The sequence below is a fragment of the Georgenia soli genome (assembly GCF_002563695.1).
GTDB lineage: Bacteria > Actinomycetota > Actinomycetes > Actinomycetales > Actinomycetaceae > Georgenia > Georgenia soli.
The window spans coordinates 1-56,258 of record NZ_PDJI01000002.1; the positions used below are offsets into that span (position 1 = coordinate 1).

Sequence of the window (56,258 nt, forward strand, 5' to 3'; positions counted from 1 at the left end):
GCTGTGCACTCGCTCCGCGTGGTCCCGGACGTCGACGGCCTTCGTGCCTCCGTCGAGGGGCTGCTCGCCGAGCGGGCGGCGGACGGCGACCAGGGACGTGGTGCGCCGACCGCCGTCGTCGTCGGAGCCGGTTTCATCGGTCTGGAGGCGGTCGAGGCACTGGTTGAGCGAGGGCTGGTCGTGCACCTCGTGGAGCTCGCCGACCACGTCCTTCCGCCGCTGGACGCCGAGCTGGCGCCGCTGCTGGCGGAGGAGCTCACCGCTCACGGCGTCCGCCTGCACCTCGGCGTCGGAGCCCAGCGGATCGCGCCGGCCGCCGAGGTCGAGGGCTACGGCGAGGAGACCGTGAGCCCGGCGGGTCCAGTGGACGTGACTCTCTCGGACGGCACCACGGTGACCGCCGACGTCGTCGTGGTCAACGTCGGTGTGCGCCCTGCGTCAGCGCTGGCCCGGGAGGCCGGGCTGGAGCTGGGAGCGTCCGGTGCCATCCGCGTGGACGCGGACCAGCGGACCTCGGACCCGCACATCTGGGCGGTGGGGGACGCCGTCGAGGTCACTCAGGCGGTGACCGGCACCGCCGCCCCCGTGCCGCTGGCCGGGCCGGCGAACCGGCAGGGCCGTCGGGCGGCCGACTCCATCTGCGGTCGTCGGACGACCCCGCAGGCGCCGGTGCTGGGGACGGCGATCGTGCGCGTGTTCGGGCTGACCGCTGCGGTGACCGGACCCAACCAGGCCGCGCTGCGGCGGGCGGGCATCGACCACGAGGTCGTCCACGTCCACCCCGCGCACCACGCCGGGTACTACCCGGGCGCCGAGCAGATCCACATCGCCGCGACCTTTGCGCCCGACGGGGCGCTCCTCGGCGCGCAGGCCGTCGGCCGGGCGGGGGTAGACAAGCGCATCGACGTCCTGGCCACGGCCCTGCGCGCCGGCATGGGAGCCGACGACCTCGCCGAGCTCGAGCTGGCGTACTCCCCGCCGTTCGGCTCCGCGAAGGACCCGGTGAACATGCTCGGCTTCGTGGCGCAGAACGTCCTCGACGGCGTCATGCCCCAGTGGCAGGCCTGGGAGCTGGACGAGGTACGCAGGAACAGCCTCGTCCTCGACGTCCGTTCGCGCGCGGAGTTCACCGGCGGCCACCTCGACGGCGCGATGAACGTTCCGCACACGGATCTCCGGGAGCGTCTGGACGAGGTGCGCGAGGCGGCCGACGGCAGGCCGGTCAGCGTGCACTGCGCCTCCGGGGTCCGGTCCTACCTGGCCACGCGGATCCTGCGCGGGGAAGGGATCAACGCTCGCAACCTCTCCGGCGGCTGGCTCACGCTCGCGGCGGTGCATCCCGAGCTCTGAGCCGGGGCCGCCGCCCAGTACGACCGAAACGCCACACCGCCCGGTTGCTGCAGGGCCGCCGTGTCGCTGAGTGAGGCGGTCCACGCTGCTGTCGGGTCCTTCTGGGCCTTCATGGTCAGGCCCGCGCCGCCATGTCCAGGTGGGGTCCCCCGAACGAGCACGTCGAGGTTCCCCCGGATCCCGGACCTGGTCGACGGCTTCCCGGAGCCTCAGCAGTGCAGTATCGACCGTCGGGCGGTCGCCTCCTAGGTTCGCAGCAACATGCTCGCTGACCGGACGGAAGATCTGGACCACCGAGACGCTGGGACTTTGGCACGAGGCACACTCCGTCGCCTCCGACTCCACCGTGTCGCTGTACTGGAACATGCGTCGCATCGGGCTCGCCCGCGCGACAGCCCACACCCCGCTGCCCATCCCGCGTTCAGGAAACCAACGTTTATGGACTAACGGTCAGACCTCGCAGACGTGGGCTCGGAGCGTGTCGGGGACGAGGCAGAATCGGACGCATGGCGACAACCCTCGAGGACATCCTCGACGAGCTCTACTTCACCGCGACGTCGGAGTCGGACAAAGGGACGAAGTTCGAGCGGTTGATGGCTGCGTACCTACGCACCGACCCGCAGTATGCGGACCAGTTCGACGAGGTGTGGCCCTGGATGGAATGGCCTGACCGGGACGGGCAGGGTGACCACGGCATCGACCTGGTCGCGCGAGAGCGCGACACCGGCGACCTGGTGGCGATCCAGTGCAAGTTCTACGACCCCCGCGGGACATTGCATAAGCCCGACATCGACTCGTTCCTCTCCGCGTCAGGCAAGCACCCGTTCCGGCGCCGGATCATCGTTTCCACGACGGACAAGTGGGGCCACAACGCCGAGGCGGCGATCCACGGCCAGCAGATCCCCGTCCAGCGCATCCGGTTCAAGGACCTGGCCGACTCAGCCATCGACTGGTCTCAGTTCTCCCTGGCCACCCCTGAGGTCCTCGAGCTCAAGGACCACAAGCGCCTGCGCCAGCACCAGACCACCGCGATCGCCGACGTGATTGACGGGTTTAAGTCCCGCGACCGGGGCAAGCTGATCATGGCCTGCGGTACCGGCAAGACGTTCACCTCACTGCGCCTGGCCGAACAGATCGTCGGCGCCGGCGGGTCGGTGCTTTTCCTCGTGCCCTCAATCGCGTTGCTGTCCCAGTCGCTGCGGGAGTGGACCGGTGAGGCCGAGGTCGACCTACAGGCGTTCGCGGTTTGCTCGGACCCCAAGGTGTCCAAGATGGCCGCCGCCTCGTCGGAGGACATCTCCTCCGTCGACCTGCCCCTGGCGGCCACCACCAACCCCGACGTCCTTCACGAGCGGTTGACGGCTGCGGTGCCGGGCCGCATGCGGGTGGTGTTCGCGACCTACCAGTCCATCGACGTCGTCGCCCGGGCCCAAGCAATGGGCGGTGTCGACCCCTTCGACCTGATCGTGTGCGACGAGGCTCACCGCACCACCGGCGTGACGCTCGTCGACGCGGACGAGTCCGCGTTCGTGAAGGTCCACGACGCCGAGTACATCTTGGGTGCGCGGCGCCTGTACATGACGGCCACCCCACGGGTGTACGGGGACAACACCAAGGTCAAGGCCGGCGAGGCGGACGCGATCCTCGCCTCGATGGACGACGAAGCACTGTACGGGCCAGAGTTCCACCGGCTCGGCTTCGGCAAGGCTGTCTCTCAGGGGCTGCTCACCGACTACAAGGTCCTTGTGCTCGGCGTCTCCGAGGACACGGTCTCGAAGACCTTCCAGGCTCAGCTCGCCGACGAAACCCTTCAGCTCCGCCTGGACGACGTTGCGAAAATGGTGGGCTGCTGGAACGGCCTGGCTAAGCGCGGGGAGTCCGGTTTCGGGTTCGGCGACGACGTCCTGCCGATGCAGCGGGCGGTGGCGTTCGCACAGGACATCGCCGCCTCGAAGGCGTTCGCGGAAAAGTTCACCAGGATCACCAACCACTACATCGCCTCGCACGACTTCGATGCCGAGTTCGACGACGACGAGAACGAGGCGGCTCCGGATCGGGCGCTGCGCTGCGAGGTCGACCACGTCGACGGCGGTATGAACGCCCTGATGCGCAACGACAAGCTGGACTGGCTGCGCGCAGACCTTGGGCCGGATACAGCCAGGATCCTGTCCAACGCCCGCTGTCTCTCGGAGGGCGTCGACGTCCCGGCCCTGGACGCGGTGCTGTTTCTTAACCCCCGGAACTCCCAAGTCGACGTCATCCAGTCCGTCGGCCGCGTCATGCGCCTGGCCCCGGACAAGAAGTATGGCTACATCATCCTGCCCGTCGCCGTCCCCGCCGGCGTCGACCCCGAGACCGCCCTTTCGAGCAGCCGGTTCAAGGTTGTCTGGGACGTCCTGCAGGCGCTACGCGCCCACGACGAGCGCTTCGACGCGATGATCAACCAGATCGACCTCAACAAGGCTCCGGGCGAGCGCCTGGAAGTCATTTTCACCGACATGCCCACCGGGACTGAGGACGAGACCGGCCAGCCGGAGACGAAGATCCAGCAGTTCGAGCAGACCGTCCTCGACCTGCCCGCCATCGGAGAGTGGCGCGACGCCATCTACGCCAAGATCGTCGCCAAGGTCGGCACCCGCCGCTACTGGGAAGACTGGGCCGCGGACATCCGGCAGATCGCCGAGCAGCACACCACCCGTATCACCAGCATCCTCGCCCAGCCCACACCCGAGCTGCAGGAGCAGTTCGACGCCTTCCTCACCGGGCTGCGCGGCAACCTCAACGAGTCCATTAGCCGCACCGACGCGATCGAGATGCTCTCCCAGCACCTGATCACCAAACCGGTCTTCGACGCCCTCTTCGAGGGCTACTCCTTCGCCGAGCACAACCCCGTCAGCCGAGTCATGCAAACCATGATCGACGCCCTGCACGACCAGAACCTCGAGACGGAGACACAGACGCTCGAGGGGTTCTACGAGTCAGTGCGTCTGCGGGCCGCCGGTATCGAGAACGCCGCCGGCAAGCAAAAGATCATCACCGAGCTCTACGAGTCCTTCTTCAAGAACGCCTTCCCCAAGACAGCGGAGTCCCTCGGCATCGTCTACACCCCGACCCAGGTCGTCGACTTCATTCTCCGATCTGTCGAAACGGTCCTGCAGACGGAGTTCGGGGCATCCATCAGCGACGAGGGTGTTCACGTACTGGACCCCTTCACCGGAACCGGCACCTTCCTCGTCCGTCTGCTCGAGTCTGGCCTTATCCGCCCTGACGACCTGCTCCGCAAGTACACCCAGGAGCTCCACGCCAACGAGCTCCTGCTGCTGGCCTACTACATCGGTGCCATCAATATCGAGGCGACCCTCCATGGCCTTCTGAGGGAGGCCGACCCCAACGCCGGCTACGTGCCCTTCGACGGCATGGTGCTGACCGACACGTTCCAGATGACCGAGGACGGCGACACCATGGACGCCGTCATGTTCCCGGCCAACAACGCCCGGGTCGAGGCCCAAAAGGCCCTCGACATCCGCGTCATCATCGGTAACCCGCCCTACTCCGTCGGGCAAACCAGCGGCAACGACGCCAATGCCAACCTCAAGTACCCCACCCTCGACAAGCACATCGAGACCACCTACGCAGCCCGTTCAACGGCGACGAACAAGAACTCGCTGTACGACTCCTACATTCGCGCTATCCGGTGGGCCTCCGACCGGATCGGTGACGAGGGCGTCATCGGTTACGTCGCCAACGGCGGCTGGATCGACTCAAACACCGCCGACGGACTACGCAAGACCCTCGCCGACGAGTTCAGCGCGATCTACGTCTACAACCTCCGCGGAAACCAGCGCACCGCCGGCGAGCAATCCCGCCGCGAGGGCGGCAAGATCTTTGGCTCCGGCAGCCGCAACACCGTCACGATCCTGTTGCTGGTGCGTAAGCGCGGCAACAAGGACCTGGCAAAGGTGCATTACCGCGACATCGGCGACTACCTCACCCGCGAGGACAAGCTTCGGATCGTCGACGAGTCCCGCTTGGAGGCGCTTGACTGGCAGATCATCACACCCAACGCGCACGGCGACTGGATAAACCAGCGTGATGACTACTTCAGCGAGTACGCGCCGATTGGAAGCAAGAGATCTGAACCGGACGTCTCGCCCATCTTCGAGACGTACTCACAGGGTCTCCAGACAAACCGCGACGCGTGGGTTTACAACTCCTCCACTCGTGCCCTGAAGCAGAATGTCCGCCGCACGGTCGATGCCTACAACGCACAGGTCGACGACTTCACAGCGCAGACTGCCGGCATGTCCGCCCGCGACGCCAAGTCGCTCGTCGATGACTTCATCGATACAGACCCAACCAAGATCAGCTGGTCCCGAAGCCTGAAGAGTTCGCTGGTCAAGCGAATGCGTGCAACCTTCTCAGAGGAGCGGATCGTCACGGGCGTGTACCGCCCCTTCACGAAGCAGCGGGTCTACTTTGACGCGCTCCTCAATCATGAGCGGGCACAACAGCCGCGGTTCTTCCCGACGCCCGACCACACCAACCTCGGCTTCGTCGTGATCTCGCCACGCCCCGGCACCGACTTCGCCGTGCTTGCCGTTGACGCACTCCCTGACCTGAGCTTTTTCACCTACGCCGCGCAGTTCTTCCCGCGCTGGACCTTCGAGACCCGGACCGAGCCTGGGGACCTTTTCGGCGCGGCAGCTGAGACTACGGCTGGCCAGTACCAGAGGATCGACAACATCACGGACGCGATCCTCGACGAATACCGTGAGGCATACGGCGCCGAGGTGTCCAAGGACGACGTCTTCTACTACGTCTACGGGCTTCTGCACTCGCCCGACTACCGGCAGCGGTACGCCGCCGATCTGAAGAAGATGCTGCCTCGCATCCCTCAGGTCACCACCGCGGACGACTTCCGCGCGTTCGTCGCGGCCGGCCGTGAGCTCGCCGCCATGCACGTCGGTTACGAGGCCGTCGAACCCTACCCCCTCACCGAGACCGTCGCAGGGACAGCAGGCGATGACTGGGAGCTGTACCGCATCCGGAAGATGCGATACCCCGGTGTTGGCAAGAGCAAGGACCGCAGCACGATCATCTTCAACGCGCACGTCACGCTCGCTGGTATCCCCGACGACGCCCACCGATACATGCTCGGCTCCCGCTCCGCACTCGAGTGGCTCATCGAGCGGTATCAGGTCAAGACCGACAAGCCCTCCGGCATCGTCAATGACCCCAACGACTGGGCCAGGGAGGTTGGCGACCCGCGGTACATCCTCGATCTGGTCAAGCGGGTAGTCACCGTTTCTGTCAAGACGATGAAGATCGTCGACGTGCTTCCCACCCTGCGGACTTCCTGAGCCTCCCCGCACGCAGTGCCTGGCAACTCCATCCCTCAACCCTGTGGTGTGTTGTGCCACAGTGCGAGGCATGAATCCGAGCGATCTGCCGACATATTCAGAACTAATCCTCCCGACGGTGCGTGCGGTGGCAGACCTCGGTGGCTCAGCCACCGCAAGGGAAGTCACGGATCAGGTACTGAAAGAGCTCGCGCCGTCAGAGGAGATGCTGGCCGTCGTACAACCGAAGCGCCCGGAAGCATCGGTGCTGATGGAGCGTGTCCACTGGGCTCGTTCCTACGCGAAGCTGATCGGGGCTCTGGAGAGTCCCAAGCGAGGGGTCTTTCTCCTTACTCAGTCGGGTCGGGAGCTGCTCGCTCTTCCTGAGGAAGAGGGCCGAGCTCGAGTCTTCGAGCTCGACCGCGATTACCGACGTAATCGCGCGACGAAAGGCAAGGAGAAGCCAGCTTCCGCAATGCCGCCAGACCCGGAAGACGCAGACGCCGAGGAGGAGGACGAGAGCGCCTACCAAGCGACCACCACCGGCTCAGGATCGGCGCGCTGGCAAGACGTACTGCTTGGGCGGCTTCACCAACTGAGTCCCGATGATTTCGAGGAGTTCGTCTTGTACTTGCTGCGCCTGTACGGACTCGAACTCGAACGAGTCGGAGGCGCTGGTGACGAAGGCATCGACGGTATCGGCACCGCCCCGATCAGTCCGGTTCTGTCCTCCCGTGTCGCTGTGCAGATCAAGCGCTATGACCCCAACGGCAGACCCGTGGGGCGGGAGACGGTTGCCCTCTTCCAGCGTGACGCCCAGACGAAGGGCGCCGAACGCGCCATCCTGGTCACGCTCGGTACGTTCTCCGCGCCGGCCCGCCGCGCCGCCATCGTGACCTCGCCGACCGTCGACCTCATTGACGGCGAGCGACTTGCCGGCCTCGTCAAGGAGCAGGGGCTCGGGGTTCGCATGGTGACCAGGGTGGACCCGGACTGGTTCAACCGCTTCGGCTAACCCCGGAAGCCACGTTTGGGAGGGTGCGGGGCCGAGAGCGCAGGAGCCGGGACTACGCGGATGGCCGATCGCCGCTCTCTCCCCCGGTGCGCTGCTTGCCGCCCCTGCGGGCCTGCGTGGCTGTCAGGTCTGCGCGGACCTGGGTGAGTTCGGCCCGCAGCTGGTCGACCTGCCGCTCGTAGGTCTCGCGCAGGTCGGTGACCCTTTGCTCGCCGTGCGCGCGTTCGCGTTCGACGTCGCTGCGTGCGGCGTCGCGCTCTGCGGTGACGCCGGCGACGGTGCCGCGCAGCTCGGTGATCTTCTCCCGGGCCTGCTCGAGGTCGGTGCGGGTGGTGTCGAGCTGGTCGCGCACCTCGGCGGTGGCGGCCTCGGCGCGCGTGGCGCGCTCGGCCTCGCTGTCGGCTCGTCGTTCGGCGGCGCGGGCACGCTCCTCCGCGGTGGCCTGGTTGACCTCTGCCATCTCGGCGCGGGCGAGGGCCTCGTCCCTCTGCCGCTCGGTGTGCGCGAGCCGCTCGTTCGCCTCGGCGAGGCGGGCGTTCAGCAGCTCGGCCTCGGCCGCTGCTGCGCGCTCGGCCTCCTGGGCGTCGGCACGGACCTGGGCGAGTTCCTCGGCTGCCCGCTCCCCCGCTTCGACAGCCTCGCTGAACGCGGCGCGGGCGCCGGCCAGCTCCTGGGTCAGTTCCTCGACCTGGTCGCTTGCTTCGGCGGCCGCCGCGTCGGCCTCCTCGCGCTCGGCCTCGGCGCGCCGCTGCGCCTGCTCGGCCCGGGTCGCGCGGGCGTTGGCGGCCGCGACCTGCTCGGCGGCCTCGCTGTTGACGGCCTCGAGCTGGGCCTCGACGGCCTCGGGGTCCCCGACGGTGCGCAGCTGCTCGACGAGGGTGGCGAGCTGCTGGGTGAGGTGCTCGACCATGCCGGTGACCTGTCCGGTGATCTCGCTGGCCCGCTGGCGGGCGGCGTCGACGGGGCGGGTCTCGTCGACCTCGACGGTGTCCGCCCCGTCGGCGAGCCGCCGGCGTGCACGCCAGGCGGCGGCCCGGTTGTGCCCGGGGTCGTCGCAGTACTCGGGCGGGCGGCCCGTGCCGGCGTCCGCCGGGGCGGCGGGTCGGTGGCAGCCGGGGAACCGGCAGGTGCGCTGTTCCGTCTGGGTCATAACGTCACCTTACCACGTGACGCAACGTAACGGAATACGGAAGACGGAACGAAAGACGGAAGAACATAAAGAAACCCCCGCACCGACGGGGTGCGGGGGCGGGAGGTGGCGCCGGGTAGTGGTTTCTGGGTGGGGCTTTAGAGGGTGGCTCGCCGCGCAGGTCGGTTCGGGAGCCTTGCGGGCGCTGGCGGGAGGTGGCCGCCGTTGCGCTCGGTGGCCTGGGCGATGGCCAGGCGTACGCACTCTGAGACGAACGCGGTCCGGGTCAGGACGCGGCCTGTTGCGCGCCGGTCGTCGACGATCGCCTGCTCCATGTGGTCGACCACGTCGCGTGGGAGTGTGAAGGAGCGCGCGAACCCGCGTCCCTTCGTGGGCTCCTCCCCCACCAGCTGCGCGACCTCGACCCGCTGCCGTGGCGTTCGTTCCGCATGCTCGGTGATCAGGGCTGCGATCCACCGCGCGAAGGAGTCGGCTGCGTCCGGGAGGGTGTCGAGATCCACGAGGTAGGCGCTCTTCGCCTGGTCGAAGATCGGCTCGCGCCAGTAGGTGCCGAGCCGCACGGTTTCTCCGCTGAGCTGTTCTGGTCGAACACGTCGTGCCGGCGCGGGGAGCTCGCGCCCGGTGGCCACTCCACCGACGGCCTGGTCAATGTGGTCTGAGTGTGCATCCTGGTCCGACTGTGCACCCTGGTCCGACTGTGCACCCTGGTCCAGCTTGTCCGCGGCGGTTTCCTCGGGGCCGCGGATGGCCTGTGCTTGGCGGTCCGCCAGACTCATGCGTTTACGGGCCATGGGGTCACTCTCCTGTGCTGGTGGAGACGATGGGGGTGAGGGCGGCGGCGTAGTCGCGGGCGACCTTGGATTTGCTGTCGTAGACGCTCACGGGCAGGCCGGCGATGAACGAGTCCGGGACGACGATGCCCTCGCGCACCGGGCCGGTGACCTTGCCCGGGTAGGTCTCCTCGAGGGCCTGGCGGATCTCGCGGTCGTGACGCCGCCGTCGGTCGTACCGGGTGAGCACGATCCAGTCGATGCCGATCCCGGGCCGGACGCGGCGGCCGAGGCGGGCGTCGATCCACTCCCCCAGCCTGGCGACCTGGTCGAAGCACTCCACGACGGAGGCGACGGAGGCGACGACGGTGTCGGCGGCCGCCAGGCCGGCGAGGCTTAGGTCGTCCAGGCCGGGCGGGGTGTCGATGACGACGTCGTCCCATTGGCCGTTGAGGCTTGGCAGGTGGTCTCGCAGGCTGGTGACGAGGTCCGGGACCTCGGTGACCTTGACGTTGGCGAGGTCGTGGGAGCCGATGAGGACGTGGGCGCCGGCCACGGATGGAGCTTCGACAGCGGCCTCGAGGGCGTCGGCCTCGCCGGTGAGTACGTCGGCGCTGACCGCGGTGACCTCAATGTCAGGGGTGATGCCGAGTCGGGTGGAGAGGTTGCCCTGCTGGTCGAGGTCGATCGCCAGGACGCGCCGTCCTTGTCGGGTGAGGGTGGCGACGAGCTCGGCGGCGGTCACCGTCTTGGTGGAGCCGCCCTTGCCGAGCGCCACGGTGTATGTCGTCATTCCGCTCCCTTTGGTCGATGCGGTCACGCTAGCGCGAATAGTCAATTGAGTCTGTGAGGTCAGCCCGCGTGTCAGGCTCGGGGCAGCCGGCGGGGTTCGTCATGACGCGATCTGCTGTCCGTGGTGGCGGGCGATGGTCGCGTCGATCTTGTGGACGTCGAGACCGCTCCAGGTCTCGCTGCCGGTGGTGACGACCGGGAGTGCCTGGTACCCGGTCGCGTGCAGCTGGTCGGCGGCGGTGGGGTCGGCTTCGACGTCGACGAGCTGGAAGGGCAGGCCGGCGCGCTCGAACCGGCGGGCGGTGAAGTCGCACCGGCTGCATCCGGGACGGGTGTAGATGGTGATCATGCGCTGTCTCCGCTCTTTGGTCAGTGTGTGTGATGTAGTCAATGGGCGGCCCGAGGTGCCGGGTCGCCCGTGGGTTGGTCAGCCTCGTCGGGGCGCATGAGGGTGATGGTGGGCGTGTGGTCCTCGTCGGCGCCGAGCACCGCGTGCAGCGTGGCGGGGCGGGGGAGTGTGTCAGTTCCGGAAGGAGGGACGCGGACGAGGGTGACGGGGATGCGGTCGCCGTAGCGGTGCGCTCCGGTCCGCTTGGTGTGGCTCGCGAGGCTGAGCCGGAGCATGGTCAGGACGTCCCAGGCTCGGCCGGTCTCGTCCTGCCCTGTGCCGAAGGGCTTTGCGCTCTCCTCAACGTCGGTCCAGCGGACCGTGTCGGCCCAGGCGCCGGCGGTCATGTCGATCGGGCAGGTGAAGCCGGCTTCGCCGACGAGCTGTGCGGGCAGGGTGACGAGGGCTCCGTCGGCCAGGGCCTGCGTGCGGGTGTAGGTGCTGATGACGTCCGCGTCGTCGAACAGTCCGGGCATCGGCTTCTCCTTCCTGGTGTTGTTCATGTTGTGAGTCTAGTCAATGTCGTCAATCTAGGGAATGCGTTTCGGCTAGTATCTGTGGTCAATTTCGTTTCTCGCCTTCCTTGTGGATAGGGGAGCCGGCGGGCGAGGTGCGGCAAGTAGGTTGGGGGACCGCGCTGGTCTGAGGCCAATCCCTCATAGCGGAGCAGAGAGGTTCCGGAGTGGGGCTGTCAAGGATGCCCGGAGGGCACCGCTTGCGGCGCGAAGCGTCCTTGACAGGTCCGCGGAGGGGCCGACAGTGGAGCGGCGAGGGATGGGCTGGTGGCGAGGTCGAGGACCAGCGGCTTGGGGGCGCGGTGAAAGAGGGGGACGGCTCAGCGGCGGAGGACTTCGCCGATCTCGCGCCAGGCAACCGCGCATGCGTGAGCGGGCGTCGTCGACAGTGACCAGGGCGTGGCTGTGGGTCCACCGGGTGGCGATGGTGTCGATGAGCTCAACGCCGTCACGACGCTTCGATCGTGACAGCGATCTCGACGGCGAAAGCACCCTCGCCGTCATCCTCGACGACCGTCTGGCGTACCTCGGGGCGCGACAGCTCGAGGCCGCGGGAGGCGACGGCCTCGAACAGCGCCACCACCGCGGGGTGCACCGCGCCCTCGGGGAGCGGACCGCCGTCGGATCGCCACGTCGCGACAAGCTCTCGACGCTGCGGCAGCACGCCGACAACGGTGCCGTCGCCTCCCCAGCCCGCGGGCAGGCGCCGCTCCGTCGGCCAGCAGCACAGCAGCTCGGCCGTATCCGGGGTCCCACCCTCCCGCAGCGCCGTCCAGAAGGCCCCGGCCGGCGCCATTTCGGCGTCCTGCAAATGAGTGAACAGGCGCACGAACTCGGCCTCCGCGTTCCGCTCACTCACCGCCTGCTCATCGTCCATCGACACGGTCAGACGGCGGGCCACGTAGGGCTGGGCGGAGCGACGCCGCTCGCTCACCTCGACCGGGGTGGCGAGGGCTGACAGCACGGCCCGCGCGTTCTGCAAGGCGGCGTCCTCCCGTGCGCGCTCGGCGAGCACGCGCTGGCGATGCTCTTCCAGCGCTGCGGCTGGGCCGTCCTGGCCCGTGCCGTCGTGAGCAACCGCTATGGCCACCGCCGGCAGAGGCAGCCCGGCGTCGCGCAGCGCGCGGACCACAGCACCGGCACGCACCTGCCCTTCCAAGTAGCGCCGGTAGCCGGTCACCGGGTCGACCTCAGCCGGAGCCAGCACCCCCTTCTCGTCATAGTGCCGAAGCGCCTTAACGCTCAGACCCGTGATGCTCGCGAACTGTCCGATGCTCAACATGGAAAACAGTCTCGGGACTCCCCTTGCAGGAGGGTCAAACGTCGCGCGCTGAGCCAAGTGCGCGGCTCGCCCGCCCTCCTACTCGGGCTCAGCGGCGGACGACCTCGCCGATGTCGATCCAGGCACCGCGTGTGCGTGAGCGGGCGTCGTCGACAGTGACCAGGGCGAGGCTGTGGGTCCATGCGGTGGCGACGGTGTCGGTGAGCTCGATGCCGTCGTGCTCCCACTCGAGGCGTACGCGTACGGGGATGGGTGCGCGGGCCTGGGTGAAGCGCTTGGGGACGTCGTGGGCGTTGAGGATGCGTTGGATGCCCTCGTACCAGGCGGGTTCGCGGCGGCCGTTCCAGTCGAGTGTCGGCTTGGCGTCGGCTGGCGGAACGGGGGCGGGGTACGCACTCACAATGCCATTATCGAACACGCGTTCGGTGCGGTGGTATCCACCGGGCCGTCGCAGCAAATGCTCATCAGGCGGCACCGACAAGTTCGCTCGGGGTCGCTTCGGTGGTGGCCGCTGTGCCGTCGAGCAGGTGGCGGCGTGCGGCGGCGTAGTCGGCGCGGCCGTCGGGTCGTCGTGGGTGGGCGCCGTAGATGTTGGTGCCGTCGGCGGGGGTGAGGAGGGCGAGCTGGCCGGGGCCGGGGCGTCGGCCGGGGGAGGTGCGGCGTGGTGCGCGCATCCACTCTTGTTCGGCCTGCCACCACGCCCACAGTTCGCGCTCGAGGCGGTAGCGGCCGGCTCGCTCGCGGAGCCGGCCGTGGGTGCCGAGGTGGCGGGCGGCGGTGTCGCGTCGGTCGCGGTCGCTGCGGATCCAGCCGTCGGGGGTCCGAGTGACGAGTCGGTGGGTGGTGAGTCGCTCGAGTGTGTTGTTGGTGCGGGAGGGTGTGGCTCCGGTTGCTGCGGCGAGCTGGGCGAGGGTGAGGGGTTGGTCTGTGGTGCGGGCGTAGAGGTTGCCTGCGTGGTGACCCAGACCCCCGGCTGTGGTGAAGGCGTCGTGTGCGCTGGCCTGGGTGCGCGCGGCGAGCTCGGCGAGCAGCGTGGAGCGGTGGGCGGCCCCGGCCCCTTCGGGGCGCGGGTCCGCTTGTGACCGACTTGTAGCCATGTTCCTGTGGATTTCGTGCCTGGGGTCGATTGTCCAGTGCGCGGCGTGGGGTCCGTCGGCCGGGCTGGTCTGGCTGATCCAGCCCTCCTCGGCCAGGCGCAGGAGCGCGGTGCGGGCCGTCTCGCGGCCGATGCCGGCCAGGAGGGCGAGGCGGCGGATGTCGGCCTCGACCTCTGCGGTGAGGGCCTGGACGGCGAGCAGGCAGAGCACGTCCAGGACGCGGCGGTCGGTGGGGCCGCCGCGGGTGGCCCACCGGCCGGGTGAGCTCTCGGCGTGGGCCTGGACCTCATGCACGTGGGCGGCGATGGCGCCGGCGCGGGCGTCGAAGGTGGGGTCGTCGCCCGTGTTGCGGGCGGTGGCGGCGACGTAGCGCACGGCCTTGTGCCACTGTCGGCGCAGCACCGCGGCGCCGCTGTCCGGCCCAGTGCTGGGGCGGGGCGTTCGGTTCGAGCGGTCGCGGCGGGTGCGCACGTGCTCCAGCCCCGGTGCCGAGCTCGCGAGGGCGGCGACGTCCTCGTGATGCCAGCGGGCGGCGGCCGCGCCGATCAGGACCCGCCACAGAACGGATGATGCGTCACCGGAGGCGGCGTCCTCGGCCAGGGCGGCCGCTGAGGCGGCGGGCAGGGCCCGCTTAGGGCCGGGGAGGTAGAGGTGGCCGTGGGCGTCGACGGGGACCGGCTGGTGGAGCTCGATCTCGCCGGTGGGCTCATGGTGGTCGACCAGGCGGGCGAGGGTGGCGACGAAGGCGGTCAGCTGCTCGGCCGTGATCGTGGGCCGTGCCAGCGTCTCGAGCGACCCTGCGAGGACGGTGGAGGCGCCACCGTGGCGGTGCGGGGCACCGGGAGGGCGGACGCACCCGGTGGCCGGGTTGGACAGGGGAGCGAGGTCGAGGGTCGGGCACAGCGTCTTCGCCAGGCGCCCCATGCTCGCCACCGTCTCAGCCGCTACTGCCTCGCTCAGGGCCAGCCACACGTGCCGGCCACCTCCGGGGCCGGACTCGCACACCACGTGGGGCAGGCGGTTGGCCTCGAGCAGGCCGACGAGCGTCTCGGCGTCGCGCGCAGCTGCGGCCGGGTCGTTCTTGGCGTCCAGGTCGAACGCGATCAGACGGAACCGCCCCTGCGGGTTCGCCAGGTACACCGCCCAGGGCTGCTCCGGGACCCCTGCGGTAGTCAGGGCGTGCCCGGTGTAGAGGTTCAGCGTTGCGCCGTAGGCGTCGACCGCGGCCACACGCACGCGGCCGCGCGGACTTATCGCCGCAGTCAGGGACCACGAATCGGCCCACGACACGCCTGCGGCCGGGTACGCACGTGTTGAGCCGCCTTTGGGGCTGGAGGCAGGTATTGTGGGCTCCGAACGTTAGGACGCGCCAAGGTGCGTCTGTCTGGGCCCTTCACCTCGCGCCGGCAAGCAATGAGGGTGAAGGACTTGGGATCTGGGGCCGGCCCTTCGGGGCCGGCCCGTTCACGTATGTGGGCTTATGCGCTCTTTGTTAGAGGTAGTTCCTCCTGTAGCGATGGAGTGATCTCTCGGCCTTCGGTGTCGCGGTCGATGAGCATGCCGAGGTAGTCGCTGAGCGACAGGCCGCGCTCCCTGGCGGCAAGTACGGCGCGAGTGTGGGTGTCGGGAGCAACGCGACCGCGCAGCGCTACCCGCCGTCCGTCGAGCTTGGGCATGCGGACCTCCTCAACCGTGATCACGGTCTCGATCCTGGCAGTGAATACCGGATATCCGGCGGTACCGGTCCCGCGTGTCGCGGTACCGGTCCCGCGACTAGCGTCCGGTGAGGTAGTGCCGGAGTTCGTCGAGGTAGGCGTCGACCGCGCTGCGGTCGAGGTGCCAATGGACGGTGCGCCCGTGGCGGGCCCCTTCAGGAATGTCGCCTGTGACCAGGCCGGCTTTCTCGAGGGCGCCGAGATGTGCGTGCACTGTTCCCCTGCCCACGCCGAGCGTGGCGGCAAGGTCGGTGGCAGTCGCCGGACCGGCGGCGAGGTTGTGGAGCAGCTCTGCGCGTGCGCTGTTGCCGATCGTCTCAATGATTCGTCGCACCCCTTCAGGCATCGCGGGGGGTTCGATGAGGCGCGGCACGGCGCCCATCTTGCCCGACGGTCCATGTGTGATGACCAAGCCCAGGCTTTCATTGGCATACTGTCTTGCTTAGTCGGACACTAGCAGATGCGTGCAGAGGGGAGGGTGTGTGCACCTACCGGCCGAGGACGTAGTTGCCGAGAGCGTCCAGGGTGCGCGTCAGACCGTCACGGTCAAGGAGGTAGCGCACGCGTTTGCCGTGGCGCTGCCCAGGGGGGTGGTCGACGGAGATGAGGTTCAGCGGCTCGAGCCGGCGCACGGCGTGGTTGATCGCCTGGGGGTGCACTCCACAGGCCTCCGCCAGCTCGGCGCGGGTGGACGGGCCGTGGCCGGCGAGGTGACGGAGAACCTGGCGCACCAGCGGCAGGCCGAGCTGCGTCATTGCGCGTTGGCGAGCGTCGTCCTCGGTGGGCATGGGCAACAAGTGTGCTGCCACCTCCAGTTTGCCGCGCTTCTTTGCCTGTGACCTGGACAACAGTATAAGCGGACGATAAAGTTGGGTATGTCACCAGCTCGTGAGGTAATGGCCCGCGGGGGGCACGAGGAGGGGGAATCGTGAGTAGCGATTTGTTTGCCGGCGCACGCCGGGCTGAGCAGTTCATCGAGCCGGACGAAGAACTTCGACCAAGCGAGCTCGGCGCCGTTGAGCGCGCCGCACTCGAGGGGACATCGCCGGCTGCACCGGCCGAGGCCGCAGACCGGCAGATCTCGCCGGCCCCGGAGGTCGACGAGGCTGTCCCTGCACCTGTCGTCGGAATGGTCGGAGCCGCGCGCAGCGAGTTGATCCGACCAGGGGCGACAGAGCGGGTGCGTGCCCAGTGGGGGTGGCGCAAGCTGCTCGGGTTACGTCCCGGCCCAGTCGAGCAGGCACACCTCGATGCCGAGCGAGTTATCCGCCAGGCGACCTGGCGTCGCGCTGTTAACGTGCTGGTCGCCAACAAGACCGGCGGCGTCGGCAAGACCACCGCATCACTCGTCCTTGCCGGCGTTCTGGGCCGGGTCCGCGGTGGGTCGGTTGCCGCGTTCGAGGTCGCCGACGCCACCGGAGCGCTGGAGAAGCGCGGCGAGGGAACCCCGGTACGCGGGCTGGGCGAGTTGGTCCAGACCGCGGGGCGGGTCGCCTCTTCGGGAGAGCTAGCCGGCTATGCGGCGCCGCAGACATCGCTGGCTCACGTCATCGGATCGGTCGCAGACCGACCGGTCCTCACCGGTGAGGACGTGCGGGCAGTGCGAACGGTCCTGGACCGCTACTACCGGGTGACGGTCGCGGACTCGGGCAACAACCCGCACTCCGAGGCTTTCACCGCGGCGGTCGGCACCGCCGATGTGCTGGTGATCCCGACGCTGCTGTCGTCGGTGTCCGTGCTCGACGCCTTGGACGTGCTGGAGAACGTGTCACGAATGGGAGAGCACGGCCGCAAGCTCGCAGAGACGGCCGTGGTGGTGATCAACCACGACGGGCGGCCAGAGGACAAGGACACTGCCCAGCGCGCACGTCGACAGCTGGTCCGGGTTCAGGAGCAGTCGCCGGGCGTGAGCCTGGTCGAGGTTCCCTTCGACGGACACGTGTCCAAGGGCGGGGAGATCACGCTGGCTTCGTTGTCGGCGAACTCCGGTCGCGCCTGGACTCAAGTGGCCGCAACCGTCACGCGCAAGCTGCTCGACAACGTCTGAGCGGAAAGTCTTCAAGAAGGGGGAACCATGTTCCAAGCAGCTAAGGACGCCACGGTGTACGCGGCCATCGAGAACCCGATCGACGGCATCACGCCGAACTTCTCCATCTTCGGCACCGAGTTCACGGAATGGTGGCAGAAGCTGTTCGCTGCCGCCTGGGCGATCGGCCTCCTCGTGGCCATCTTCTTCCTGCTCCAAGGCGTGGTGACGATGGCGAACGCTGGCGACAACCCGCATGACTACGCCCAGGGGCGCGGCCGCGCGATCAAGGCCGTGATCGGCCTGGTGCTGGTGGCAGCTTTCGCGATCCTGGTGGGGGCCATCCTCTCCGTCGCCAGCTGACCGGGAGGACTAGCCAATGAGCTTTGAGCCGCAGTTCCGCTACCGCCGCCGCTGGGTGCGGTGGATCGTCGCGGGCATCCTCGTGCTGGCGCTGGCCGCGGGCGCCCTGACCTGGCTGCAGGGCCGGCGCGACGGTGCGGCCGCGCCTTCGCCCACCACTACGACATCAACAACCGCTTCGCCGACTGCGGCCCGGGTCGCCAACGGGTGTCTCGGTGGGTCCGCGATCACCGCGCAGACCGTGCTAACCGCGCAGCAGCAGGCGCAGCTCGACGACGTCGGAGCTGCTGAGTTCGCAGCAACCGTCTATCGCTGGCTGGGCTCAGACGAGTCATTACCGCCCGCAGACGAAGTGCCCGTTGTCCTGGGTGCGATCACAGCGCCGGACGCAACAGAGACGGTCGCGGGCATGGCTGATCGGGTAGAGGAGCTCGGCCTAACAGACGAGCGGCAAGGCCCACCGTCGTCGACCAAGGGGGGTGGGTACTACATCGAGTCCTCGAACGAGGACGAAGTCGTGGTGTCCGTCCTGCTGACCATCCCCGAGATGAAAGACGAGGCAGGGAACGTGATGGCCACCGCCACCACGTTCACCCTGGACCGGTCCAGCGGGGAATGGCAGCTGGAGGACAACAGCGCTGATCGGCAGATATCCGACCTCGAGGAGATTGCACAACCGTTTTCCGGGGGGTGCTGACAGATGGCAGCGCAGGACGGCGAGGGGCGAGGCCTCGCTGAGAATGCCCAAGGCTGGATGAAGGGCGCACTTGACGCGGGTCTTGGTCCTCTCGATGACGCCGCACGTACGGTCAAGAAGGTCGCGGATTTCGGGTCGGACCCGTTGGGATTCTTGTTCGAGAAGACACAGGAGGCCGCGCACGGGCTGAGCTCGTCGGTGCTGCCGACGTTGTTCGACGCGACCCAGCCGGACCTGTCCGCGGAGTGGTTTCTCGATGCGTACCGGGTGAGCTTCGCGCTCGGCGTCTTCCTGTGGGCGTTCCTCCTTCTGGTGACGGTGGTCCGCAGCGCTCAGGGCGTGTACTCCTCGAACCAGGTGGCTGACGTGCTTACGCGGGGCTCGGTGCTGTTCCTGGGCGGGGCGATGTTCGGGCCGGCGGCCGGGTGGTTCGTCCTGGAGTTCGTCGGCTCGTTGAGCGACGTCATCGCCAGGTGGGCGATCGAGTCGTCCACCGACGAGGTCGTCTCGAGCATCTCGGAGATGGTCGCGGACAGCGACGCCTCGGGAGTCACGGGCGGCGTGCTGGTGGCCCTGTCGATGATGGTGCTGATGCTCGTCGGCCTGGTGCTGGTCATCGCGATGCTGATCGTGACGATGGTGACCATCTACATCGGTGGGGCCGTGGTCCCGATCGCCCTGGCCTGGTACGCCAGCCCGGACCAGCGGCGGATCGCGACCCGGCTGCTGATGGTCCTTGGTGGGGTGATCGCCGCGAAGCCGGTGCTGTTCCTGGTGCTGGGACTGGCCTACCGGTTGGCGGCGAGCCAGGCCCGGTGGCTCAGCGACACCCCGGACGTGGCGACGCTGGCGAACCACCTGGCGGCCGCGTGCGCGCTGTGCCTGGCCGGCCTGACGCCGTTCCTGCTGTTCAAGTTCGCGCCGGTGCTGCCGACCACGGCGGGGCAGGCCGGTCCGGCGTTGAGCATGGCCGCCAGCGACGGTCCCCAGGGGGGCGGCGGGGGTGGTTCGGAGACCGCTCGCCGGGCTCAGGACCGGGTACAGCGGTCGGACGCCGGCACCGACTCGAGCGACGACGGCGGCCCGGACGACGGTTCCGACGACGGCGGGGACGGTGATTCGGCGGGTTCGTCGACGTCCCGGCGTACGGATGAGGGCGGGACGATCCAGAAGGCGTTGGAGGCCAAGCAGCAGGCCGCCGGTGACGGTGGGGGCGCCGACGAGGGGGACGCCGCGGGGAAGGGTACCTCGGCGGGCGGGTCGAGCACCGAGGCGGCGGCCGCGAAGGGCTCGGCGGCCGGCTCCGAGGGGGCGGCCGCGACGAGCAGCTCGTCGAGCGCGGCCGCCGGCTCCTCCGGTGCCGCGGCCGGGGCTGCCGGTGCCGCTCTCGCGGCCGGCGCGGTGGCGGTCGTGGCGACGAAGAAGGCGGCCGACTTCGGTACCCGGGGCGGGGAGATCGCGGCCGCGGAGATGGACGAGGACCCGGCCGGGGGTGCGCGATGAGCCGCACGTCGGTCCTGGGCGGCGAGTCCCGCCGCCGGTCCTGGCTGGGTGGGTCGGTGCCGACCTGGCGCCTGGTCAGCGTCGGCGCGGCCGTCCTGGTCGCGATGGTGCTGACGATGACGATGGCCGAGGCCGGGTTCGTCATCGGCGTCGTGGTCGTCGCGGCGACCTGGGCCGCGACGGCGGCGACCCCGCGCGGCTCGGTGGTCTCGCGGTTCGTGACTAGGCGGCGCTGGCTCGAGCGCACCAGGACCGGCACGGTCGCGTTCCGCCCCTTCGACCAGGGCGAGTGGGACGCGCTGGCCGCGCAGGCCCGCGCGCGGGACGGCAGGGTGCGCGCGGACGCGGCCCGGCAGGCTGCGGCGTACCGGGAGGTGCCGGACGGGGCCGAGGGCATGGGCTGGCTCGAGCGGCGGCCGCGCCGGCCGGGGATCGCCTGGCACGCCCCGACCGGGGAGGACGCCTATCTCTCGGCGGTCTTCGAGGTGTCCGGGCAGATCCGCGGTCTGGAGTCCGACCGGGCCACGGGGGAGGCCGCCGCGCGCTGGGGCCGGTTCCTGGCCTCGCTGGGGTCGGAGGAGTCCGTGGCCCGGGTGGTCCAGTCCCTGACTCGGGTGCTCCCCCCGGACTCGGCCCGTCACGAGGCGTGGCTGCTGGAGAATCTCGACCCCGCGGTGCCGCGCGAGCTCGCACAGTCCTATGACGATCTGATCCGGCGCAGCGACGCCTCGAGCATGGTCCAGCGGCACTACGTCGCGGTGCGCTGGCCGCTGAGTGCGGCCTTCCGCGCCGCTGCCGCCCGGTTCGGTGAGGGCCGGGACGGGTGGCGGGCGTTCATGGCCACGGAGATCGCCTCGATCGCCCGGGGGCTGCGCCAGGCGCGCCACGGGCAGGTGCGGGCGCTCAGTGCCGCCCAGGTCGCTGCCGTGATGCTGCACATGCAGAACCCGTCCCGGCCGATCGACCAGGTCGCCGACGTCGACCCGGACCGGTTCGGGCTGCCGAGCTGGGACGAGTACTCCGCCCACGTGGTGACTTCGAGCGACCCGGCCACCGGGGAGGAGCGGCAGTGGTGGCACCGCACCGCACGGATCAGCGCCGACGCGATGGCTACGGTGCCGCGCACGTCGATGTGGCTGACCCCGATGCTTTCCGGCGGCCCGGACGGCACGGTGCTCACGCTCAGCTTTCAGACGTGGATCATCCCGGCCCGGCAGGCGCGCGGGGCCGCCCGCTCGGACCTGACCCGCGATGCGGCCGACCGGGTGGCCCGCAACCAGGACGGGCGCCTGCTGGACGAGGAGAACGAGCTGCGCCTCAGCGCCGCCCAGCGCCGGGCCGCCGACCTGCGCCCGGGGCAGCACAACGCCGGCGTGGAGTGGGCCGGCTACCTCACGATCAGCGCCCGCACCCGGGAGGAGCTCGGCCGCGCCGCCCGCCACGCGGCCGCGATCGCCGAGCGTGACCTGGGCATCGAGCGGCTGGAGTGGCTCGACACGTATCAGGCAGCGGCCTCGGGGTGTACGTGGCCGATCGTGCGGGGCATCAGGACCCCGCTGTCCTCGGCCGGAGACCGCGTGATGAGCGCCCTGTCCGGCCATGGCGCGAAGGAGTCTCTGTGACGACCACGAACATCCCGGCCACGCGCCGCGCTCAGCGCGAGCTCGCTGCCGGGAACCAGGCACCGACCACGCCGCCGGCGAAGGAGACCAAGCGACGACGCCGGCTGTTCGCGCCGCCCCCGCCGCCACCCCCGCGGGAGGAGGGGCTGACCCCGTACAACGCGCGCGGGACGCGCCTGCGCACCAAGCCCGGTTGGGCCAGGCGCGGCTACTACGCCCCGCTGCCCCAGGGGGCGCCGAGCACGACCCGGCAGGCCGAGGTGCTCAACACCGGGGTGGTCGCTGCCCCCACGGACGTGGAGGCGCTCATCGTCGGCCTGGACTGTCTCAGCTCCTCCCGGGTCCACCACGACCCGTTCGTGGCCTACCAGAAGGGCATCGTCTCCTCCCCGAACGTGGTGGTGGTCGGCGACGTCGGCTCGGGCAAGTCCTCGGTCTGCAAGTCCGCCTACGCGCTGCGCCCGCTGCTCCTGCGCGACCGCCGTGCGGTCATCTTTGACAAGAAGGACCGCGGCGGCGAGGGCGAGTACGCCGAGCTGGTCCGCTTCTTCGGCGGCGAGCCGTTGACGTTCAGCACCGACGGCGACGGGGTCGTGCTGAACCTGCTCGACCCGATCATCACCGGCGCCGGGGCGAAGAACCAGGTCCGTCTCCTCCAGGTCGCCGCCGAGCTCGCGCAGGACGGCGAGCCGCTGGACGAGTGGGAGCGCGAGGCGCTGCGCTCGGCGTACCGGCTGACCATGCGCCAGGCGGAGGTGGACGGCCGGGTGCCGGTCCTGCCCGACGTGCTCGCCAACCTGGGCCATATCGAGGCCGACCACGACGGCGGCTACGGCGACGCCTCGGCCGCCGCGAAGGAACGGCTGCACGAGGCCGCCCTGGGGGTGCGGTTCCTGATGGGGGGCCTGCTCGAGGAGTACGGCGGCATCTTCGACGGGCCGACCTCCAAGGGGGTCCGGCTGGAGGAGAAGCTGACCAGCTTCGACATCTCCCAGCTGCCCGACGACGGCCCTGCGGTCCCGACGGTGATGGCGATCGCGAACCTGTGGTTGCTCGGGTCGCTGCGCCGCAACCGCGGCAAGATGACCAACCTCGTCGTCGAGGAGGGCTGGCACCTGGTCGCCGGCCCGAACGCCGGCCTGCTGCGCTCGAACACGAAACTCGCCCGCGCCCTCGGCCTGGCCCTGGTGGTGGCGATCCACAAGCTCGCCGACATTCCGGTGACCTCGCCGGCCATGGCGGTCCTGCAGGAGGCGCAGACGGTCCACGTCTACCGCCAGTCCCGCGCCGCCGACGTCGAGCGGTGCGTGCGCGACTTCAACCTCACCGCCGACGCCGCCGAGGTCATCCCGTCGTTGCAGACCGGGTTCCACCTCTTCAAGCGGGGCACCGCCCCGGAGGTGATGGTCCGGCACGTGCGCTCCGAGCTCGAGGAACGGCTGACAGAGACCGACGCGGCGATGGGAGGCCGGCGCTGATGGCGACCAGAGAGAACCGCCCGCCGATCAAGGCGAGCACCAGGGCCAACGTCCAGCTCGCGCTGCTGGCCGTGGCGCTGCTCGCCTACTGGCACCTGACCTTGTGGGTGACCTCGACCGGCCTGGGACTCACCGACGTCGACCGCACCCTCCTCGCGCTGGTGCGCCTGTCCCCGCTCGACCTCGGCGAGGACGTGACCACCGCCAGCCTGCCGGTGGTCCTGGCGATCTGGTTCGCCCTGGTCATCCTCACCGCCCTCGCCCTGGTCGGGGCCGTGGCGGCACGCCACCGCGGCCGGACCGAGAAGGGCATGGTCACCGGCAAGGCGCTCAAGGAACGCGTCACCGGCGGGCCGTCCGCGACGCTCCTGGAGCCGATCGCCAGCTATCACGGGCAGCCGGTACGCCCCCGCACCGAGGACACCGGCTGCGTCATCGCCCCGCCCCGGCAGGGCAAGACGGCCTATCTCGCCGTCGGGCAGGTCGTCGACGCCCCGGGTGCGGTGGTGGCGACCTCGACGAAGGTCGACCTGTTCCGGCTGACCGCCCAGCCGCGGGCCGAACGTGGCCGGGTGTGGGTCTTCGACCCCGAGGGCGTCTCCGCGTGGCCCGAGGCGGCGCGGTGGAACATCGTCGCCGGCTGCGCGGACGTCAAGGTCGCGATGGACCGCGCGAAGGCGATGGTCGCGGCCCGGCCGATGGACGGCTCCCGCAACGCCGGCTTCTTCCACGAGGCCGCCGACACGGTGCTGCGCTGCCTGCTGCACGCCGCCGACCTTGGTGGTCACACCATGCGGGAGGTGCTCGCCTGGGCGCGGGACTTCGACAACGAAACTCCCTACGCGATCCTGCGCGAGCACGAGGGCGCGGCCCCGGGCTGGGCGAAGGATCTGGAGAAGTTCGCCCGGGGTGAGGCGCGGGAGACCGTCTCCTCCACCGACATGTCCCTCTCCCTCGTCCTCAAGCCGCTGGCCGACCCCCGGGTGGTCGACTTCGTCTGCCCCGCGGCCGGCGACGGCGAGGCGTTCGACCCGGACCTGTTCGTCCGGTCCTCCGACACCCTCTACCTGCTCTCCGAGGGCGGGTCCAGCGGCGTCGCCCCGCTGATCACCGCCCTGGTCTCCGCAGTGGTCAGGGCCGGACGACTCGCCTCCCAGCGCACCGCCGCCGGCCGCCTCGACCCGCCGATCACCTTCGTGCTCGACGAGGTCGCCAACATCGCTCCGATCCCGGACCTGCCCCAGCTCATGGCCGACGGCGGCGGCCGCGGGATGAGCGTGTGGCCGGTCGTCCAGGACGAGTCCCAGCTGCGCAGCCGCTACGGCGAGGAGGGCGCCAAGACCATCTGGGCGGCCGCCGCGGTCAAGCTCCTCATGGGTGGCTCGAGCAACGACGGCTTCCTGGAGTCGGTGTCCCGACTCCTCGGGGACCGCCGGGTCACCCGTTCTGCCCGCCACTACTCCGAGCGCGGCGAGACGCCCTCGTTCAACGTCTCGACGGAGAAGGAGCGCGTGCTCAGCGTGTCCGACCTGCGCACCATCCCCGAGGGGCGTGCGCTGCTGCTCTACCGCGACCTGCCCGGTGGGATCGTCGATCTCACCCCGTGGTGGAAGCGATCCGACGCCGAGGAGCTCAAGGCCTCGACGTCCTGGGTGCTGGACGGGGAGGGCATCACCGCATGACGACCACCGAAGAGCTCGGCGACCTCGAGGCGCGCCTGGAGACCGTCGAGGGCGCCCTGGCGGACCTCATCGACGCCGTCTCGGAGCGGCCCGCGGGCGGGCCGTGGCTGTGGACCCGCCTGGACAAGGACCGCCAGGTCGCCCTGTGGGAGGAGCTCGCCGACTTCGTCGCCTGGCTCACCGCCCGGTACCTGTCCAACCTGCAGGTGCGGGAGTACCGCCTCCCGCCGTGCTGGTACCGCCACCCCGTCGCCGTCGAGCAGCTCACCGCCCTGATGGTCGCCCACCAGGGCGCCTACAACGAGTCCGCGGCCGAGCCCTCACCCGCCCTGGTCGACTGGCACGAACGATCCCTGTGGCCGACCCTCGACCGGCTCCGGCACCTCAAGGTCTTCTCCGGCTGCGACGACGGCCACCAGGACCACCAGTGGACCGCCCCTGCCTGGCAGGCCGACGAGACGTTCCACGAGTTCGTCGCACAGTGCCTCCCGGCCGAGCCCGAGGAGGAACGGTGACGCCGCGCCGCACCGCCGGCCTCACGGCCGCGGTGGCCGCGATCTTGACGGCCGCCGGGTGTTCGAGCACCCCAGCGGAACCGCAGCCGGCCGCCGCACCGACGGCGCCCAGCTCCACACCGGCCACCTCGAGCTCCCGGCCGACGGACCAGCCGATGGAGGAGCTGACCGGGCAGGAACAGGACCCCACCGACCCGCCGCCGACGTGGGACGAGACCGCCGCCGAGGAGGCCGCCGACCGGGCGGTGGCGTTCATGCGCGCCTTCGCCCGCCCCGACCTGGCCGCTCAGCAGTGGCACGCCGGGATCGCCGGGCTGATGACCACCACCGGCGCGGAGACCTTCGCCTACGTCGACCCCGCGGCAGTGCCTGCCACCACCGTGACCGACGGCGGGGAGGTCCTGGATACCAGCTCGGCGTCGCTCGCCGAGGTCCGTGTCGAAACCGACGCCGGCCCGTACCTGGTCACGCTCACCCGCACCGCGGCCACCGATCCCTGGCTGGTCGAGTACGCCGACCCGATCGACTGAACACGCCCGTCCGGGGGGAGGACGAGAAACGCTGTGAAGAAGACGGCCGTCGCGGTCTGCACGGTCCTCGCCGTGCTCGGCGGGTTCGTGCTCGTGCTCTTCGTCGGCACGGGCCTGAGCCGGCCCGCCCCCGCGGGCGTGTGCACACCGGGCACGGCCCTCGCCGTCGGCGACGTCCCCGACGGGCAGATCGCCGGCTACTCCGGCGAGCAGCTCGCCAACGCCGCCACGATCATGCGCGTGGGCGCCGAGCGCGGCATGGACGCCTGGGGCCAGACCATCGGCGTCATGACGGCCATGGGCGAGTCCGGTCTGCGGGTCCTCGACCGGGGCGACGCCGCCGGCCCGGATAGCCGCGGCCTGTTCCAGCAGCGCGACAACGGCGCCTGGGGCACCTACGCCGACCGGATGGACCCCGCCCGCTCGGCCGCCATGTTCTTCGACGCCCTGAACAAGATCGAGGGCTGGCGCGACCTCCAACCCACGCTGGCCGCCAACCGGGTCCAGCGCAACGCCGACCCGTTGCACTACGCCGACTACTGGGACGCCGCCGTCCAGGTCGTCACCGCTCTCAGCGAGACAGACACGACCGACGACCGTGCCCCAGGTCATCGCTATGACCTCGGCCCGGTCAAGCCCCACACGCAAGCCCTTGCCGAGGAGGTCGGTGCGCGCTTCGACCTCGCCGAGATCGGCGGCTACCGCGACAGCGCGGTCGACGCCGGCGGCCACCCCGCCGGCCTGGCCGTGGACTTCATGACCCACGACGACACCGCCACCGGCGACGCGATCGTCTCCTACCTCATCGCGCACGCCGACCGGCTCAGCGTGGACTACATCATCTGGCGCCAAGCAATCTGGCGCACCGCCGAGGCGGACAAGGGCTGGCAGCCCATGGCCGACCGCGGCTCGGACACCGCCAACCACCTCGACCACCCGCACGTCAACGTCACCCCGACCCCGTCGGCGAACGCAGAAACCGGGCCGCTGGACTGCCTCGCCGCCACTACAGCGGGACCGGCCGGACCCGCCACCGGGCAGTGGGTGGCACCGGTCGACGGACCCATCACCTCCCCGTACGGGCCCCGTCTGCTCTTCGGCTCCAGCTTCCACGCCGGCACCGACTTCGGCGCCGCCTGCGGCACACCGATCTACGCCGCCGCCGACGGCCAGGTCACCTACGCCGGCGGCCCGCACCCGCGCCTCGGACTGACGGGGCACGTCATCGTCATCGACCACGGCGACGGCATCCAGACCAGCTACAACCACATGTACGCCAGCGACCTGCTGACCCGGCCCGGCCAGCACGTCACCGCCGGCCAGCTCATCGCCGTCGTCGGCAACGACGGCAACTCCACTAACTGCCACCTTCACTTCGCCGTCTACGTCAACGGCGAGCACACCGACCCCGAGCCTTTCATGGCCACCCAAGGCACCCGCCTCGGTTGAGAGAAAAATAGGACGCTGCGACGGATCACCAAGTGCCCAAGCTAAGCGCGGCCGCGTCGACACGCTGTCGCACTTGAGGTTCATCGAGAGTCGGCAAAGTTGTGGCACCATTAAGCGCGGTGGGCGTAGTGCGCCCAAAGTGAGGCCCTGACAATGCAGAACGTCAGGGCTTCTCTGCGTTTTCAGCCAGGGCAGAGTCCCAGATTCGTACCCATGCGTTGCACTGTCACACAGTTAGATTGGCTGGATGCGGGTCCATGAGTTAGCCCGAGCGCTCGGCCGTACATCGAGAGATGTGATCGTCCAGTTGCGCACAGACGGGGAATGGGTCGATTCGCACCTGAGTTCTGTTGTCAACGGACACCGGGACTTCCTCGTGGGCGGACATTTGATCTCCCCGTCCGCGGACAGTTCATCTCCCTGTGCGCGGACAGTTGATCTCCCTTGAGGTCAGGTCAACGGCACCACCCCCTTGCCGGCGGTGGCCTCGGTGAGCCGGAGGGAGGTGCCTTCGGTGACGATGACGTGGGCGTGGTGGAGCAGGCGGTCGACGGCGGCGGTGGCGAGGGTCTTGGGCATGATGGTGTCGAACCCCGAGGGGTGGAGGTTGCTCGTGACGGCCAGGGAGCGGCGTTCGTAGGCGGCGTCGACGACGCGGTAGAACGCCTCGGCGGCGGCCTGCCCGCTGGGGAGCATGCCGATGTCGTCGATGACGATGAGCTCGGCCCGGGTGATCCGCGCGATGGTCTTGGCGACCGAGCCGTCGACGGTGGCCTTGCCGATCGCGGCGGTGAGGGACTCGAGGGTGAACCAGGCGACCCGCATGCCGGCGTCGATGACCTTGTGTGCCAGCGCCTCGACGAAGTGGGTCTTCCCGGTCCCCGAGGGCCCGCTGATGGCGAGGTTCTCGGCCCGGCCGACCCACTCCAGGGTCGCCAGCGCGGACTGGGTCGGGACTGGGATGGAGCTGTCGTGCTCGCGCCAGGAGGCGAAGGTCTTCCCGGCCGGCAGGCCGGCGGTCTTGCGGCGCATGGCCTTGGTGGCCTCGTCGCGGCCGCGGACTTCCTCGGCGAGCAGGACCCGCAGGACCTCGGCCGGGTCCCAGCGTTGGGCGCGTGCGGTGGCCAGGACCTCGGGGGCGGCGGCGCGCAGGTAGGGCAGGCGCATGCGCTTGAGCACCGCGGTCAGGTCCTCGGGCAGCGGCGGCGCCGGACGGGTCGTCGTGGTGGTGGTCGTCATCGTGGGGCTCCGTTCGTGCCGAAGCTGGCCCAGGCGGCGGTGCCGGGCTGGGCGGAGTAGGACTCGTCGGCGATCACGAGGTCGGCCGAGGGGGCGCCGGTGGCGCGGTGGGTGACGATGGAGGCGAGGTCGTGCTCGGCGAAGCGGCCGGCGGCGGCCGCGACACCGAGGGCGGCGTCAACCTGCTCGGTGCCGACCAGGGTGGCGAGCTCGACCGCGGCGGCCATCTTCGCCCGGATCCGTACCGTGCCGGCCGCCGAGGCCTCGATGAGCCACTGCCGGGCGCCGGGCCCGATGGCGAGGAAGTCGGCCTCCGCGGCGGAGCGTGGCTTGATCCTGGGCGGTCGGGGCGCCCCGTCGGGATCCTGCGGATGGTCGGGATAGTGGGCGTGGTCGATCCGCGGGGACCCGGGCGTCGACAGGCGGTGGCGGGCGACCTCGACCAGGCCGCGCCGCTCCCCGACCCAGGACGGCTTGACCCTCAGGGCGTCGAGATCGACGACGATCACGAGCTCGTCGCCGGTCACGCGGCACCACACCTCGGCGTCGACCAGGCCCGGCGGGGTGGAGTAGCGCACCGACCCGAACCGCACCGTCTGATCGGTTCCGACCACCCGGGTCTGGCCCAGCGCGGCCGTGTGCGGCGCCGCCGGCAGCGGATGAAGGCGCTGGCGCTCCGCGGCGAGCATCTCGGCCGGGACCCGGCCCGTCTCGCGGTGCCGGCGCGTGTTCACGCTCTCGCAGAAGTCCTCGCAGGCGCCCTGCAGCTCGGCGAACGAGGAGTACGCGCTGCGCAGGTTCGCCTCCGTCGGGACCAGGTCGGCCTTGGCGATCCGCACCGTGTTCTCCGCCCCACCCTTCGACTCCGGGTCGAACGGGACACAGGTGTGAACCTGCAGCCCGTAGTGGCGTCCTGCCTCGACGATCTGCGGATGACGCACCGCCACCCCGGCGACGTGATCGACCGTGACGGTCCTGGCGTTGTCGGTCAGCACGTACGTCGGCGCCCCACCGATGCGCCGCAACGTCGCGTCCAGGCACGCGATCAGCGTCGCGAGGGTCTGGTCCCAGGCCGGGATCACCACCCGGAACCGTGACCAGGCCAGCCAGGCGCAGAACAGCACCGTCCGCCTCGGCTGCCCGTCCGGGCCCGGCACCTTCGGGCCCTCGCCCCAGTCGAACTGCAACCACAGCCCCGGCTCGGTGATCCACGGGCGGTAAGTGCGCCGGTTCCCCGCCCGCCAGGCCGCCTTGACCTGCGCGACCGCCCGCCGGGTGGAACGCTCGGTCCCGGTGAAGCCCAGCGCGACCAGGCGTTCGTGGACCACGTCGGCGCGGACCTTGCCGCAGGAGCGGTCGACCCACTCCTCGACCTTCGGCAGATACGGATCGATCATCCGCGGCCGCCGCGCCGGGCCCATGACCGGCCGGCCCGCGTCCCGCGCCGCGACGTAGCGGCGCACCGTCTTCGGATCGACCCCGGCCAGCTGCGCCGCCGAATGCGCGCTGCCCGTGGCATCAAACGCTTCGAGAATCTCCATGACTTCCCTGTCAGACTTCTTCACGCGTCCCTCCGGTCGGAGTGCTCAAGGTGGTCAGAGACCTCGAGCAAATCCCCGGAGGGACGCACATCTCGGGACCGACACGACATCAGCCCCACGGCCACAGACAGGGAGATCAGCTGTCCGTCAGCAGGGAGACGTCATGTCCGCCGACAGGGAGGCTGGCATGTCCGCTGGCATCTGTCCCGGCACCTGTCGCCAGCCGCTACCTTCCGACACCACAAGTGCCTGTGCAGGCACATGCGAGGGACCCCTCCACTCCCGAGTCCCGCCCGCGTCGCCCGGCGACTCCGCCGGTTTGGACGCCACCCCCCTATCGCCCTGTCTTTAAGCGGCGCCCGGGCCCACGTCAGTTCACGAAGCGGCGACCTCCCGAGGATGAGTGGGACGATCCCATTCGCAACCTGCGTTATGAGTCAGAGATCACGACTCGCGACGTTGCCAGCCTGTTGAGTGTGACGCCGGCGACCGTACGCCGCTGGGTCGCCCGGGGCTACATCAGCCCAGTGGGCAAACTCGGGCCCTCCAATCTATTCAGTACACGAGAAGTTCTCGCCGCCTACGACGACATCAAAGCGAGGCGAAAGGCAACCGCTCAGGGCCGCCGCACCCACGGCTACCTCGTGGAGTTGCGCCCGATCGACAAGATCCGGCCGAAGCACTACGACGCGGTCGTCGACGTTAGCGAAGCCGCGCGTTTGATCCAGGTCAGCCCCTCGACCATCCGCTCCTGGATTCACCGGGGCCATCTAAAGCCACTTGCGTCGTCGCAGGCCCGAGCTACTCAGCTTCGCCTGGGCGACGTAATCGCAGCCGCCCACGCGCGGGAACTCCCGCGGCCTGCTCCATTCGCCCTTCGGCGGCGCCGTCGGCTTCGAGTAGGGGACTAACAGCACCACTCCGTTCGGAGGGAGGTCTGACCATGCGACCTCCCTAGGCACAGCCCTGCCCTGATACCGCCAAGCACAACTCAAGACCTCCTCACCCACCAAGCCCGCTTCTGCGGGCTTTTTTTATGCCCAAAGGCAGGCAAGCTCATGTTCTCGAAACTCGTATCAACTGGCGCCCTCTGCCTGGTGTTCGTCCACACGCCACTCGTGTCAGCAATCCTTATGGGGCTCGTAGTCGTCGCTACGGCCGTCTTTCTACGCTGGTTTGTCCAGCAGCCGAAGCGGGCGCGGGCGGACATCATCCGACTCGTTCGGGCGGTTCGGGGCAGCTGAAATGCCCCATCGAGCCCTTCGGGCACCACCTCGAGCGCTGTTGAACATGAGCGCAGCCCGGTGCTATCGCCCCTTGATCGTCTCCGTGTGCCCGCAGGGGCGAACGTGGGATGAAGCGGATGCGACAGGGCGCCCCGTTCGCCGGCTACAGCTGCGGACCGCTGCGCCGGGGTCCTCCGTGCCGAGGGACGCCGTTGTTGTCCGGCCGGTCCGCCCCTTGGCGGGCCTCGCGTCGCTGGAGCAGCTGCTCGCGCGCCCGGGCGAGTCTGTCCTGCGTGCCTTGCTCCTCGCCGTCGTCCTTGCGGTCCTCGGAGCGGTGGACGTGCCGACGGAGCCGCTCGGCCGCGGAAGGCTCCTGCAGCTGTTCGGGCCCCTCTCCGGTGATCTGACCGGCCGGTGCTGGCACGCGCTCGTCGGCGCGGGCCAGGCCGGTGCGCAGGTTCTCCAGTGCCGCCGAGGCGCGCCGGTAGTCCTCCACCTGGTGGCCGTGCTCAGGCCGGGCGCCGAGCGGGTCGGTCCCGGTGATGCCGTACCGGTCGCGGTAGGCGGCCACCAGGCGCGTACCGACGACCGCCTCGTCGGACACGTCGTCGTGCGGTAGGCCGAGCTCCCGGCTCCAGTCGGTGCGACCGGCGAGGGCCAGGTCGGTGAGGCGGTCGACGCGCTGCTCGATGAGTTCGACGTGTCGGGCGGCCCACTCCCGCACCTGCGGGTGGCCACCGCTGTCGGGCACGGTGATCCATTCCGGGGCGTCCGGGGCAGGGCGCCATGGCTCGAGGCCGGGTGGGTAGTGCCCGAACCGGTCGAGGGCGTCCTCGACCTCTGGGACCAGGCGGGCGAGGCTGTGGGCCTCTCGGAAGGCATTCTCCTGTGCGGTGGTTGCCGACAGTGCGGCGCCGTCCCGGGCGATGATCCCGGCGAAGACCTGGGCCGGCGACCGTGCCGGGCCGGTCTCGTCGTGACCGTCGGCGCCGAGGAGGGTGTCGGTGACGAGGTAGACCCGGTTGTCCTGGCGTCCGCGGGTCAGGGCGGTGTAGAGGCTCTGGCGGTCGGTGCTGGCGTCGAGCAGGGCGTGGGAGGTGTCCACGGTCATGCCCTGGACCCGGTGCACGGTGGCGGCGTAGGCCAGCTCGACGTGCCCGGCGACGTAGCCGGCGGGCAGGTTCAGCGTGCCTCCGTGACGGGTGTGCCGGACGCGGAGCCGGCCGTCGTCGGCGCGGTCCAGCACTTCCCAGACGTCGCCGTTCTTGACGAAGTCCTTGCCGTTCGCGGTGGGCAGGGTGCGGTCGTTGAGCCGGGTGACGACCCGGTCGCCGCGACCGGCACGGTTGCCGTCGTGGAGCACGATACCGTCGGACTCGACCCGGCCGACAGCCACCAGGTCGCGGCGGGCCTGCCCGGCCAGCGCGGTCACGTCGGTGTTCGACCCGGCGATCATGACCGACTCCTGACCGGCCTCGGTGTCGGCCGACCAGGCGGCGTAGACCTCCTCGAGCATCCCTTCACGGGTGCCACCACGCACCCGGCCACGCTCGAGGTAGAAGTCGTCAGCACCGGCCTCTCCCGTGCGCAGGCGCAGCGATGCGGCGGCCTCGTCGGGGTCGGTGAACCGGTGGACCTGCTCGAGGCGCACGGCCCCGACCCGTTCGTCGATCAGGCGCAGTGCCCCACCGGCTTCGACGGCGGCGAGCTGCTGGGGGTCGCCGAGCAGCCGCACGCTCGCCCCGTGCTCGCGCGCTAGGGTCAGGGCCTGATCGAGCAGTGGCGTGCCGGCCATGCCGGCCTCGTCGACGAGCAGCACCGTCGAGGCGTCGACGCGCAACGCCTCGGTCACCGTGCCGCTCCGGTGGGCGTGGATGAGCTTGTGCAGGGTCTCGGCAGTCACCCCGAGCTCCTCGCCCAGCACGCTCGCGGCGGCCGCCGACGGCGCCAGCGCGAGCACCCGGCCGCCGGTGTTCTCCACCGCGCGGGCGAACGCCGTCATGGCGGTGGTCTTCCCGGTCCCGGCCGGGCCGATGCCTGCCACGAGCTCACGTCCGGAGGTGGCGAACGCGCGCGCCAACTCTCGCTGACTGTCGTTCAGGGTGCGCCCGCTCTCCTCCTCAATCGTTCTTAGGGCGGCGCTGAACTGCTGCTCGCCGACGACCGGGCCGCCGGTGCGCAGCGCGCCCTGGACGAGATTGTGCTCGGCGTCCAGCACGGCCTGGGAGGTCAGGACGCGCTGCCCGTGGACGGTGTAGACCGACTCCCCGTCGGCGCGCTGGAGCACCTCGGGAACCGGGTTCAGCTCGGGCGGGTCGAGCCGCAGCGACAGGGCCTCAGCGCGTGCTGCGACCTGCTCGGCGACGGCGGTCAGGTCACCGGTGGCGTGCTGGCGGGCCTGCCGCATCGCCTCGGCCATCAGGTGCCACGGCTTCCACGTCGCGCGCTTGGCCTGGACCTCCTCGACGACCCGGCGGGCGAGCTCGTCGACGTCGACACCTGTCCCGTCCGCGCCGCTGTCGCGGTGCACCGCGGCGGCGATCATCTCCGTTACGTGGGCCTCGTCGCCGAGTACCTCGGCGGCCTGCCGGCGCCACTGCTGCCGTCGCTCGGACAGCGTCACGCCGTCCTCTTTGCCCTCGCGGGTGTCCAGGGTGGCCTGCTGGGCTAGGCGCAGCTGGACCGCCTTCGGCGGCTCGTGGCCGTGCTCGGCCCGGTACCGCTCGGTCAGCTCGGCGTAGACCTCCTCGATCGCAACTCGCCGAGAAGAGAACGCCGCCCGCACCCGGGCGTCGATACCCTCAATCTCTCTCACCGGCTGCTTGCCGCGGCCACGCTCCTCGTCGACGAACCGCACCCCGAGCCGGCTGCGCAGCTCCTCCTCGATCAGGGTGTTGTACCGCTCCGAGGCCGCCACCCCCAGGGAATGCAGCACTCGGGCGTCCAGCGCCCGCCACTTCCCGTCGCTGCCCTGAACCTTGTTGGACACCGCGACGTGGGTGTGCAGGTTCGGGTCCCCGGTGCGCGAGTCGGCGTGGTCGAACGTCGCGGCGACCAGGCCGCGGGTGTCAATCTGGGCCGCGCCACCCGTACCCACCCGGGTCAGGCCGGCCTCCTGCTCGACCCACTCGAAAGCACCTTGCCATGCGGCCTCGTGCGCGGCCGCGACCTCACTGCGCACCTCCTCGTCGGCCAGCGCCCACAGCGTCGAGACGGACTTCGCCGGGGTGAAGACCAGGTCATACCCGGCGACCGGTTGGCGCTGCTGGCGACCGAGCCGGGCAAGGAAGTGGGACCGTTCCGCGTCGACCGGCTGCCGACCGAACCGACCCGCCAGGATCGTCCCGGCGACGTCCCACCGGATCAGGTCTCGCTCGACACCGGCCTCCGGCGCACGCCCGTGCGCGGCCTTGAAGTCCGCATAGGCGGCCCGGATCGAGGTCGTCCACTCCTCGTCGTCGACCGGCTCGAAGCGCGGAAACCGGCGCCCAAGCCGGGCAGTTTTGACCGCCTCCTCGGCACTCGCCCCGTCGGCCATCGCCTCTCGGATCAGCCGGTCCGCGTCGGGGTGCAGCCCCTCACCGAACAGGGCTTTCATCTGCTCCTCGGTGACCTGCCCGGAGATGCCGAGCCCCGTCAGGCCGGCGCCGACCCAGCGGCCAGGAGGGTTGCCCTCGTGGGCGTAGTAGTCCGCCAAGGACTCCCCTGCCTGACGGGGGGTGTCTCCCGAGGCGACCTGGCGCGTGAGGTACGTGTAGCCGTCGCCGGCGTGGAGGACGTGCACGGTCATCATGGCGAGCACCCTTCCTCCGCAGCGATCGTTTCGGACGTCACCCTACCGCCTCACAGCGAGTGCAAGAGGTGTGTGCGTTGTTGGGTTAAGTGGCGCAGCGATATGGTGAGACGGCAATCGGACGAATGAGTCAGCGAATGAAGTCCGAAGAGTCGTAACAAGGGGGAAGTGATGGCTCGGACGAAGAGTCGGATCGATGCTCGCGAGCGTGCTCGTCTTGCACGCCTTCGTGTTGACGCAGAGCGCGAGCAGCGGGACCGAAAGATCGAGGACGCAGCGGCCGAGTACTTCACCGCGCTCGATGAGCACGGTGAACTTGCTGCGAAGCTCAAGGCCATCGAAAGCCGGATGCACACCGCCGTCCTGGACCTCCTCGACCTGGGTGAGTCACAGGCCCGCGTAGCGGCCCTCCTGGAGATTGAGGCTCGAGAAGTGCGCCGCATCCGTGCGGAGGCGGATCAACTGAAGCCAGAGTCCGGCGTGGCAAGCTCCGAGTCGAGCGCTGTATCGAGCGTCGACACGGAGCAGCCCGATCCACAGACCCACGACGAATCAGCCGTCGTCCACAACGAGCCGACCATGGCTGGCGTCGGAAGCGGAGTCTGATCGCCATGACGATAGAAACCCGCCCCCAAACCGAAGAGATGGCCAGAGCGCGGCGACTCCTCAAGCGTCTCGCCGCACATGACGGTGAGATCAGCACCGAAGCCGGGATCGACGCCAGTATGGCGTTCTGGACCCTGGAGGGACTGCTGCCGCCGTTCCCGCCCGCCGGCGACGTATCCGGTCTGCCACTGCCGAGCCTCGAGGAGGTCCGCGACGCACTACTCGCAGCTGCGGACGCGGCCGAGTCCGTCGAGGAGGCTCTTACGATCGCTCGCGCCGGGGCCGAGCTCAACACGAGCAAAGCCTCATGACGTACCGCGAGTACAGCGCCCGCCTCGCTCAGCACCTCGCCAACCTCAGCGTGGCTTCAGGCTCGAGGTATCTCGACGACCGTGGCCTCGACGTCGCACTCATGGGGCGCCACGAGACTGTCCGACTCATGCAGGAAGCGATCGCCACCGCCACAGGCCGAGCCACAGCACGGCCAGATGAGGGATGGCGCTTCGCCGAACGAACCACCCTGCGGCACGCGATGAACAATCCCGTCGAGGCACTGCAGAACACCATCGATGGGTACCCAACCGTGCGCTCGCACCTCGCGCTCATGGAGGTACGGAAAGAGCATCTGCCGTCCTCCACCGCAGCTCGCTGGTACGAGGCCACCAGGGCAGCCACCATCGCCCGCCACCACCTCACGAGCGAGGCTCCCGCCTATGCGAACAACCACCGGTGGAGCCTCGTCGCCGACGTCGCAGCCATGGCCCCTGTCGTCCAAGACCTCGACCGCCAGCTGCTCGTCGCTGCGCGCCGCATCCACTCCGACGACTCCCCCACCACTCAGGCGTTGGTCCGGTCCGACGAAAGTCCGATGAGGCTTGTTGCCGGCGAGGCCGCCGCCGTAGCACGCGCCGAATCCCTGCCGGACCTCGCCGGTCTGCACACTCCCCCGGTCAGCGCACGTCCCGTCGAGGTGGCTTCGTTCGGCGACCTCCTCGAGGCACAACGCCGGCTCCCCATCCAGCTCCAGCGCGCCGAGGAGATACGTCCAAACGTCATCGCTGGCACCGCACTCGGCCAGGCACGCATCCTGCTCACCGCGGCAGAGCTCCTTGAGAACGGTCGCCACCGACGCGCCGCTGACCTGGCGCGGGAAATGGGAACGCAGATCGCGCAGCAGGTTCGCCCCAAACAGGGCGACGTCACCTCCCCTATGCCCGGCGATCCGACTCCCCTCATGCAGACCCAGGGCATGTGGGAGTACATACAGCGCCGTCGGCTGGACGGAGCACCTCTCGAGGGGCGAGAGGCCATGCTGCTGCGAGGCGCGGTACACCACGCCCCGACTGTCGTTCAGCAGCTCTCACGCACAGCCGAGGAACATCTCACCTCCAGCCGCTGGCTCATCTCCTACTCAATGGAGAGCCCGTTCGAGTGGGACCTGCACCGGGCCTTCGACGAGGAACCACGCCTCGTCACTGCCCTGGTCAACCTCCGGGAGACATATCCCGCCGCGGAACTCAGCCTGCTCCCACGCGCTGAACTCACCTCGGCCCGCTCCACGCTCGCACACGTGACAACCCAGAAAAAGCGAGACCTCCGGCCCGCTTCCCCTGACATTGCCGTAGCGGGTGAGGTCACGAAGTCGACCCGCCGGGCACCCCGCCACTAGGGCGTGTCTCCCAATGAACTCTTTGGCCACAATGGTGGCATGGCCATCGATGGTGAGACGGGAGTACGCCAGCAACCCGACGGCTCGTGGGTCTGGCTCGCTCGCTGGCTCGGCGGCGTCGAGCAGTCCGGTCATAGCTACCCCAGCCGCGAGGAGGCCGTCCAGGCGCTTCGCGAGGTGCTCGACGACACCGGAAATGCATAAACCAATTGGGAGACACGCCCTAGGGACGGTATGACAACGCAGCCGGCAGGCACCGCCGCCGAACAGCCAGCTCGACGTCGGCCTGCCGTGGACGCCCCGGCGCTCGTTCCACCGGCCGATCGGTGACAGTGTCAGTCGGCTGCTTTCTCATGCCAGGCCCGCCCACGAATCTCGTGCTGCACCGAGTTTGCCGCCTCCCCCACTACGGCGGGCACTGCGCTGTTGCAGTTGGGTGCACCCCAACGCTACAGCCGGTGGCCAGCCATTTGCCTGTTGCATGAAGTGCACTTCTGGGCTTCTGCAACAGATATGTGGAAGGGTCTAGACATGACGCAACACACCGGGCAGCGGATCGGGTACGCGCGGGTGTCCAGCACCGATCAGAACCTCGCCCGGCAGATCGCCACGCTCGGCCAGGTGCATCGACTGTTCGAGGAGAAGCAGTCCGGCGCTAGGCGCGACGGTCGCACCGCCCTGGCGGATCTGATCGGCTATGCCCGCGAGGGGGACACGGTCGTGGTCTCCTCGATGGACCGCCTGGCCCGTTCGGTCGTGGACCTGAACCAGATCGTGGGCGAGCTGGTCGCCAAGGGCGTGGTCGTGGAGTTCCTCTCCGAAAGGGTCACCTTCCGGCCGGGCGCCACCGACGCCTTCGCGGAGTTCCAGCTGAACATCATGGCGTCCTTCGCCCAGCTGGAGCGGGCCATCGCCAAGGAACGGCAGGCCGAGGGCATCCGCGCCGCGAAGGCGCGAGGCGTCTACACCGGCAGAGCGCGCAAGCTGACCGCCCAGGACCTGACCAACGCTCGCGAGTGGATCGGGGCCGGCGTGCCCAAGGCCCAGGTCGCGCGCCGGCTCGGCGTTGACCGATCGACCCTCTACCGCGCCCTGCCACTCACCGCCATGCAGGCGGGTTCGGACGCTGGTGCAGCCGACGCCGAGATCTGACGGGACGATGCGTTCTGCCGTCGCACCGTCCGAGCGCCTCAGAAACACCTCTCAGAACCGCAACTCGACAAGACCGTTGTGAGGCCGGTTTTGGACGCGCGAGGGGGCTCGGCAGTTGACTCCCGGCGCGCTTCAGAACCGAACGTTATTCGACGCCCCAGCATATTAGATAGGAACTCATCACTGTCGCTTCCTATGGCACACGAGAAGAGGCCGGTCGCAGGTACCCCGGGGCGTAGCCGCCACAGGTTTGCACCCACGAGCCGATGGGGAGCAATGGTCTACTCTGCTCCGACCGGTCGGGTGGTGACGAGCAGCTGCTCGTCGAGCGGGACGACGGCGGCGCCGTCGGAGGAGAAGAGCGCAGGTACGGCGAGCGGGGACGCGCCCTCGACGTAGACGGTGGCGTCCTCACCGGTGGCGGCGTTGAGGACCTGTACGGCGTCGCCGACGCGGAGGTAGGCCAGGACGCCACCGACCCCGGCGAGGGTGACCTCGCCGTCGAGCTCGCGGGTCCAGGCCGTGCCCTCGGCCGTGCGTCCGGTGACTACCGCTTCGGCTCGGGTGACGACGGTGCCCGTGCCCGGGTCCCGGCGTGCGTCCTCCACGTCGGTGGCAAGGACCGTGCCGTCGGCGAGGTCGATGAGTGCCCCGCTCTCCGCGCCGGCCGGTCCGACCAGCGCTGTCCCGTCGGGCGGGCGGGCGCCGGCCACGGAGGTCACCCCGCTCCCCTCGGGGATGCCCGCATCCGTGAGGGGCAGCGACCACCTCTCCTCGCCGTCCGGGCCGGTGGCCGTGAGGGCTCCGTCGGCGGCGGTCAGGACGACGCCGTCGTACTCCCCGACGACGGCGGTACCGGGCTGGTCCTTCTCGTCCCGGACGGTGGCGCCGGTGGCGGGATCGAGAGCGGCCCGTGGTCCGGTCTCCCCGATCGCCGCGCGCGGTGCCGAGGAGGAGAAGACGAGGCCCGGGCCGTGGTGGGGACCGGGGACGTCGACCGGGCCCCAGAGCCGCTCGCCGGTGGCGAGGTCGTAGGCGGTGGCGGTGGTCTGCGCGACGGCGTCGTCGGTGCTCTCGAGGTCGGTCAGGACGGCGACGGGGCGGTCAGTGGCGCGGCTGAGGGCGAACCCGGTGCACGACGGCGGGCGCTCGGCCTCCCACAGGACGGTGCCCTCGCTGTCGGTCGTGATGAACCGCAGCGGGTCCTCGGGCGCCTCCGGGGAGCGGATTCCGAGGAAGATGCCGTCGTGCTCCAGCGGCTGCTCGGTCCACCCGGTGGCGACGACCTCGAACGGCGCGAGCGGCAGCGGCAGGCTCTGGGGGCTCACGTCTGAGGCCTTCGCGGGCTCGTCCACCGCGACCGGGGTCGGGTCGACCTGGGCCGGTTCCGGCTCCGTCGCGCAGCCTGCGAGCACGGCGAGGAGCACCCCGGCGGCCGCGGCGGTCGGGGCTGCCTTCACGAGGCGACCTCCTCGTTGATGTCTCGATCCGTGGCGGGCGCCCCTGCGGGGACGTCGGCGCGGGCGCCGCCCCGCCGTCGCCACGCCCACACACCGAGCACGGCGAGGGCCGCGATGACGATGAGGAGCGGCTCGGGCACGGCGGCGGACATGGACAGCACCGTGGTCTGGAGGCTGCCCAGCAGGGTGGCCGGCAGGAGCTCCGGCAGCGCCGCCATGCCGTTGGTGGTGACGAAGACGATGCCGACGGCCACCAGGACGATGCCGGTGACCACCGAGGTGGTGTGGAGCCGGAGCCGACCGACCTGCACCTCGCGCCCGCGCAGACGCGCCCGGCCGGCGGCGCCGAGACGGTTCCACAGCGCCGCGAGCCCGAGCAGCGGGACCACCATCCCGGCGCCGTAGACGGCGAGCATGGTGCCGGCGACCACGAGGGACTCCTCGGTCGCGGCCATGGTGAGCACGGCGCCGAGGATCGGGCCGGAGCAGAACCCGGCGACGCCGGAGACCCCGCCGAGCAGGTAGGACCGCACCAGGCCGGACTGGCGAGGGGCGGTGGCCTGCACGCTCCGGACGCCGGGCAGCAGCTTGGCCAGGTCGAAGCCGATGCCGAAGATCTGGAGGACGCCGAAGACGATGATGAGCCAGCCCGCGCCGGTGACGAGGAGGTCCCGGTGAGTGGTGACCAGCGAGCCGGCGAGGGACGCGCCGAGTCCGAGGGGGACGAGCAGGGTGGCGAGGCCGAGGAAGAAGACGGTGCCGTGGCCGAGCAGTCGCGCGCCGGCACCGGCCGTCGACGCGAAGAACGCGGGTAGCAGGAGCGCCCCGCAGGGGCTGAGGAGTGCGAGGGCACCGCCGAGGAAGGCGGCGAGGAGGGTGAGCTCCACGGCGCTCAGCCCTGCGCCTCGGCCAGTGCGTCGTCGAGGGTCTTGACGAAGACGTCGGTGGGCTGGGCGCCCAGGATCGGAGTGCCGCCGAGGAGGAAGGCGGGTGTCGAGTAGACACCGAGCGACGCCGCCTCGTCCTGGTTCGCCGCCACGGCCGCGGCGGTCTCCTCGGAGCGCAGGTCGGCGGTGAACCGCTCGGTGTCCAGGCCGAGCTCGGCGGCCAGCTCGATGAGCGACTCCTCGTCGAGCTCGCCGGCCGGTCGCTTCTCGCCGCCCTCGAACAGCGCGTCGTGGTACTCGACGTACCGGTCCTGCAGCCCGGCGGCGTACGCCGCGCGGGCGGAGGTCAGGGACGCCTGGCCGAAGACGTTGATGTCACGCCACTCGATGCGCAGGTCGCCGGCCTCGGCGCTCTCGAGCATCGTCGGCTGCGTCTGCTCGCTCCACATCGCGCAGAACGGGCACTGGAAGTCCGAGTACACGACGAGGCTCACCGGCGCGTCGGCCGGGCCGACGGCCATGGGATCGGCCGGGTCCCGGCGGGCCATGTCCGGCAGCGCCTCCTGCTCGGGCTCCACGACCTCGGCGACCGGGCCCTCGCCGGTCGACCCCTCAGGCTCCGCGGCCGCCCCCGCCTCGGAGTCCCCGCCGCGCGCCACCAGCGAGACGGCGACGAGCACGGCGGCCACCAGGGCCACGAGGACGGGGACCAGCCACGCCGGCCTGCGCGCGGACGAGGTGGTGGGGGTGGAAGGCATGAAATGGCCTCTCGAATCGGGTGCTGGGACTGCGAACACGAGGAGCGTCCGCGCGGGCGACGGTCTACTAGTCCGCGCGGGCGACGGTCTACTAACTGACGTAGTAGTGATCTATGCGGCATAGTAGACACATGCCCGTTCGATCTACCAGCCTGCGCCGGCTCATGTCCTCCGCCCGCAGCACCGGAACGCTCGCCGTCGCCGCCCTACGGATGTGGTCCGCGCGTCAGGTGCTGGCCGCCGTCGCAGCCACCGTGGTGGTGGCGGTGACGATCGGCGTGCCGACCGTCCTGATCCCCAACCCGGTCTTCGGTCGCGAAATTCCGGTGGAGCCATGGAGCTACCCCGTGTGGGTGCTCACGTCCGTCCTCGCGGGGCTGCTTGTGGCCACCTACGTCCGCCCCCGTAGGACGGCGGAGCCGGACGAGGCACCCCGGGCCGACGGCGAGCGCGCGAGCCGAGCCGGGATGGCGGGCGGCCTCCTGACGTGGTTCGCCGTGGGGTGCCCGGTGTGCAACAAGATCGTGCTGCTGGCTCTCGGCTACACCGGTGCGCTGACGTGGTTCGCCCCCGTCCAGCCGGTGCTCGCGGCGGCCGGGCTGGGCCTGACGGCCGTAGCGCTCGTGGTGCGGCTGCGCGGGCAGGTCGCGTGCCCCCTCCCAGCGGCGGTGGCCCGTGGTTGAGACACACCTCCCCCGGCTCGGCACGCTCGAGAAGGAGGTCATGGAGATCCTCTGGGACTGCCCGACCGAGCTCTGCACGCGCGACGTGCTGGAGCAGACGTCGCACACCCTCGCCTACACCACGATCGCCACCGTCCTGAACAACCTCGTCAAGAAGGGACTGGTGGAGCGCGTGCCGGCGGGCCGCACGTGGGCGTACCGCCCGCTGCACAACCGCGGCGAGTACGTCGCCGGTCTCATGACCGAGGCCCTGACCTCCAGTGCCGACCGCCAAGCCTCGCTGCTCCACTTCGTGGAGTCGATGTCCGACGGCGACGTCGCGCTCCTACGCAGCCTTCTTGCCGACGGCGGGACCGGCCCGGGCACCGACGGGGCGACGCCGTCGTGACGGTGCTGACCGTCGCCGCCGCGCTGACGGCCCTCCTGCTGCTCGGGGCCACCGCTGGGCCGGCTCTCCTCGGGCGGCTCGCCCCGGCACTGAGCGCACGCCCCACGTGGGGCATGGCGCTGTGGGCCTCCTCGGCGGTGCTGTGGGTGCTCGGGCTGCTCAGCGTCGGGCCGCTGCTCGCGTGGACGGTCGCCGGTCCCGGCCTTCCCGGTGCGGCCGGCACGGTGTGCCGGCGCTGCCTCACGGCGGCCAACCCCTTCGCGTCGGTGCCGGGGTGGACGACGCAGGTGCTGCCCACCTACCTGCTCCTCCTCGTCCCCGCCGCCGTGACGATCGGGCTGCTGGGCTACGCGGCCGTGCGCCTGATCGCGTACCGCCGGGAGCTGCGCCGCCAGCTGCGCACGCTCGCCGCCGTGGCCGAGCTGCGGCAGGTGCAGGGCACCTCGGCGTGGGTCGTCCCCTCGGCCGAGCGAACCGCCTACGCGCTGCCCCGCCGGCGCGACGGCATCGTCGTGACCCAGGGCGCGCTCGACGGCCTGGACGACGACCAGATCGCCGCGGTGCTCGCGCACGAGCGCGCGCACGTCCGCGGCCGGCACCACGCGGTCATCGGCGTCCTGCAGATCTTCGCCGGCCTCTTCGCCCCCGTTCCGCTCGTCGCCGCCGCCCCGGCCGCCGTCGCCGGCTACGCGGAGATGGCCGCCGACGACGCCGCCCGTAGCGCGCGGGGCACCCGCGCTCTGGCCGGGGCGCTGCTGGCACTGCACCGGCCGGGCACGTCGGGGCCGCCGCCCGCCCTCGCGCTGCACGCCGCGCGGCACCAGCCGCTCTCCCGGGCTCAGCGGCTGGTGGCAGCAGCACCGTCCCCGCCCCGCGGAGGTGTCGCTGTCGTCGCCGCCTACCTCGTCGCCATGGCAGGGGCGGTCCTCCTGGTCTCCGTCCCCTACCTCTCGGTGGCCGTCACGGCCAGCTGCTGACAGCCGGCGGCCTAGCGAACGACGCACAAGGAGTGCCACCACCCGTGACCGCCAGCTCAGCACCGACGGGGGCCGACACCGGATCGCGGGATGCCGTCGTCCCGACCACCGAGGCGCAACGGAGCGGAGCCTTACATCCCGGTCCGATGAAAACCCGATCGGCGCCCTCGGTGACGCCACTCCTGATCAGCGCTGCGGGCGGATGGCTGACCAACCTCGCCTTCCCGGACCGTGGCTGGTGGCCGTTGGCCTACCTCGGGGTCGCACTGCTCCTGATCGCGCTGCGTGATTTGCGAACGGTGCAGTCCGGGCTCACCGGACTGGTGTGGGGCCTTGCGTTCTTCCTGCCGCACGTCCACTGGGCGGCCCTCGCCACCGGGTCGCCCCTGCCATGGATCGCGCTCAGTCTCTCGCAGGCCTTCTACGTCGCGGGCTTCGCGATTGCCTGGACGGTAGCCCGGCAGGCCGCCTGGGTCCGTGAGCACCCGCTGATCCAGACGGCCGTCGCCGCCGCTGTCTGGGTGGCGATCGAGCAGGTGCGGGGCTCGTGGCCGTTCGGTGGGTTTCCGTGGGGCATCCTTGCCTTCTCCCAGGTCGACGCCCCAGTACTGCCGTTGGCCGCCTACGGCGGCGAGGTCCTGGTGTCAGCGACAGTGGTGGTCATCGCTGGGCTGATCGCGCTGGCGGCGACGCAGGAACGTCGATCGAGCCACTCCGCCGTCCTCGGCGTTGCCTGCGTCGTTGCTGCCCTGTCCATCGGGCCGTCGCTCCTGCCCCTCTCGACGGGCGCAGAAGCTGGAGAGCTGCGCGTGGGTGCTGTCCAGGGCGATGTTCCGCAACAGGGCGCCCACTGGGCGGCCCAGGCCCGCGAGGTCACAGCCAACCATGCGGCAGGCACGCAGCGGCTTGCAGAATCGGTGGAGTCGGACGGGCTCGACCTGCTGCTCTGGCCGGAGAGCGCTGCAGACATCGACCCGCGGACCGACGCCGAGCAGGCCGCGCTGGTCGAAGCGGCGGCCGAAGCGGTGGACGCGCCACTGCTGATGGGAACCCAGCGGTTTCCCGACGGTCAGGACATCCGCTACAACGAGATGGTGCTGTGGCAGGCGGATCAAGGGGCCGGTTCCGCCTACGCCAAGCAGCATCCGGTCCCGTTCGGAGAGTACGTGCCCTACCGGGACCTCTTCCGGCGGATCACCCCACTTGTGGACCTGATCGGAACCGACATGGCGGCCGGCACCGACCCTGCTGAGATGTCCGTCCCCGTCGAGCGACTCGGGCGCGCCGTCGATGTCACCGTGGGCATCTGCTTCGAGGTCGCCTACGCCGACCTGATCGGCGAGGGAGTTCGCGGTGGCGGAGAACTCATCGTCATCCCCACCAACAACGCATCTTTCGGTCACTCTCAGGAGTCGACCCAACAGCTGGCGATGTCACGGTTTCGCGCGGTGGAGCACGGTCGGGCAACGGTCCAGATCTCCACGGTCGGCGCCAGCGGCATCGTCCTGCCCGACGGAACCGTGGTCCAGCGCACGGGCCTCTTCACCTCCGAGCAGATGGCCGCGACGCTCCCGCTTCGCACCAGCCTGACGCCCGCCACACGGCTCGGCACAGCACCCAGGACGACCGTCTGGGTCCTGGCGGCTGCCGCCGTCGCGGGCGGTGCGCTGAGCCGCCGCACCCGGCACAGCGGGCGGCAGTTGCTCGATGCCGGCCGTCAGGAGGTGCACCACGGCGCGCACGATGAGTTCCTGCGCGGCCGGAGCAGTGTGAAGGCATGATCGCTGGCACGCTCACGTGCCAGAGGTCGACACTCCTGCACCGATCGCCCCCACGCGGGCGCGTCACGCCAGGGTGGTGTCGAGGAGCCCCACGTTCTGCGCCACCCAGGGGAATACCCAGGTGAACAGCGCCCAGACGACGGCGAGGCCGAGCACGACCGCCTCGAGCACCCTGAACCACCGCGGTCCGGGCAGGACCCGCCAGATCGCCGCGTACATCAGGAACCCTCCAGCAGCTCGACCGGCTTGCCCTCGGACCGGGGCACCCACCCGGCGAGCTCGCCGTGGGTGATCCAGCGCTCACGGGTGCTCCACAGCGGGTGGCACGTGGTGAAGGTGATGGTTCGCGCCGTCGGCTCCTCGCCGGGCCTGCGGGGCACCGGGGCGATGACGTCGACCTGGTCCGGGGTGGTCACGTAGTCCTCGGTGACCTCGTAGACCAGCCACGCCTGCGCCGTCTCGACGACAACCCGGTCGCCGTGCTCGAGCTTGTCGATCTGGGCGAACGGTGCGCCGTAGGACTGCCGGTGGGCGGCGAGCGCGAAGTTGCCGACCTCTCCGGGCATCGCGGTGCCCGGGTAGTGGCCGGCCGCACCGGTGTTGAGCACGTCCCACATGCCCACCCCCTCGACCACCGGCACCTGGTAGTCGGCGCCCCACCGGGGGACGTGCATCGTGGCGAATCCCACGGCGTTCCCGACCGGTTCCACGGCAGGGGGCGCGTCGGTCCGCAGCTCGGCGCTCCGCTCGACCTCGGGCTCGGTGAACGTGCTGCGGATCTCCTCGACCGCGGCAGCCTGGTCGTCGCGGACCTCCAGGTCCGTCCAGAACACCTGCCAGACGACGAAGAGGCCGACGAGCACGCCCGCGGTAAGCAGCAGCTCGCCCACCAGGCCGGTCAGGACGGCTGCGGCGCTGCGGCGCGCGCGACGTCCACCGCCGGCGCGCCTGCGGCGAGCCTCCGTCGGCGCTTCGGTCGTGACCACGGGCACGACGCTACTGCACTTTCTGCACCCGTCCGTCCGGAGAACCGTCGTCGACGGAGCCACAGAAGCTCGACGGAACACCGACCTTGCCGTACCGATCGATACCCCGTAGGGTATTCCGGTCGCCGCTTCGGCGGAGAAACCCCAACCTCAGGAAACGGGTTCGTGACAGCTCTCAACACCGACAGGACGACAGACCAGACCGTGCTCGACCCCGACGCCCTCGCCGAGCGGCTCAGCTCGGCCGCGCCCCCGCGCCTGATCGACGTCCGCACCCCGGCCGAGTTCGAGACGGTCCACATCCCCGGGGCGTACAACGTCCCGCTGGACACGCTCAAGGAGCACCGCGAGGAGATCGCCCGGCACCTCGACGAGGACGTCGTCCTCGTCTGCCGCTCGGGCCAGCGGGCCACCCAGGCGAAGGAGGCCCTGGCCACGGCCGGGCTCCCCAACCTGCACCTGCTCGACGGCGGCATGCAGGCCTGGCAGGCCTCCGGCGGCGAGATCCGGCGCGGGAAGCAGAAGTGGGACCTCGAGCGTCAGGTCCGCCTCGTGGCCGGCACGGTCGTGCTCGGCAGCATCCTCGCCAGCGTCCGCGCCCCGGGCGCGAAATGGCTCGCCGCCGGTCTCGGCGGCGGTCTCACGTTCGCCTCGCTGACCAACACCTGCGCGATGGGCGCGGCACTGTCGAAGCTCCCGTACAACCGCGGGACGTCGCTGGACCCGGCCGACGCCATCGCACAGCTCCGGCCGGACACCACCACCGCCTGACGCACACCCTCCGCCGCCGTGGTGCGGCGGTGCCAAGCTGGAGCCGCCCCGTCCCCCCGCGGGGCGGCTCCTCGTCTCCCCACTGCCTCGAGGTTCAGCCGTATGGCCCGTCACGCCGCACTGCCCGATCACCGTCCTGACATGGACGTGGTCCAGCGCCGCACCGTGCGGACGATGACCCTCGCGCAGATCTTCAGCGCCCTGGGCAACGGGTCCACGCTGGCACTCGGCTCGATCCTCGCCGTCGACCTGTCCGGGAACGACGCCTTCGCCGGTACCACCACCACGGCACTGACCCTGGCACCCGCACTGCTGGCGGTGCCGCTCTCGACCCTTGCTGTGCGCCGCGGCAGGCGCACCGCCCTCACGACCGGCCTGGCGGCGGCAACCCTGGGGACCGTCCTCATCGTCGGCGCGACCGTCTGGCGACTGTTCCCGCTGCTCCTCCTCGGCGCCTTCCTGGTCGGCGTCGCCTCGGCGGTGAACCTGCAGGCCCGGTTCGCCGCCACCGACCTGGCACGTCCCGAGCACCGTGGCCGGGACCTCTCCCTGGTGGTGTGGGCGGTGACCATCGGTGCCGTCGCCGGCCCGAACATGGTCGTTCTGGGCGCGGCCCTGGCCCAGGCCGTCGGCCTCCCCGTGGAGGCCGGCCCGTTCCTCATCTCCGGCGCCGGCATGGTGCTCGGTGCCGTCCTGCTGCAGGTGGGTCTGCGGCCGGACCCGCTCCTCCTCCGCCAGGCGCTCGACGCCGCGCCGTCGGTCGCCCGGTCGGCCCCCGCCGCCGCCGGTCCCGCCGCGATCGCCCGCCCCTCGGTCCGCGACGGCTGGGCTGCCGTCCGGGGCTCGACCCGCGCCCGGGCGGCGCTGACCGTGCTGCTGGCCGCGCACACCGCGATGGTGGCGGTGATGTCCATGACGCCGCTGCATCTCCAGCACGTCGCCGGGGCGACAGCCGGGGGGCCCGCGTTCCTGACGATCGTCGGTTTCACGATCTCCCTCCACGTCGCGGGGATGTACGCGCTCTCTCCCGTGATGGGGTGGTCCGCCGACCGGTTCGGCGGCGGCGTGACCGCCCTCGGAGGGTTGGCGGTGCTGCTCGTCGCGGTCGGGTTCGCCGGCATCGGCCAGGACTCGATCACGACCGTGACGATCGGGCTGGTGCTGCTCGGGCTCGGCTGGTCGGCCGCCACGATCGCCGGCTCCGCGCTCCTCGTCGAGGCCGTCCCGCCCGCACGCCGCGTCACGGCCCAGGGCCTCTCGGACGCCCTCATGAGCGGCGCGGGTGCCCTCGGCAGCCTCGCCGCGGGGTTCGTGATGGGCCTGTCCGGCTACGGGGTCCTCAACGTGGTCATGGCCGTGCTCGTCGGTGGCGTGGCCGTTCACGCGGGCCGGACGCTGCTCGGCGGTCACCGCGCGCGCGGATGATACGGACGGGCCGTTGGTCGGCGGCCGCCGACCGGGAGCTGGATCAGGCCGCCGCGCGCGGTCCGACGAGGGCCGCGTCCCGTGGTCGCGCGGCGGTGTACCAGCCCGCGAGGAGCAGGACGATCAGCGTCACGTCGACGACGTCGCCGGCGTAGTACATCAGCTGGGCGCCAGCCTCGGCGTCGGCCAGCTCCACCCCCTCGGGCGGGTGGGCGTAGAGCCACTTGGCCAGGACGGAGTGGACGGCGATGAAGGTGACCAGCACCGCGGCGCGCACGGTCAGCGGCGCGCGGTGCGGGTCGGGGTCCACGCTCAGGATCGAGGCCGTGAAGACGTAGCCGGCGAGGAAGACGTGGGCGTGCACGCCCGCATGGACGAGCGCCGAGCCGTGCATCTGGTGGTAGAGGTCGGTGGTGTACAGCAGCCAGAGTCCGCCCGCGTTGAGCGTCGCGGCTACGGCCGGGCGGGTCACGATCCGCACGACGGGGTGGCGCAGCAGGCCCGTCAGCGTCCGGGCCCGGTCTGCCGGCAGGGCCCGCAGCGCGAGCGTGACGGGGGCACCGAGAACCAGGAGAAGCGGCGCGAGCATGCCCAGCAGCACGTGCCCGAGCATGTGGGCGGTGAAGCTGGCCCGGGCCGCCTCGGCGACCGGGCCGAGCATGGCCGCACCGGCGCAGACGAGCCCCGCGAACCACAGGGCGGTGCGGTGCACGGGCCACGGGCTGCGGTCGCGCGCGGCCCGCAGCGCGGCCGCGTAGCCGCTTGCGGCGACGAGCAGGGCGAGGACGACGCCGGTCTCGAGCAGGGGCCAGGGGCCGGCGCCGTGCTGGTGGTTCATCCCCCGCTCACGAGCTGCTGGGAGGCCGCGCCCGCCGCAGCAGGAGCAGGCCGACGAGGACGAGCAGCACGGCGGAGCCGATCCAGGCGACGTCGTAGGGCAGCAGGTCCACGTCGTAGCGGATCTGGTGGATGCGCAGCACCTTGTGGTCGACGACGCCGTCGAGGAGCTGCAGCAGCCCGACGCCGGTGACCACGGCGGCGGCCCAACGGCGCCACGCCACCTCGGTGCGCCGTCGGACGTCGGCGAGCAGGAACAGCCCCCAGATGGTGATGAACCACCCGAAGGCGTGGAAGAAGCCGTCCGCCGTCAGCGCCACCTCGGTGGTGGAGCGGTCGTAGAAGTGATGCCAGTGCAGGGCCAGATGGAAGATGAACAAGTCGATCATCGACGCCGCGATCCCGGCGCCGAACAAGAGCCCGGAGTAGACGGTCCGCCGGTCGAGGTCGATCACTCCCCGCTCGGCGGGCCGTCCGGCGGGGACGCTGGCCGCGGAGTCCGACGTCGCCATCGAGAAGGTCCTTCCGGTCCGCTGGGTCTCGTCCCGTCATCGTCGTCGACGGAGACCGGGCCCGCGCGCCGGACGCCGGCCTCGCCGGCCCCGTGGGGGCAGGCGGAGGGCCGGCGGCGCGAAGGCGCTGGGCGCCCCAGGGTCAGGAGGCGGTGGCCGCCGTCCAGCGGTCCTCGATGCGGCCCAGCCGCCAGATCGCGAGGCTGACGAGCCAGGCGGTGAGGAAGAGCGCCACGAGGGCGTACCCGACGCTGCCCATGTCCAGACCGGCCGCCCACCCGAGGAACCCGCCCGTGGGCTCGAGGTGCTCGGCGAGCAGCTGGAGCAGGACGGTGACGCCGATACCGAGGGCGGCGATGACCGACAGGACCGTGACGGTGAGGTTGTAGTAGACCTTGCGGACCGGGGCGAGGAACGCCCAGCGGTAGGCCCGAGCCATGAGAACGCCGTCGGCGGCGTCGAACAGGCTCATCCCGGCGGCGAAGAGCACCGGCAGCACGAGGATGGCGTACCAGGGCAGGGTCAGCGCTGCGGTGCCGCCGGCGAGGACGAGCAGCGCCACCTGGGTGGCGGTGTCGAACCCCAGCCCCATGAGGAGCCCGACCGGGTACATGTGCCACGGCTTCCTCACGCGGCGGGTGAACCGGCCGAGCAGCCTCGCCATCACGCCGCGGTTGTTCAGCAGCCGCTCGAGCTCGCGCTCGTCCAGGGCGGCGCCGCGCATCTCCCGGAAGACCCGCACGATGCCGCGCACGGAGCCGAGGTTCAGCAGGCCGATGAGGATGAGGAACGTGCCGGCCACGATCGAGCCGACCGTGCCGAGCGTCTGCTGCATCGCCGACCCGGAGTCGGCGACCGGACCGGCGACGGCCTTCACGCCGAGCGCGAGCAGCAGGGCGAGCCCGAAGACCACGCTGGAGTGACCGAGGGAGAACCAGAACCCCACGCTCAGTGCGGGGCGGTTCTCGCCGACGAGCTTGCGGGTGGTGTTGTCGATGGCGGCGATGTGGTCGGCGTCGAAGGCGTGGCGCGCCCCGAGCAGGAACGCGGTCACGCCGAGCCCGACGCCGAACACCCCGGCGCTGCCGACGGTGAGCTGCTGGGGCGCGACGGCGAGGAGCAGGACTCCCCAGCCGACGAGGTTGAGCAGCAGCACCACCGCGGCCATGCCGGCGACCGAGCGCTGCTCGGCGCCGCTCCACCGACGGGGCCGGGCCGTGCGCGAGGCGACGGACGCGGTCAGGGACATGGGGGCGATCCTCTCGGAGCGGGTCAGAACAGCTGAGGGATGCTGCGGGCCGCGGTGTAGAGCGCCACGATAACCAGCAGCACGGTGAAGGCGAGGTTGAGCCGGGCCGGGCTCACCCGGGACGTGATCCGGGCACCGATGAGGCTCCCGACCACCGAGGCGGCGGTGAAGGAGCCGATGAGCGCCCAGTCGAGGGTGACGTCCTGGCCGAGCCGGGACACGAGCGCGCTGGCGCTGTTGATGGTGATGACCACCAGCGAGGTGCCGACAGCCACGGGCATGGGCAACCGCAGGGCCAGCACGAGCGCGGGCACGACGGCGAAGCCGCCACCCACCCCGAAGAACCCGGTCAGCAGCCCGACGGCGGTGGCCGTCAGCAGCAGGACGCCGACGGCGCGGCAGTCGCACCGGAAGGGGCGCAGCGAGAGCATCGGGGTGGTCCGCGCCTCCACCTCGCCCTGGCCGGCGGCCTGCCTGCGGGCGGCGGCCCGCCGCCGCCGGGTCATCACCGCGGCGACGACGAGCATGAGTCCCGCGAAGGCGACGAGCAGGACGTTCTGGGGCACCGTCGTCGAGAGCAACGAGCCGAGGAACGCCCCGCCGACGCCGAGGAGGCCGAAGACCACGCCCTGCCCCAGCCGCACCCGGCCGGCGCGCAGGTGCGGCAGCATCCCGATCAGCGTCGTGATGCCGACGATGACCAGCGACGCGGTCGTCGCGGCGCGGGCGTCGAGGCCCAGGAGGTAGACGAGGGCGGGGACGGTGAGGATGGAGCCGCCGCCGCCCAGGGCGCCGAGGGTGATCCCGACGACGACCCCGAGCGGGACGGCGAGGACGAGCGCGCTCACGCCGAGGCGGTCGCCTGGTCGGAGACGATCGGCAGGCCGGCGGCCTGCGCGGAGCGGTCGAAGCTGTCGTCGACCACGACCACGCGACGGCCGGTGGCCGCGACGAGCGAGGCGGCGATGGAGGCGCGGTAGCCGGACGCGCAGTGCACCCAGACCTCACCCTCCGGCACCTCGTCCATGCGCCTGACGATGTCGTGGATCGGCAGGTGCACGGCGCCGTCGATGTGGCTGTCGCGCCACTCGCTGACGCGGCGGACGTCGAGGACGGTGACGGGCCGGTGGTGACGGACCTGCTCGAGGTCGGCGAAGCTGGCGCTGGGGAGCTCGGCGAGCGGCGCGTCGGTCCAGTCCTCCGGGCGTCCGGTGGCGGCGGCAGCGGGCCGGTCGATGCCGATCCGGGTCAGCTCGCGCTGGGCCTCGGCCACCTGGTCCGGGCTCTCGCCCAGCAGGGTGACCGGCGTGCCCCAGGGGATGAGCCAGCCGAGGTAGGTGGCGAACTGGCCGTCCAGCCCGAAGTTGAACGTGCCGGGCACGTGGCCCTTGGCGAAGGCGGTGCGGGTGCGCAGGTCCACCAGCCACTCCCCCGCCTCGAGGCGAGTGCGGAGCTGGTCCTTGTCGGCCCGCTCGGGCTCGGAGAGGTCGGAGGCGGTGGGGCCGGAGGAGTTGGCCGGGCCCATGTGCACGTAGTACGCGGGGTAGGCGTCCAGGCCGGCGAGGGTGTCGGCGACGAAGTCCTCCTCGTCCTGGGACATCACCGGGTTGATCATCCGCTCGCGGCCGATGGTCGAGGCCGTGGTGTCTCCCCCGGCGGAGGTGGCGGCGCAGAAGCTGCCGAACCCGTGGGTCGGCATGACCTTGGTGTCGTCGCTCAGCTCGGTGGCGAGCCGGCGTGCCGAGCTGTACTGGTGGCGGGCGAGCTCGTGCGTGTGGGCCTCGCCGAGCAGGTCCGGGCGGCCGGTGGAGCCGAAGAGCAGGGAGCCGCCGGAGAAGACGGCCGGGTCCTCGCCCTCGAGCACGTAGGACAGGTGGGTGAACGTGTGCCCGGGAGTGTGCATCGCCCGCACCCGCATGGTGGGGCTGACCTCGACCACGTCGCCGTCGCGGATGCCGGTCCGCTCGAAGGAGACCTCGTCGTCGGCGTTAACGTAGTACGCCGCCCCGGTCTCCTGTGCGAGGGCGTAGCCGCCGGTGACGTAGTCGTTGTGGATGTGGGTCTCGAACACGTGGGTGATACGGACGCCGGCCCTGGCGGCCGCGTCGAGGACGCGGTCGATGTCGCGCTGCGGGTCGACGACGAAGGCGACCTCCCCGTCGTGGGCCAGGTAGCTGCGGTCCCCCAGCGAAGGGGTCTCGATGGAGATGATCGTGGTGGTGGTCATGAAGCTGGTCCTTCCGGTGCGGGTCGGCGATCAGGCGGGGAGTCGCTCAGGCCTCGGCGTGCGGGCCGGTCACCACGGGGTTGCCGGCGCGGATCCAGCCGGCGGTCCCCCCGTTGACGGAGTAGGCGTCGAGGCCGGAGGCGCGCAGGTACTCGGCCGCACGCAGGCTGCGGTTACCGCTGGCGCAGATGACGTAGACGGGCTGGTTCGTCGGCAGGGCTGCGGTCCGCTGCGGGACCTCGCTCAGCGGGATGAGCTCCGCACCGGCGACGTGGCCCTGCACGTACTCACCGGGCTCACGGACGTCGACGACGAACGCGCCGTCCGCCTTCGCGGCGGCGAACTGGTCGATGGAGACCTCGGTCATGTGGCTTGTTTCCTCACTGTGGGGACATGACTCTTGATACCCTAGGGGGTATCGGGCGGCTACAACACCGCCGGTTCCGGGAGCATTCCCGCCCCCGGCCTGCAAGCTGGAAGCAGCTCCGCAGTCTGGCGTAACCATACCCCCAGGGGTATAGTTCTTGTCCAGGCGAGAGCCTCCACGCCTCCATTCCTGCACGTGACAGCCACCGGCGCATCTGCGCGACACGGCCACCAGGGGGCAAGACCCACCACCTAGTGAGGACAGAGAGATGTGCAGCCCCGCGACCTGTGAGACCTGCGGCAAGACCACCTGGACCGGGTGCGGCATGCACGCCGCGCAGGTTCTGTCCGACGTCACCCCCGACCAGCGGTGCACCTGCGACGGCCGGGCGGCGGAGGAGCTGTGGCCGTGACCGGCCCGACGGGCGTCGTCGGCGGGATGACGGCCGCCCGGGACGTCGGGGACCTCGTGCGCCACCTCGAGGCCGACGCGGTCGGCCAGCTGACGGCGGCCGCCGGCAACGAGTCCCTGTGCACGCTCTCCCGCGGCGGCGAGCCGCGACCGGCGGCGAAGTATCACGAGGGCGCCGCCGCCGCTCTGGCGCAGGTCCGCCGCGCCGTCGACAAGCAGGCTCCGGCTCAGGACCCGACGGTGACGGTGCGCGCCGTGCGCGACCGCTGGACGGCGCACGCCGGTGCGGACACGCCCGCGTGGCGCGCGTACAACGACGGCGGGCTTGACGCCCTCGACGCGCTGCTCAGCTCCACCCCGCCGAGGGACGGCATCAGGGGCAACGGCGAGGACGGTGGCGAGGCGCGTCCAGCACGTGACCGCACACCGGAGCCTGGCGCGCCCGCGACGAGAGGACCCGGCAACGAGCCGGTCACCGCCCTGCGGGGCGGCGGCGGCCGGTGGCCGCGACGGCGCACCGTCGCCACGGCGGCGCTCACACCCGTCCTTCTCGCCGCCCTGGTGACCACCGGCGGCGGCTGGATGCCGACCGAGGCCCCGCTGTGGACGGCACTCGTGGCGCTGACCGCACTGATCTCCGCCGCCACGCTGGCCACCTACCTGCCCCTGCGCGGCCAGGGCTGGCGACCGGACCTGGGCTGCAGCCCGTGCGCCGCCATGTCGGCGGGGAGCGTGCTGGCGGCCGCGTGGCTCCTCGGCTCGGCGCCGCTCCAGCCGGCGATGGCCGTCGTCGCCCTGGCGGCCGTGGCCTTCGGCCTCGTCCAGCGCCTTACCGGCGCCGCCACGACCTGCAGCACCTGAGCCCAGCACGGCCGGCCTCGGGCTGGAATATCTGGAGCCCGGCCGTGTTGAGATACCCGTAGGGGTATTACCCCAGCACGTCACGAACTACCTCGAGGAGTACAGATGGCTACCGTCAACCTCACCGCCGACACCTTCATGGACACCGTCCAGCGGGACGGCATCGTCCTCGTCGACTGGTGGGCGTCCTGGTGCGGCCCGTGCCGCATGTTCGCGCCCGTCTTCGAGAAGGCGTCCCAGAAGCACGAGGACATCGTGTTCGGCAAGGTCGACACCGAGGCCGAGCAGATGCTCGCCGCCCAGGCCGGCATCACCTCCATCCCGACGCTGATGGTCTTCCGCGACGGCATCCTGGTCTTCTCCCAGCCCGGCGCGCTGCCTGCACCCGCGCTCGAGGAGGTCATCACCGCCGTGCAGGATCTGGACATGGACAAGGTCCGCGAGCAGCTCGCGGAGCAGGAGAAGCAGTCCGCCTGACCGCGCCCGTCCCCAGCACTTCGACCGAGAGGACACCATGAGCTACGGCATCACCGTCACCGTCGAGCAGCCGTTCGACCAGGCCGTCACCGCCATCCGCGAGGCCCTTTCCGAGCAGGGCTTCGGCGTCCTGACGGAGATCGACATGGCCGCGACGCTGAAGAAGAAGCTCGACATCGACATCCCCGCGCAGGTCATCCTGGGCGCCTGCAACCCGCCCCTGGCGCACCGCGCGCTGCAGGCCGAGGAGTCGATCGGGCTGCTCCTGCCGTGCAACGTCGTCGTGCGCTCCATCGGCGACAACCGCACCGCGGTCGAGGCCCTCGACCCGCAGATCATGGTGGGAGTCACCGACAACGAGGACCTGCGCCCGGTCGCCGACGACGCGGCCGACAGGCTCCGCAAGGCCCTGACCGCCGTGGAGCAGGCATGACCACCATCGCACCACGGGGGCTTGTCACCCCCGCTCTCGCCGGGACAGACCGGCGAGACCGCCACGAGAGAGGCACTGCCATGGAGCTCGACCCGGCCGAGATGAGCAAGGTGATCAACCGGCTCAAGCGCGCCCAGGGGCAGCTCGCCGGCGTCATCCGCATGCTCGAGGACGGCCGCGAGTGCGAGGACGTCGTCACCCAGCTCTCCGCCGTCTCCAAGGCCCTCGACCGCGCCGGCTTCGCCATCATCGCCTCCGGCATGA

General features: G+C 70.7%; 55 protein-coding genes (1 of these 55 running past the window's edge). 30 read left to right on the forward strand and 25 right to left on the reverse strand.

What is annotated here, in order from left to right:
• From ATJ97_RS00370 to ATJ97_RS00380, 3 genes are all read left to right on the forward strand, one after another.
• A partial coding sequence (locus ATJ97_RS00370) for an FAD-dependent oxidoreductase (RefSeq protein ID WP_143426819.1) occupies window positions 1–1,350 on the forward strand: 1,350 nt, incomplete at its 5' end.
• Window positions 1,351–1,856: 506 nt separating this feature from the next.
• Complete coding sequence (locus ATJ97_RS00375; RefSeq protein WP_098482037.1) at window positions 1,857–6,710, forward strand: DEAD/DEAH box helicase; 4,854 nt, start codon at window positions 1,857–1,859, stop codon at window positions 6,708–6,710.
• A gap of 70 nt (window positions 6,711–6,780) precedes the next feature.
• On the forward strand, window positions 6,781–7,704 hold the full coding sequence (locus tag ATJ97_RS00380) for a restriction endonuclease (protein ID WP_098482038.1): 924 nt from the start codon (window positions 6,781–6,783) through the stop codon (window positions 7,702–7,704).
• Window positions 7,705–7,756: 52 nt separating this feature from the next.
• Here the strand turns inward: ATJ97_RS00380 and ATJ97_RS00385 are convergent, their stop codons facing one another.
• From ATJ97_RS00385 to ATJ97_RS00435, 11 genes are all read right to left on the reverse strand, one after another.
• Window positions 7,757–8,854, reverse strand: coding sequence for a coiled-coil domain-containing protein (locus tag ATJ97_RS00385; protein WP_098482039.1), 1,098 nt, complete (start codon window positions 8,852–8,854; stop codon window positions 7,757–7,759).
• A gap of 137 nt (window positions 8,855–8,991) precedes the next feature.
• Window positions 8,992–9,414, reverse strand: a complete 423-nt coding sequence (locus ATJ97_RS00390; protein WP_098482040.1) for a hypothetical protein — start codon at window positions 9,412–9,414, stop codon at window positions 8,992–8,994.
• A gap of 235 nt (window positions 9,415–9,649) precedes the next feature.
• Complete coding sequence (locus tag ATJ97_RS00395) at window positions 9,650–10,417, reverse strand: ParA family protein (protein WP_098482041.1); 768 nt, start codon at window positions 10,415–10,417, stop codon at window positions 9,650–9,652.
• A gap of 99 nt (window positions 10,418–10,516) precedes the next feature.
• Window positions 10,517–10,765: a glutaredoxin family protein gene (locus tag ATJ97_RS00400; protein WP_098482042.1), complete on the reverse strand. Its 249-nt coding sequence runs from the start codon at window positions 10,763–10,765 to the stop codon at window positions 10,517–10,519.
• Window positions 10,766–10,803: 38 nt separating this feature from the next.
• A complete protein-coding gene (locus tag ATJ97_RS00405) occupies window positions 10,804–11,307 on the reverse strand; it encodes a DUF6573 family protein (protein WP_098482043.1) in 504 nt (167 codons plus the stop codon).
• A 460-nt stretch (window positions 11,308–11,767) separates the two neighbouring features.
• Window positions 11,768–12,601, reverse strand: coding sequence for a MerR family DNA-binding transcriptional regulator (locus tag ATJ97_RS00410; RefSeq protein ID WP_098482044.1), 834 nt, complete (start codon window positions 12,599–12,601; stop codon window positions 11,768–11,770).
• 88 nt (window positions 12,602–12,689) lie between these two features.
• Entirely contained in the window at window positions 12,690–13,001 is a 312-nt protein-coding gene (locus ATJ97_RS00415) for a hypothetical protein (RefSeq protein ID WP_098482045.1), read from the reverse strand.
• 64 nt (window positions 13,002–13,065) lie between these two features.
• Window positions 13,066–14,934 (reverse strand): MarR family transcriptional regulator, encoded by a 1,869-nt coding sequence (locus ATJ97_RS00420; RefSeq protein WP_143426820.1) that lies wholly within the window; start codon window positions 14,932–14,934, stop codon window positions 13,066–13,068.
• Window positions 14,935–15,176: 242 nt separating this feature from the next.
• Complete coding sequence (locus tag ATJ97_RS00425) at window positions 15,177–15,374, reverse strand: hypothetical protein (RefSeq protein ID WP_245861891.1); 198 nt, start codon at window positions 15,372–15,374, stop codon at window positions 15,177–15,179.
• A gap of 97 nt (window positions 15,375–15,471) precedes the next feature.
• Window positions 15,472–15,786: an ArsR/SmtB family transcription factor gene (locus ATJ97_RS00430; protein WP_245861893.1), complete on the reverse strand. Its 315-nt coding sequence runs from the start codon at window positions 15,784–15,786 to the stop codon at window positions 15,472–15,474.
• Window positions 15,787–15,901: 115 nt separating this feature from the next.
• Window positions 15,902–16,201 (reverse strand): MarR family transcriptional regulator, encoded by a 300-nt coding sequence (locus ATJ97_RS00435; RefSeq protein ID WP_098482048.1) that lies wholly within the window; start codon window positions 16,199–16,201, stop codon window positions 15,902–15,904.
• Window positions 16,202–16,341: 140 nt separating this feature from the next.
• Here ATJ97_RS00435 and ATJ97_RS00440 point away from each other — a divergent pair, with 140 nt between their 5' ends.
• The 10 genes from ATJ97_RS00440 (at window position 16,342) to ATJ97_RS20645 (ending at window position 27,278) form a co-directional block, all read left to right on the forward strand.
• Complete coding sequence (locus ATJ97_RS00440) at window positions 16,342–17,460, forward strand: nucleotide-binding protein (protein WP_098482049.1); 1,119 nt, start codon at window positions 16,342–16,344, stop codon at window positions 17,458–17,460.
• A gap of 27 nt (window positions 17,461–17,487) precedes the next feature.
• Window positions 17,488–17,802 (forward strand): pilin, encoded by a 315-nt coding sequence (locus tag ATJ97_RS00445; RefSeq protein ID WP_143426821.1) that lies wholly within the window; start codon window positions 17,488–17,490, stop codon window positions 17,800–17,802.
• Window positions 17,803–17,818: 16 nt separating this feature from the next.
• Window positions 17,819–18,499: a hypothetical protein gene (locus ATJ97_RS00450; protein WP_098482051.1), complete on the forward strand. Its 681-nt coding sequence runs from the start codon at window positions 17,819–17,821 to the stop codon at window positions 18,497–18,499.
• A gap of 153 nt (window positions 18,500–18,652) precedes the next feature.
• Complete coding sequence (locus ATJ97_RS00455; RefSeq protein ID WP_170036983.1) at window positions 18,653–20,002, forward strand: TrbL/VirB6 family protein; 1,350 nt, start codon at window positions 18,653–18,655, stop codon at window positions 20,000–20,002.
• The gene (locus tag ATJ97_RS00460) at window positions 19,999–21,624 is read left to right on the forward strand and encodes an SCO6880 family protein (RefSeq protein ID WP_098482053.1); all 1,626 of its coding nucleotides are present in this window, start codon (window positions 19,999–20,001) and stop codon (window positions 21,622–21,624) included. Before ATJ97_RS00455 ends, ATJ97_RS00460 begins: the two co-directional genes overlap by 4 nt.
• Window positions 21,621–23,102, forward strand: a complete 1,482-nt coding sequence (locus ATJ97_RS00465) for an ATP/GTP-binding protein (RefSeq protein ID WP_098482054.1) — start codon at window positions 21,621–21,623, stop codon at window positions 23,100–23,102. The genes ATJ97_RS00460 and ATJ97_RS00465 overlap by 4 nt, the downstream gene beginning before the upstream one ends.
• Entirely contained in the window at window positions 23,102–24,784 is a 1,683-nt protein-coding gene (locus ATJ97_RS00470; RefSeq protein WP_098482055.1) for a type IV secretory system conjugative DNA transfer family protein, read from the forward strand. Before ATJ97_RS00465 ends, ATJ97_RS00470 begins: the two co-directional genes overlap by 1 nt.
• Window positions 24,781–25,299 carry a hypothetical protein gene (locus tag ATJ97_RS00475; RefSeq protein ID WP_098482056.1) on the forward strand — a complete coding sequence of 173 codons (519 nt, stop codon included), beginning with the start codon at window positions 24,781–24,783 and terminating at the stop codon, window positions 25,297–25,299. Before ATJ97_RS00470 ends, ATJ97_RS00475 begins: the two co-directional genes overlap by 4 nt.
• Before the next feature lie 155 nt (window positions 25,300–25,454).
• The gene (locus ATJ97_RS00480; RefSeq protein WP_143426822.1) at window positions 25,455–25,829 is read left to right on the forward strand and encodes a hypothetical protein; all 375 of its coding nucleotides are present in this window, start codon (window positions 25,455–25,457) and stop codon (window positions 25,827–25,829) included.
• A gap of 33 nt (window positions 25,830–25,862) precedes the next feature.
• A complete protein-coding gene (locus ATJ97_RS20645) occupies window positions 25,863–27,278 on the forward strand; it encodes a M23 family metallopeptidase (protein WP_098482058.1) in 1,416 nt (471 codons plus the stop codon).
• A gap of 450 nt (window positions 27,279–27,728) precedes the next feature.
• Here the strand turns inward: ATJ97_RS20645 and istB are convergent, their stop codons facing one another.
• Both istB and istA read right to left on the reverse strand, forming a co-directional pair.
• Complete coding sequence (gene istB, locus ATJ97_RS00490) at window positions 27,729–28,517, reverse strand: IS21-like element helper ATPase IstB (protein WP_098482059.1); 789 nt, start codon at window positions 28,515–28,517, stop codon at window positions 27,729–27,731.
• Window positions 28,514–30,058 carry an IS21 family transposase gene (istA, locus tag ATJ97_RS00495; protein ID WP_098482060.1) on the reverse strand — a complete coding sequence of 515 codons (1,545 nt, stop codon included), beginning with the start codon at window positions 30,056–30,058 and terminating at the stop codon, window positions 28,514–28,516. Before istA ends, istB begins: the two co-directional genes overlap by 4 nt.
• A 251-nt stretch (window positions 30,059–30,309) precedes the next feature.
• On the opposite strand from istA, the gene ATJ97_RS20720 reads away from it, so the two are divergent.
• Window positions 30,310–30,969 (forward strand): helix-turn-helix domain-containing protein, encoded by a 660-nt coding sequence (locus tag ATJ97_RS20720; RefSeq protein ID WP_425432711.1) that lies wholly within the window; start codon window positions 30,310–30,312, stop codon window positions 30,967–30,969.
• Between the two features lie 478 nt (window positions 30,970–31,447).
• Here the strand turns inward: ATJ97_RS20720 and mobF are convergent, their stop codons facing one another.
• Window positions 31,448–35,077 (reverse strand): MobF family relaxase, encoded by a 3,630-nt coding sequence (gene mobF, locus ATJ97_RS00500; protein WP_143426824.1) that lies wholly within the window; start codon window positions 35,075–35,077, stop codon window positions 31,448–31,450.
• Between the two features lie 171 nt (window positions 35,078–35,248).
• On the opposite strand from mobF, the gene ATJ97_RS00505 reads away from it, so the two are divergent.
• From ATJ97_RS00505 to ATJ97_RS00520, 5 genes are all read left to right on the forward strand, one after another.
• Window positions 35,249–35,683, forward strand: coding sequence for a hypothetical protein (locus ATJ97_RS00505; RefSeq protein WP_143426825.1), 435 nt, complete (start codon window positions 35,249–35,251; stop codon window positions 35,681–35,683).
• Window positions 35,684–35,688: 5 nt separating this feature from the next.
• The gene (locus tag ATJ97_RS00510) at window positions 35,689–35,994 is read left to right on the forward strand and encodes a hypothetical protein (protein ID WP_098482063.1); all 306 of its coding nucleotides are present in this window, start codon (window positions 35,689–35,691) and stop codon (window positions 35,992–35,994) included.
• On the forward strand, window positions 35,991–37,352 hold the full coding sequence (locus tag ATJ97_RS00515; protein ID WP_098482064.1) for a hypothetical protein: 1,362 nt from the start codon (window positions 35,991–35,993) through the stop codon (window positions 37,350–37,352). The genes ATJ97_RS00510 and ATJ97_RS00515 overlap by 4 nt, the downstream gene beginning before the upstream one ends.
• A gap of 39 nt (window positions 37,353–37,391) precedes the next feature.
• The gene (locus ATJ97_RS19590) at window positions 37,392–37,556 is read left to right on the forward strand and encodes a hypothetical protein (protein WP_170036986.1); all 165 of its coding nucleotides are present in this window, start codon (window positions 37,392–37,394) and stop codon (window positions 37,554–37,556) included.
• Window positions 37,557–37,883: 327 nt separating this feature from the next.
• Entirely contained in the window at window positions 37,884–38,504 is a 621-nt protein-coding gene (locus ATJ97_RS00520; RefSeq protein WP_211286996.1) for a recombinase family protein, read from the forward strand.
• A 281-nt stretch (window positions 38,505–38,785) separates the two neighbouring features.
• Here the strand turns inward: ATJ97_RS00520 and ATJ97_RS00525 are convergent, their stop codons facing one another.
• The 3 genes from ATJ97_RS00525 to ATJ97_RS00535 are packed head-to-tail and all read right to left on the reverse strand — an operon-like array spanning window position 38,786 to window position 41,609.
• Window positions 38,786–39,964: a hypothetical protein gene (locus tag ATJ97_RS00525; protein ID WP_098482065.1), complete on the reverse strand. Its 1,179-nt coding sequence runs from the start codon at window positions 39,962–39,964 to the stop codon at window positions 38,786–38,788.
• The gene (locus ATJ97_RS00530; RefSeq protein ID WP_098482066.1) at window positions 39,961–40,851 is read right to left on the reverse strand and encodes a cytochrome c biogenesis CcdA family protein; all 891 of its coding nucleotides are present in this window, start codon (window positions 40,849–40,851) and stop codon (window positions 39,961–39,963) included. Before ATJ97_RS00530 ends, ATJ97_RS00525 begins: the two co-directional genes overlap by 4 nt.
• Window positions 40,852–40,856: 5 nt before the next feature.
• On the reverse strand, window positions 40,857–41,609 hold the full coding sequence (locus ATJ97_RS00535; RefSeq protein ID WP_098482067.1) for a DsbA family protein: 753 nt from the start codon (window positions 41,607–41,609) through the stop codon (window positions 40,857–40,859).
• Between the two features lie 131 nt (window positions 41,610–41,740).
• Between ATJ97_RS00535 and ATJ97_RS00540 the strand changes: the two genes are divergently transcribed.
• From ATJ97_RS00540 to lnt, 4 genes are read left to right on the forward strand one after another with little or no spacing between them, the layout of a single operon-like run.
• Entirely contained in the window at window positions 41,741–42,292 is a 552-nt protein-coding gene (locus tag ATJ97_RS00540; protein ID WP_098482068.1) for a hypothetical protein, read from the forward strand.
• Window positions 42,285–42,680 (forward strand): BlaI/MecI/CopY family transcriptional regulator, encoded by a 396-nt coding sequence (locus ATJ97_RS00545; RefSeq protein ID WP_245861896.1) that lies wholly within the window; start codon window positions 42,285–42,287, stop codon window positions 42,678–42,680. The genes ATJ97_RS00540 and ATJ97_RS00545 overlap by 8 nt, the downstream gene beginning before the upstream one ends.
• On the forward strand, window positions 42,677–43,657 hold the full coding sequence (locus tag ATJ97_RS00550) for a M48 family metalloprotease (protein WP_098482069.1): 981 nt from the start codon (window positions 42,677–42,679) through the stop codon (window positions 43,655–43,657). Before ATJ97_RS00545 ends, ATJ97_RS00550 begins: the two co-directional genes overlap by 4 nt.
• 44 nt (window positions 43,658–43,701) lie before the next feature.
• Complete coding sequence (gene lnt, locus ATJ97_RS00555) at window positions 43,702–45,438, forward strand: apolipoprotein N-acyltransferase (protein WP_245861899.1); 1,737 nt, start codon at window positions 43,702–43,704, stop codon at window positions 45,436–45,438.
• Between the two features lie 63 nt (window positions 45,439–45,501).
• On the opposite strand, the gene ATJ97_RS19595 is transcribed toward lnt, so the two are convergent.
• Together ATJ97_RS19595 and ATJ97_RS00560 are read right to left on the reverse strand one after the other, a co-directional pair.
• Complete coding sequence (locus ATJ97_RS19595; protein ID WP_170036989.1) at window positions 45,502–45,657, reverse strand: hypothetical protein; 156 nt, start codon at window positions 45,655–45,657, stop codon at window positions 45,502–45,504.
• Window positions 45,657–46,424 carry a class E sortase gene (locus ATJ97_RS00560; protein WP_098482071.1) on the reverse strand — a complete coding sequence of 256 codons (768 nt, stop codon included), beginning with the start codon at window positions 46,422–46,424 and terminating at the stop codon, window positions 45,657–45,659. Before ATJ97_RS00560 ends, ATJ97_RS19595 begins: the two co-directional genes overlap by 1 nt.
• Before the next feature lie 165 nt (window positions 46,425–46,589).
• Here ATJ97_RS00560 and ATJ97_RS00565 point away from each other — a divergent pair, with 165 nt between their 5' ends.
• Together ATJ97_RS00565 and ATJ97_RS00570 are read left to right on the forward strand one after the other, a co-directional pair.
• A complete protein-coding gene (locus tag ATJ97_RS00565) occupies window positions 46,590–47,195 on the forward strand; it encodes a rhodanese-like domain-containing protein (protein WP_245861901.1) in 606 nt (201 codons plus the stop codon).
• A gap of 141 nt (window positions 47,196–47,336) precedes the next feature.
• Window positions 47,337–48,620, forward strand: coding sequence for an MFS transporter (locus tag ATJ97_RS00570; RefSeq protein ID WP_245861904.1), 1,284 nt, complete (start codon window positions 47,337–47,339; stop codon window positions 48,618–48,620).
• Between the two features lie 43 nt (window positions 48,621–48,663).
• On the opposite strand, the gene ATJ97_RS00575 is transcribed toward ATJ97_RS00570, so the two are convergent.
• The 6 genes from ATJ97_RS00575 to ATJ97_RS00600 all read right to left on the reverse strand — a co-directional run bounded on the left by ATJ97_RS00575 (window position 48,664) and on the right by ATJ97_RS00600 (window position 53,812).
• Window positions 48,664–49,458: a cytochrome c oxidase assembly protein gene (locus ATJ97_RS00575; protein WP_098482074.1), complete on the reverse strand. Its 795-nt coding sequence runs from the start codon at window positions 49,456–49,458 to the stop codon at window positions 48,664–48,666.
• Between the two features lie 7 nt (window positions 49,459–49,465).
• The gene (locus tag ATJ97_RS00580) at window positions 49,466–49,969 is read right to left on the reverse strand and encodes a DUF2243 domain-containing protein (RefSeq protein ID WP_098482075.1); all 504 of its coding nucleotides are present in this window, start codon (window positions 49,967–49,969) and stop codon (window positions 49,466–49,468) included.
• Window positions 49,970–50,111: 142 nt separating this feature from the next.
• The gene (nicT, locus tag ATJ97_RS00585; protein ID WP_098482076.1) at window positions 50,112–51,218 is read right to left on the reverse strand and encodes a Nickel transporter NicT; all 1,107 of its coding nucleotides are present in this window, start codon (window positions 51,216–51,218) and stop codon (window positions 50,112–50,114) included.
• 23 nt (window positions 51,219–51,241) lie between these two features.
• Window positions 51,242–52,066, reverse strand: a complete 825-nt coding sequence (locus tag ATJ97_RS00590) for a sulfite exporter TauE/SafE family protein (RefSeq protein WP_098482077.1) — start codon at window positions 52,064–52,066, stop codon at window positions 51,242–51,244.
• Window positions 52,063–53,445 (reverse strand): MBL fold metallo-hydrolase, encoded by a 1,383-nt coding sequence (locus ATJ97_RS00595; RefSeq protein WP_098482078.1) that lies wholly within the window; start codon window positions 53,443–53,445, stop codon window positions 52,063–52,065. Before ATJ97_RS00595 ends, ATJ97_RS00590 begins: the two co-directional genes overlap by 4 nt.
• A gap of 46 nt (window positions 53,446–53,491) precedes the next feature.
• Window positions 53,492–53,812: a rhodanese-like domain-containing protein gene (locus ATJ97_RS00600; RefSeq protein WP_098482079.1), complete on the reverse strand. Its 321-nt coding sequence runs from the start codon at window positions 53,810–53,812 to the stop codon at window positions 53,492–53,494.
• Between the two features lie 268 nt (window positions 53,813–54,080).
• On the opposite strand from ATJ97_RS00600, the gene ATJ97_RS19600 reads away from it, so the two are divergent.
• From ATJ97_RS19600 to ATJ97_RS00620, 5 genes are all read left to right on the forward strand, one after another.
• Complete coding sequence (locus ATJ97_RS19600; RefSeq protein ID WP_170036992.1) at window positions 54,081–54,224, forward strand: hypothetical protein; 144 nt, start codon at window positions 54,081–54,083, stop codon at window positions 54,222–54,224.
• Entirely contained in the window at window positions 54,221–55,084 is an 864-nt protein-coding gene (locus tag ATJ97_RS00605) for a hypothetical protein (protein WP_143426827.1), read from the forward strand. Before ATJ97_RS19600 ends, ATJ97_RS00605 begins: the two co-directional genes overlap by 4 nt.
• A gap of 105 nt (window positions 55,085–55,189) precedes the next feature.
• Window positions 55,190–55,561 (forward strand): thioredoxin, encoded by a 372-nt coding sequence (trxA, locus tag ATJ97_RS00610; protein WP_098482081.1) that lies wholly within the window; start codon window positions 55,190–55,192, stop codon window positions 55,559–55,561.
• Between the two features lie 37 nt (window positions 55,562–55,598).
• The gene (locus ATJ97_RS00615) at window positions 55,599–55,994 is read left to right on the forward strand and encodes a DUF302 domain-containing protein (protein ID WP_098482082.1); all 396 of its coding nucleotides are present in this window, start codon (window positions 55,599–55,601) and stop codon (window positions 55,992–55,994) included.
• An 80-nt stretch (window positions 55,995–56,074) separates the two neighbouring features.
• Window positions 56,075–56,258, forward strand: the 5' portion of a protein-coding gene (locus tag ATJ97_RS00620; RefSeq protein WP_098482083.1) for a metal-sensitive transcriptional regulator. It continues 80 nt past the right edge of the window; the window shows 184 of its 264 coding nt (coding positions 1–184); the start codon lies at window positions 56,075–56,077; the stop codon falls past the right edge of the window.

What these genes read in the sequence shown, in the direction of transcription:
- ATJ97_RS00540 (WP_098482068.1), top strand. Translation starts at nt 41,741, where the DNA reads ATGCCCGTTCGATCTACCAGCCTGCGCCGGCTCATGTCCTCCGCCCGC.
- trxA (WP_098482081.1), top strand. Translation starts at nt 55,190, where the DNA reads ATGGCTACCGTCAACCTCACCGCCGACACCTTCATGGACACCGTCCAG.
- ATJ97_RS00595 (WP_098482078.1), bottom strand. Translation starts at nt 53,445, where the DNA reads ATGACCACCACCACGATCATCTCCATCGAGACCCCTTCGCTGGGGGAC.
- ATJ97_RS00435 (WP_098482048.1), bottom strand. Translation starts at nt 16,201, where the DNA reads ATGCCCACCGAGGACGACGCTCGCCAACGCGCAATGACGCAGCTCGGC.
- ATJ97_RS00580 (WP_098482075.1), bottom strand. Translation starts at nt 49,969, where the DNA reads ATGGCGACGTCGGACTCCGCGGCCAGCGTCCCCGCCGGACGGCCCGCC.
- istB (WP_098482059.1), bottom strand. Translation starts at nt 28,517, where the DNA reads ATGACGACCACCACCACGACGACCCGTCCGGCGCCGCCGCTGCCCGAG.
- ATJ97_RS00470 (WP_098482055.1), top strand. Translation starts at nt 23,102, where the DNA reads ATGGCGACCAGAGAGAACCGCCCGCCGATCAAGGCGAGCACCAGGGCC.
- ATJ97_RS00515 (WP_098482064.1), top strand. Translation starts at nt 35,991, where the DNA reads ATGACGTACCGCGAGTACAGCGCCCGCCTCGCTCAGCACCTCGCCAAC.
- ATJ97_RS00460 (WP_098482053.1), top strand. Translation starts at nt 19,999, where the DNA reads ATGAGCCGCACGTCGGTCCTGGGCGGCGAGTCCCGCCGCCGGTCCTGG.
- ATJ97_RS00405 (WP_098482043.1), bottom strand. Translation starts at nt 11,307, where the DNA reads ATGAACAACACCAGGAAGGAGAAGCCGATGCCCGGACTGTTCGACGAC.
- ATJ97_RS19590 (WP_170036986.1), top strand. Translation starts at nt 37,392, where the DNA reads ATGGCCATCGATGGTGAGACGGGAGTACGCCAGCAACCCGACGGCTCG.
- ATJ97_RS00450 (WP_098482051.1), top strand. Translation starts at nt 17,819, where the DNA reads ATGAGCTTTGAGCCGCAGTTCCGCTACCGCCGCCGCTGGGTGCGGTGG.
- ATJ97_RS00535 (WP_098482067.1), bottom strand. Translation starts at nt 41,609, where the DNA reads ATGCCTTCCACCCCCACCACCTCGTCCGCGCGCAGGCCGGCGTGGCTG.
- ATJ97_RS00395 (WP_098482041.1), bottom strand. Translation starts at nt 10,417, where the DNA reads ATGACGACATACACCGTGGCGCTCGGCAAGGGCGGCTCCACCAAGACG.
- ATJ97_RS00385 (WP_098482039.1), bottom strand. Translation starts at nt 8,854, where the DNA reads ATGACCCAGACGGAACAGCGCACCTGCCGGTTCCCCGGCTGCCACCGA.
- ATJ97_RS00425 (WP_245861891.1), bottom strand. Translation starts at nt 15,374, where the DNA reads ATGCCCAAGCTCGACGGACGGCGGGTAGCGCTGCGCGGTCGCGTTGCT.
- ATJ97_RS00445 (WP_143426821.1), top strand. Translation starts at nt 17,488, where the DNA reads ATGTTCCAAGCAGCTAAGGACGCCACGGTGTACGCGGCCATCGAGAAC.
- mobF (WP_143426824.1), bottom strand. Translation starts at nt 35,077, where the DNA reads ATGATGACCGTGCACGTCCTCCACGCCGGCGACGGCTACACGTACCTC.
- ATJ97_RS19600 (WP_170036992.1), top strand. Translation starts at nt 54,081, where the DNA reads ATGTGCAGCCCCGCGACCTGTGAGACCTGCGGCAAGACCACCTGGACC.
- ATJ97_RS00505 (WP_143426825.1), top strand. Translation starts at nt 35,249, where the DNA reads ATGGCTCGGACGAAGAGTCGGATCGATGCTCGCGAGCGTGCTCGTCTT.
- ATJ97_RS00375 (WP_098482037.1), top strand. Translation starts at nt 1,857, where the DNA reads ATGGCGACAACCCTCGAGGACATCCTCGACGAGCTCTACTTCACCGCG.
- ATJ97_RS00475 (WP_098482056.1), top strand. Translation starts at nt 24,781, where the DNA reads ATGACGACCACCGAAGAGCTCGGCGACCTCGAGGCGCGCCTGGAGACC.
- ATJ97_RS00520 (WP_211286996.1), top strand. Translation starts at nt 37,884, where the DNA reads ATGACGCAACACACCGGGCAGCGGATCGGGTACGCGCGGGTGTCCAGC.
- ATJ97_RS00600 (WP_098482079.1), bottom strand. Translation starts at nt 53,812, where the DNA reads ATGACCGAGGTCTCCATCGACCAGTTCGCCGCCGCGAAGGCGGACGGC.
- ATJ97_RS00615 (WP_098482082.1), top strand. Translation starts at nt 55,599, where the DNA reads ATGAGCTACGGCATCACCGTCACCGTCGAGCAGCCGTTCGACCAGGCC.
- ATJ97_RS00510 (WP_098482063.1), top strand. Translation starts at nt 35,689, where the DNA reads ATGACGATAGAAACCCGCCCCCAAACCGAAGAGATGGCCAGAGCGCGG.
- ATJ97_RS19595 (WP_170036989.1), bottom strand. Translation starts at nt 45,657, where the DNA reads ATGTACGCGGCGATCTGGCGGGTCCTGCCCGGACCGCGGTGGTTCAGG.
- ATJ97_RS00480 (WP_143426822.1), top strand. Translation starts at nt 25,455, where the DNA reads ATGGAGGAGCTGACCGGGCAGGAACAGGACCCCACCGACCCGCCGCCG.
- ATJ97_RS00380 (WP_098482038.1), top strand. Translation starts at nt 6,781, where the DNA reads ATGAATCCGAGCGATCTGCCGACATATTCAGAACTAATCCTCCCGACG.
- ATJ97_RS00575 (WP_098482074.1), bottom strand. Translation starts at nt 49,458, where the DNA reads ATGAACCACCAGCACGGCGCCGGCCCCTGGCCCCTGCTCGAGACCGGC.
- nicT (WP_098482076.1), bottom strand. Translation starts at nt 51,218, where the DNA reads ATGTCCCTGACCGCGTCCGTCGCCTCGCGCACGGCCCGGCCCCGTCGG.
- ATJ97_RS00570 (WP_245861904.1), top strand. Translation starts at nt 47,337, where the DNA reads ATGGACGTGGTCCAGCGCCGCACCGTGCGGACGATGACCCTCGCGCAG.
- istA (WP_098482060.1), bottom strand. Translation starts at nt 30,058, where the DNA reads ATGGAGATTCTCGAAGCGTTTGATGCCACGGGCAGCGCGCATTCGGCG.
- ATJ97_RS00400 (WP_098482042.1), bottom strand. Translation starts at nt 10,765, where the DNA reads ATGATCACCATCTACACCCGTCCCGGATGCAGCCGGTGCGACTTCACC.
- ATJ97_RS00410 (WP_098482044.1), bottom strand. Translation starts at nt 12,601, where the DNA reads ATGTTGAGCATCGGACAGTTCGCGAGCATCACGGGTCTGAGCGTTAAG.